The sequence below is a fragment of the Arthrobacter sp. 01T425 genome (assembly GCF_056398725.1).
The window spans coordinates 55,371-111,853 of record NZ_JBFTPY010000013.1 but is presented as its reverse complement, the minus strand read 5'-3'; the positions used below and the strand labels follow the sequence as shown (position 1 = coordinate 111,853).

48 protein-coding genes and 1 pseudogene (2 of these 49 cut by a window edge) are annotated in these 56,483 nt (G+C 67.5%); 25 read left to right on the top strand and 24 right to left on the bottom strand.

What is annotated here, in order from left to right:
• The 5 genes in view from AC1DNG_RS15260 to AC1DNG_RS15240 are tightly spaced (at most 19 nt apart) and all read right to left on the bottom strand, a layout consistent with a single transcriptional unit that may run on beyond the window.
• Positions 1 to 987: the 5' portion of a M20 family metallo-hydrolase gene (locus AC1DNG_RS15260; RefSeq protein WP_476887691.1), read on the bottom strand. The gene continues 276 nt to the left of window position 1, outside the view; only the first 987 of its 1,263 coding nucleotides appear in the window; its start codon is at positions 985 to 987; its stop codon lies off the left edge, out of view.
• Positions 988 to 996: 9 nt separating this feature from the next.
• Positions 997 to 2,757: an amidohydrolase gene (locus AC1DNG_RS15255; RefSeq protein WP_476860076.1), complete on the bottom strand. Its 1,761-nt coding sequence runs from the start codon at positions 2,755 to 2,757 to the stop codon at positions 997 to 999.
• Positions 2,758 to 2,776: 19 nt separating this feature from the next.
• Positions 2,777 to 4,204, bottom strand: a complete 1,428-nt coding sequence (locus tag AC1DNG_RS15250; RefSeq protein WP_476887690.1) for a gamma-aminobutyraldehyde dehydrogenase — start codon at positions 4,202 to 4,204, stop codon at positions 2,777 to 2,779.
• Between the two features lie 12 nt (positions 4,205 to 4,216).
• Complete coding sequence (locus AC1DNG_RS15245) at positions 4,217 to 5,872, bottom strand: thiamine pyrophosphate-dependent enzyme (protein WP_476860074.1); 1,656 nt, start codon at positions 5,870 to 5,872, stop codon at positions 4,217 to 4,219.
• Positions 5,869 to 7,206, bottom strand: a complete 1,338-nt coding sequence (locus tag AC1DNG_RS15240; RefSeq protein WP_476857846.1) for an MFS transporter — start codon at positions 7,204 to 7,206, stop codon at positions 5,869 to 5,871. The genes AC1DNG_RS15245 and AC1DNG_RS15240 overlap by 4 nt, the downstream gene beginning before the upstream one ends.
• Before the next feature lie 153 nt (positions 7,207 to 7,359).
• Here AC1DNG_RS15240 and AC1DNG_RS15235 point away from each other — a divergent pair, with 153 nt between their 5' ends.
• The 5 genes from AC1DNG_RS15235 to tgt all read left to right on the top strand — a co-directional run bounded on the left by AC1DNG_RS15235 (position 7,360) and on the right by tgt (position 12,455).
• Positions 7,360 to 8,553, top strand: coding sequence for a PucR family transcriptional regulator (locus tag AC1DNG_RS15235; protein ID WP_230008747.1), 1,194 nt, complete (start codon positions 7,360 to 7,362; stop codon positions 8,551 to 8,553).
• Between the two features lie 35 nt (positions 8,554 to 8,588).
• Positions 8,589 to 9,128 (top strand): NUDIX hydrolase family protein, encoded by a 540-nt coding sequence (locus AC1DNG_RS15230; protein ID WP_079551800.1) that lies wholly within the window; start codon positions 8,589 to 8,591, stop codon positions 9,126 to 9,128.
• Positions 9,129 to 9,247: 119 nt separating this feature from the next.
• Complete coding sequence (locus AC1DNG_RS15225; RefSeq protein WP_476887689.1) at positions 9,248 to 10,345, top strand: DUF6707 family protein; 1,098 nt, start codon at positions 9,248 to 9,250, stop codon at positions 10,343 to 10,345.
• Positions 10,346 to 10,397: 52 nt separating this feature from the next.
• Positions 10,398 to 11,123, top strand: a complete 726-nt coding sequence (locus tag AC1DNG_RS15220) for an SRPBCC family protein (protein ID WP_476850551.1) — start codon at positions 10,398 to 10,400, stop codon at positions 11,121 to 11,123.
• A gap of 33 nt (positions 11,124 to 11,156) precedes the next feature.
• Complete coding sequence (gene tgt / locus AC1DNG_RS15215) at positions 11,157 to 12,455, top strand: tRNA guanosine(34) transglycosylase Tgt (protein ID WP_476887688.1); 1,299 nt, start codon at positions 11,157 to 11,159, stop codon at positions 12,453 to 12,455.
• A gap of 122 nt (positions 12,456 to 12,577) precedes the next feature.
• Here tgt and AC1DNG_RS15210 read toward each other — a convergent pair whose 3' ends face one another.
• Together AC1DNG_RS15210 and AC1DNG_RS15205 are read right to left on the bottom strand one after the other, a co-directional pair.
• On the bottom strand, positions 12,578 to 13,597 hold the full coding sequence (locus AC1DNG_RS15210; RefSeq protein WP_476887687.1) for a sugar phosphate isomerase/epimerase family protein: 1,020 nt from the start codon (positions 13,595 to 13,597) through the stop codon (positions 12,578 to 12,580).
• Complete coding sequence (locus AC1DNG_RS15205; RefSeq protein WP_476874237.1) at positions 13,594 to 14,772, bottom strand: Gfo/Idh/MocA family protein; 1,179 nt, start codon at positions 14,770 to 14,772, stop codon at positions 13,594 to 13,596. Before AC1DNG_RS15205 ends, AC1DNG_RS15210 begins: the two co-directional genes overlap by 4 nt.
• 153 nt (positions 14,773 to 14,925) lie before the next feature.
• Between AC1DNG_RS15205 and AC1DNG_RS15200 the strand changes: the two genes are divergently transcribed.
• Both AC1DNG_RS15200 and AC1DNG_RS15195 read left to right on the top strand, forming a co-directional pair.
• Positions 14,926 to 15,939 carry a LacI family DNA-binding transcriptional regulator gene (locus tag AC1DNG_RS15200; protein WP_476887686.1) on the top strand — a complete coding sequence of 338 codons (1,014 nt, stop codon included), beginning with the start codon at positions 14,926 to 14,928 and terminating at the stop codon, positions 15,937 to 15,939.
• Between the two features lie 188 nt (positions 15,940 to 16,127).
• Positions 16,128 to 17,069, top strand: a complete 942-nt coding sequence (locus AC1DNG_RS15195) for a type IV toxin-antitoxin system AbiEi family antitoxin domain-containing protein (protein WP_476874235.1) — start codon at positions 16,128 to 16,130, stop codon at positions 17,067 to 17,069.
• A gap of 184 nt (positions 17,070 to 17,253) precedes the next feature.
• On the opposite strand, the gene AC1DNG_RS15190 is transcribed toward AC1DNG_RS15195, so the two are convergent.
• Positions 17,254 to 17,949 (bottom strand): queuosine precursor transporter, encoded by a 696-nt coding sequence (locus AC1DNG_RS15190; protein ID WP_476887685.1) that lies wholly within the window; start codon positions 17,947 to 17,949, stop codon positions 17,254 to 17,256.
• A 215-nt stretch (positions 17,950 to 18,164) separates the two neighbouring features.
• Here AC1DNG_RS15190 and AC1DNG_RS15185 point away from each other — a divergent pair, with 215 nt between their 5' ends.
• Together AC1DNG_RS15185 and AC1DNG_RS15180 are read left to right on the top strand one after the other, a co-directional pair.
• A complete protein-coding gene (locus AC1DNG_RS15185) occupies positions 18,165 to 18,989 on the top strand; it encodes an ABC transporter ATP-binding protein (RefSeq protein ID WP_476887684.1) in 825 nt (274 codons plus the stop codon).
• Positions 18,989 to 19,771: an ABC transporter permease gene (locus AC1DNG_RS15180; RefSeq protein WP_476887683.1), complete on the top strand. Its 783-nt coding sequence runs from the start codon at positions 18,989 to 18,991 to the stop codon at positions 19,769 to 19,771. Before AC1DNG_RS15185 ends, AC1DNG_RS15180 begins: the two co-directional genes overlap by 1 nt.
• 138 nt (positions 19,772 to 19,909) lie before the next feature.
• On the opposite strand, the gene AC1DNG_RS15175 is transcribed toward AC1DNG_RS15180, so the two are convergent.
• Positions 19,910 to 21,364 carry an MFS transporter gene (locus AC1DNG_RS15175; protein WP_476874234.1) on the bottom strand — a complete coding sequence of 485 codons (1,455 nt, stop codon included), beginning with the start codon at positions 21,362 to 21,364 and terminating at the stop codon, positions 19,910 to 19,912.
• A 157-nt stretch (positions 21,365 to 21,521) separates the two neighbouring features.
• On the opposite strand from AC1DNG_RS15175, the gene AC1DNG_RS15170 reads away from it, so the two are divergent.
• Together AC1DNG_RS15170 and AC1DNG_RS15165 are read left to right on the top strand one after the other, a co-directional pair.
• Positions 21,522 to 22,418, top strand: a complete 897-nt coding sequence (locus AC1DNG_RS15170) for a hydroxymethylpyrimidine/phosphomethylpyrimidine kinase (protein ID WP_476887682.1) — start codon at positions 21,522 to 21,524, stop codon at positions 22,416 to 22,418.
• A 31-nt stretch (positions 22,419 to 22,449) separates the two neighbouring features.
• Entirely contained in the window at positions 22,450 to 22,812 is a 363-nt protein-coding gene (locus tag AC1DNG_RS15165; RefSeq protein ID WP_476850540.1) for an iron chaperone, read from the top strand.
• Between the two features lie 91 nt (positions 22,813 to 22,903).
• Here AC1DNG_RS15165 and AC1DNG_RS15160 read toward each other — a convergent pair whose 3' ends face one another.
• The 3 genes from AC1DNG_RS15160 to AC1DNG_RS15150 all read right to left on the bottom strand — a co-directional run bounded on the left by AC1DNG_RS15160 (position 22,904) and on the right by AC1DNG_RS15150 (position 27,780).
• Complete coding sequence (locus tag AC1DNG_RS15160) at positions 22,904 to 24,175, bottom strand: serpin family protein (protein ID WP_476887681.1); 1,272 nt, start codon at positions 24,173 to 24,175, stop codon at positions 22,904 to 22,906.
• Between the two features lie 107 nt (positions 24,176 to 24,282).
• Positions 24,283 to 26,031 carry a pyruvate dehydrogenase gene (locus AC1DNG_RS15155; RefSeq protein ID WP_476887680.1) on the bottom strand — a complete coding sequence of 583 codons (1,749 nt, stop codon included), beginning with the start codon at positions 26,029 to 26,031 and terminating at the stop codon, positions 24,283 to 24,285.
• Positions 26,032 to 26,268: 237 nt separating this feature from the next.
• On the bottom strand, positions 26,269 to 27,780 hold the full coding sequence (locus tag AC1DNG_RS15150) for a helix-turn-helix domain-containing protein (RefSeq protein WP_476857832.1): 1,512 nt from the start codon (positions 27,778 to 27,780) through the stop codon (positions 26,269 to 26,271).
• Positions 27,781 to 27,922: 142 nt separating this feature from the next.
• On the opposite strand from AC1DNG_RS15150, the gene aceA reads away from it, so the two are divergent.
• Together aceA and aceB are read left to right on the top strand one after the other, a co-directional pair.
• On the top strand, positions 27,923 to 29,254 hold the full coding sequence (aceA, locus tag AC1DNG_RS15145) for an isocitrate lyase (RefSeq protein WP_223914494.1): 1,332 nt from the start codon (positions 27,923 to 27,925) through the stop codon (positions 29,252 to 29,254).
• A 200-nt stretch (positions 29,255 to 29,454) separates the two neighbouring features.
• Positions 29,455 to 31,119, top strand: coding sequence for a malate synthase A (gene aceB / locus AC1DNG_RS15140; protein ID WP_476887679.1), 1,665 nt, complete (start codon positions 29,455 to 29,457; stop codon positions 31,117 to 31,119).
• Between the two features lie 217 nt (positions 31,120 to 31,336).
• Here the strand turns inward: aceB and AC1DNG_RS15135 are convergent, their stop codons facing one another.
• Together AC1DNG_RS15135 and AC1DNG_RS15130 are read right to left on the bottom strand one after the other, a co-directional pair.
• A complete protein-coding gene (locus AC1DNG_RS15135) occupies positions 31,337 to 32,521 on the bottom strand; it encodes an MFS transporter (protein WP_079551766.1) in 1,185 nt (394 codons plus the stop codon).
• Between the two features lie 138 nt (positions 32,522 to 32,659).
• Complete coding sequence (locus tag AC1DNG_RS15130; protein WP_476887678.1) at positions 32,660 to 33,871, bottom strand: ROK family transcriptional regulator; 1,212 nt, start codon at positions 33,869 to 33,871, stop codon at positions 32,660 to 32,662.
• A 255-nt stretch (positions 33,872 to 34,126) separates the two neighbouring features.
• Here AC1DNG_RS15130 and AC1DNG_RS15125 point away from each other — a divergent pair, with 255 nt between their 5' ends.
• The 8 genes and pseudogenes from AC1DNG_RS15125 to AC1DNG_RS15090 all read left to right on the top strand — a co-directional run bounded on the left by AC1DNG_RS15125 (position 34,127) and on the right by AC1DNG_RS15090 (position 42,527).
• Positions 34,127 to 34,882: a sugar phosphate isomerase/epimerase family protein gene (locus AC1DNG_RS15125; RefSeq protein ID WP_476887677.1), complete on the top strand. Its 756-nt coding sequence runs from the start codon at positions 34,127 to 34,129 to the stop codon at positions 34,880 to 34,882.
• Positions 34,879 to 36,021 carry a Gfo/Idh/MocA family protein gene (locus tag AC1DNG_RS15120; RefSeq protein WP_476887676.1) on the top strand — a complete coding sequence of 381 codons (1,143 nt, stop codon included), beginning with the start codon at positions 34,879 to 34,881 and terminating at the stop codon, positions 36,019 to 36,021. Before AC1DNG_RS15125 ends, AC1DNG_RS15120 begins: the two co-directional genes overlap by 4 nt.
• 9 nt (positions 36,022 to 36,030) lie before the next feature.
• Positions 36,031 to 37,052: pseudogene (locus tag AC1DNG_RS15115) on the top strand (Gfo/Idh/MocA family protein).
• A gap of 1 nt (position 37,053) precedes the next feature.
• The gene (locus tag AC1DNG_RS15110) at positions 37,054 to 38,049 is read left to right on the top strand and encodes a sugar phosphate isomerase/epimerase family protein (protein WP_476887675.1); all 996 of its coding nucleotides are present in this window, start codon (positions 37,054 to 37,056) and stop codon (positions 38,047 to 38,049) included.
• 472 nt (positions 38,050 to 38,521) lie between these two features.
• Positions 38,522 to 39,625: a baeRF11 domain-containing protein gene (locus tag AC1DNG_RS15105; protein WP_476850530.1), complete on the top strand. Its 1,104-nt coding sequence runs from the start codon at positions 38,522 to 38,524 to the stop codon at positions 39,623 to 39,625.
• A gap of 66 nt (positions 39,626 to 39,691) precedes the next feature.
• Positions 39,692 to 40,228: an N-acetyltransferase family protein gene (locus tag AC1DNG_RS15100; RefSeq protein WP_476887674.1), complete on the top strand. Its 537-nt coding sequence runs from the start codon at positions 39,692 to 39,694 to the stop codon at positions 40,226 to 40,228.
• A 111-nt stretch (positions 40,229 to 40,339) separates the two neighbouring features.
• A complete protein-coding gene (locus AC1DNG_RS15095; RefSeq protein ID WP_476850528.1) occupies positions 40,340 to 41,074 on the top strand; it encodes a DsbA family oxidoreductase in 735 nt (244 codons plus the stop codon).
• Between the two features lie 130 nt (positions 41,075 to 41,204).
• Positions 41,205 to 42,527 carry a nicotinate phosphoribosyltransferase gene (locus AC1DNG_RS15090; RefSeq protein WP_476887673.1) on the top strand — a complete coding sequence of 441 codons (1,323 nt, stop codon included), beginning with the start codon at positions 41,205 to 41,207 and terminating at the stop codon, positions 42,525 to 42,527.
• Positions 42,528 to 42,578: 51 nt separating this feature from the next.
• Here AC1DNG_RS15090 and AC1DNG_RS15085 read toward each other — a convergent pair whose 3' ends face one another.
• On the bottom strand, positions 42,579 to 43,121 hold the full coding sequence (locus tag AC1DNG_RS15085; protein ID WP_476887672.1) for an ArsR/SmtB family transcription factor: 543 nt from the start codon (positions 43,119 to 43,121) through the stop codon (positions 42,579 to 42,581).
• Between the two features lie 74 nt (positions 43,122 to 43,195).
• Between AC1DNG_RS15085 and AC1DNG_RS15080 the strand changes: the two genes are divergently transcribed.
• Positions 43,196 to 44,446 (top strand): MFS transporter, encoded by a 1,251-nt coding sequence (locus tag AC1DNG_RS15080; RefSeq protein ID WP_476887671.1) that lies wholly within the window; start codon positions 43,196 to 43,198, stop codon positions 44,444 to 44,446.
• 58 nt (positions 44,447 to 44,504) lie between these two features.
• Here the strand turns inward: AC1DNG_RS15080 and AC1DNG_RS15075 are convergent, their stop codons facing one another.
• From AC1DNG_RS15075 to AC1DNG_RS15065, 3 genes are all read right to left on the bottom strand, one after another.
• On the bottom strand, positions 44,505 to 45,485 hold the full coding sequence (locus AC1DNG_RS15075) for an aldo/keto reductase (RefSeq protein WP_476887670.1): 981 nt from the start codon (positions 45,483 to 45,485) through the stop codon (positions 44,505 to 44,507).
• Positions 45,486 to 45,672: 187 nt separating this feature from the next.
• A complete protein-coding gene (locus AC1DNG_RS15070; RefSeq protein ID WP_476887669.1) occupies positions 45,673 to 46,536 on the bottom strand; it encodes an SDR family oxidoreductase in 864 nt (287 codons plus the stop codon).
• Positions 46,529 to 47,497, bottom strand: a complete 969-nt coding sequence (locus AC1DNG_RS15065) for a helix-turn-helix transcriptional regulator (protein WP_476887668.1) — start codon at positions 47,495 to 47,497, stop codon at positions 46,529 to 46,531. Before AC1DNG_RS15065 ends, AC1DNG_RS15070 begins: the two co-directional genes overlap by 8 nt.
• A 170-nt stretch (positions 47,498 to 47,667) precedes the next feature.
• Here AC1DNG_RS15065 and AC1DNG_RS15060 point away from each other — a divergent pair, with 170 nt between their 5' ends.
• A complete protein-coding gene (locus AC1DNG_RS15060; RefSeq protein ID WP_018774380.1) occupies positions 47,668 to 48,306 on the top strand; it encodes a TetR/AcrR family transcriptional regulator in 639 nt (212 codons plus the stop codon).
• Positions 48,307 to 48,354: 48 nt separating this feature from the next.
• Here the strand turns inward: AC1DNG_RS15060 and AC1DNG_RS15055 are convergent, their stop codons facing one another.
• Together AC1DNG_RS15055 and AC1DNG_RS15050 are read right to left on the bottom strand one after the other, a co-directional pair.
• A complete protein-coding gene (locus AC1DNG_RS15055; protein ID WP_476860047.1) occupies positions 48,355 to 49,032 on the bottom strand; it encodes a LytR C-terminal domain-containing protein in 678 nt (225 codons plus the stop codon).
• Positions 49,025 to 49,324, bottom strand: a complete 300-nt coding sequence (locus tag AC1DNG_RS15050; protein WP_026266597.1) for a type II toxin-antitoxin system VapB family antitoxin — start codon at positions 49,322 to 49,324, stop codon at positions 49,025 to 49,027. Before AC1DNG_RS15050 ends, AC1DNG_RS15055 begins: the two co-directional genes overlap by 8 nt.
• 195 nt (positions 49,325 to 49,519) lie before the next feature.
• Here AC1DNG_RS15050 and AC1DNG_RS15045 point away from each other — a divergent pair, with 195 nt between their 5' ends.
• On the top strand, positions 49,520 to 50,434 hold the full coding sequence (locus tag AC1DNG_RS15045; RefSeq protein WP_476850520.1) for a Cof-type HAD-IIB family hydrolase: 915 nt from the start codon (positions 49,520 to 49,522) through the stop codon (positions 50,432 to 50,434).
• A 203-nt stretch (positions 50,435 to 50,637) separates the two neighbouring features.
• A complete protein-coding gene (locus AC1DNG_RS15040) occupies positions 50,638 to 52,176 on the top strand; it encodes a stealth family protein (RefSeq protein WP_230007875.1) in 1,539 nt (512 codons plus the stop codon).
• Between the two features lie 43 nt (positions 52,177 to 52,219).
• Here the strand turns inward: AC1DNG_RS15040 and AC1DNG_RS15035 are convergent, their stop codons facing one another.
• The 4 genes from AC1DNG_RS15035 to AC1DNG_RS15020 form a co-directional block, all read right to left on the bottom strand.
• A complete protein-coding gene (locus tag AC1DNG_RS15035) occupies positions 52,220 to 53,161 on the bottom strand; it encodes a phosphodiesterase (protein WP_476857671.1) in 942 nt (313 codons plus the stop codon).
• 243 nt (positions 53,162 to 53,404) lie between these two features.
• Positions 53,405 to 54,616, bottom strand: coding sequence for a formaldehyde dehydrogenase, glutathione-independent (gene fdhA, locus AC1DNG_RS15030; RefSeq protein WP_028278013.1), 1,212 nt, complete (start codon positions 54,614 to 54,616; stop codon positions 53,405 to 53,407).
• Between the two features lie 221 nt (positions 54,617 to 54,837).
• The gene (locus AC1DNG_RS15025) at positions 54,838 to 55,323 is read right to left on the bottom strand and encodes a glutathione peroxidase (RefSeq protein ID WP_476887667.1); all 486 of its coding nucleotides are present in this window, start codon (positions 55,321 to 55,323) and stop codon (positions 54,838 to 54,840) included.
• Positions 55,324 to 55,461: 138 nt separating this feature from the next.
• Positions 55,462 to 56,483: the 3' portion of a M23 family metallopeptidase gene (locus AC1DNG_RS15020; protein WP_476887666.1), read on the bottom strand. 505 nt of this gene lie beyond the right edge of the window; 1,022 of the gene's 1,527 nt are visible here — the last part of the coding sequence; the start codon falls outside the window, past its right edge — the gene reads right to left on this strand; its stop codon occupies positions 55,462 to 55,464.

Sequence of the window (56,483 nt, the reverse complement as noted above, 5' to 3'; positions counted from 1 at the left end):
GTGGGCGTGGTTGCGCTCCACCGTGACGTTCGCCAGCCTCTCGATCCCGGCGATGCGCTCGTCCAGCAGGGCGTCGGCCTCGGCTAGGACAGCTTCATCGGCGCTGCGCAGGTCCAGCAGCAGGCTCACCCGGGACGGCACCACCACGGGCGAGTTGGGGTAGACATTCAGCTGCCCGACGGACGTGTGCAGCATGCCGGGGTAGGTGTCGGCGAGTTCCCGGGCGGCGACCACCATCATGGACGCGCCCAGCAGCGCGTCCTTCCGGTCGGCAATCACGGTGGACCCGGTGTGGGCCTGCTCGCCGTGGACCACGAACTCGTATTTGTTGGCCGCCCAGTTGGAGTTCACCAGCCCGATGGTGATGCCTTCGCGTTCCATGCTCCGGCCCTGCTCAATGTGGATCTCGGCGCAGTACGCGGCTTCGGGGCCCTCATAGCTGCCGCGGCAGCCGATCGCGTCCAGGGCCTCGCGGACCGAGACTCCGGCCGCGTCCGTGGTGGCCAGCGCGGTCTCGAGTTCGAGCTTTCCGGTGTAGACGGAGGAGCCCATCATGGACGGCTTGAAGCGGGAGCCCTCCTCGTTGAACCAGTTGACCACCGCGATGTTGAACCGGGGCTGCCCGGCTGCTCCGGCCGCGGCCCACTGCTCCACGAGCCGGAAGGCCGCGTGGGTTGCGGCGAGCACGCCGTACGCGCCGTCGTAGCGACCCGCCGTCGGCTGGGAATCCATGTGGGATCCCACCACCACGAAGGGGGCACCCGGCACGGCCTCATAGAGGCCCCACTGGTTGCCGACCCGGTCGAACCGTACGGTGAAGCCCTTGGCCTCCAGCAGGCCCGTAAGCCATTGCCGCTGCTGGCCGTCCGGCACGCTGGCCGCCTGCCGGTCCACGCCGCCGTTCTCGGTCGCGCCGAATTCACTCATGTTGTGGAAGTCCCGCACGAACGCGGCGTCGCGGGTGCTGAAAGTGGTCTCAGTAGTCACGGTGTTCCCCTATGAACGATTGGTAGCTGCGCTGAAGAATGGACCGGTTGCGGCCGAATCGGCCGCAACCGGGAATGTGAGGCCGGGGGTCCGGAACGTAAAGCTCCCCCCGACGGCGGTTGCCAGCACCTCGAGGTCGGCGATGCTGCCCGCGGTGAGCGGGGACCCGGACAGGACGGTGAAGTCGGCCAGCTTCCCGGTGGTCAGTGAGCCTTTGATGCCGGACGTGCCCGTGGCTACTGCGGCTCCGGTGGTGTACGCCGCCAGGGCTTGGAACGGGCTCAGCCGCTCGTCCGGGTTCCCGAAAACGGCCCCGGAGGCGGTGCCCCGGTCCACGAAGGCCTGCATTCCGCGGAGCACGTTGCCGTCGGCCACGGGGCGGTCGGAGCTGCCGGCGAGCGTCACCCCCGCGGCAAGGAACGACGCGGCCCTGTAGGCCCAGCCGAGCCGTTCCGGCCCGAGCGAAAGCGTCATGCCGTCCCCGCCGTCGAAGAAGAAGCTGGCCTGCGGGGTGACGGCGATGCCGGCGGCGGCCAGCCGCGGGAGCTGCTCGGGCCGGGTCATCGAGGCGTGTTCGATCCTGTTGGGCACGGCCCGGGGGCCGTATTTCGCGGCGCAGCCGGTGATGATCTCGATCGCGAGGTCAACGGCACGGTCGCCGATGGCGTGCGCCGCGATCGACCAGCCGGCCGCATAGGCAGCCTCGATCTTTGCCCGGAGCGCCTCCGGTTCCGCCTGGAAGTAGCCGGTGTTGCCGGTGTTGTCCGTCCCGCCATGGCTGCAGTAGTCATGGCTGACCGCGGCCGTTTCGCCGAGCAGTGACCCGTCCAAGAACACCTTCGCCGGGCCCAGGGACAGGAAGTCGCCGCCGAAGCCACTGGTGATGCCCAGGTCCAGCCCGGCTGGCGTGGGACCCGGCGGGTGCTCTCCACCGAGCGGGTGAAGCACATCGAGGACGGGCATCAGCTGCGCCCGGGCGTGGAGCCTGCCCGCGGCTGCCGCCCGCTGGTAGGCGGCCAGCTCCACGGGGCTGTGGCCGATCCAGCCGCCGCCGATCCCGGCCTCGGTGAAGCTCGTGATGCCCTCCGCGGCGTAGTAGGTGGTAGCCCGGTCCAGTGCGGCTTCGATCGCCTCGGACGAGTACGGCAGGATGAGCTGCTGGATCAGCTGCTGCGCGGTTTCCTGGACCAGCCCGGTGGGGCGGCCGTCGGCGTCGCGGACAATAACGCCGCCGTCGGGGTCCGGAAACGACGCCGGTTCGGCGCCGGCCAGCCGGAGGGCGGCCGTGTTGACGACGGCCATGTGCCCGGAGTTGTGCCGCATGAACAGCGGCCGGTTTCCCGTGATCCGGTCCAAAACGGTGATGTCCGGGAACTCGCCGCCGTGCTGCTGCTGGCTGAAGCCGGTGGCCAGCAGCCAGTCCGGCGCCGGTCCGGTCCCAGGGTCCGTCTCTGGCCCTGCCTCAGGCTGCCCGCTGTCTGCCGCCATGCCGGCCTCCAGCAGGGCGTAGAGCTGGTGCAGGCCGCGCGCGGCGGAGACGTCCAGCTCCCCCAGGCCGAGCCCGAACCAGGTGGTGTGGCAGTGGGCGTCGATGAAGCCGGGGGTCACGGTGGCGCCGCCGAGGTCCAGGACTTCGGCCGCGTCCAGGCCGGCCAGGTCGTCGTCGAGGCCCACAATCCGGCCCTGCCAGACGCCCAGCGAGGTGGCATGCGGGCGGCGCTCATCCATGGTGATGATGTCCGCGTTGCGCAGCAGCAGATCGAGTTTCAAGGGTTACCTACGCGGTTCTTTAGCGGTGGGAGGTGGTGACTGACTTGATGCGGGTGTAGTCCTCCAGGCCAAAGACGGAGAGGTCCTTGCCGGTCCCGGAGTGCTTGAAACCGCCGTGCGGCGCCTCGGCGGGGATCACCTGGTGGCAGTTGATCCAGACGGCGCCGAAGTCCAGCTCGTTCGAGACCCGCGTGACCACTCCGTGGTTGTTGGACCAGACGCTGGAGGCCAGCGCGTACTTGGTCCCGTTGGCCAGCTCCAAGGCTTCGGCCTCGTCCCGGAAGGGCTGGATGGTGACGACGGGTCCGAAGATTTCCTCGCAGACCACCTCGTCGGCCTGGAACACCCCGTCGATCACGGTGGGTTCGAAGTGGAAGCCGGCGCCCGTCCGCTTGCCGCCGGCCAGGACCCTGGCGTTCGCGGGCAGCCGGGACATGAAGCCTTCCACCCGGTCCAGCTGGGCGGCGCTGTTCAGCGGGCCCAGGTCCGCGGCGTCGCCGCCCACCTGCAGCGCTGCGGCTGCCGCGGCGAGCGCGGCACCGAACTCCTGGTGGATGGAGTCCTCGACGAGCACACGGGTCACGGCGGTGCAGTCCTGCCCGGCGTTGAAGAACGCACCGAGCGCGATCTCCCTGGCCGCCACGTCAATGTCGGTGTCGGCGAAAACGATCGCCGGTGCCTTGCCGCCGAGTTCCAGATGGACGTCCTTGAGGGTCTTCGACGCCGCGGACATCACCTGGGCCCCGGCCCGGGTGGAGCCGGTGATAGACACCATTTCCGGGATCTCGTGATCCACCATGGCGGCACCGGTCCCCCGGCCACCGCAGATGACGTTGACGACGCCGGCGGGGTAGGCCTCCTGCGCCAGTTCGCCCAGCACCAGGGTGGACCAAGGCGTGGTGTCGGCCGGTTTCAGGACCAGCGTGTTGCCGGCGGCGAGCGCCGGTCCGATCTTCCAGATGGCCATCATGAACGGGTAGTTCCACGGGGTGATCTGGGCGACCACGCCGAGGGGTTCACGCCGGACGGTGGAGGAAAAGCCGCGGACGTATTCGGTCTGGGCGGTCCCGGACACCACGCGGCAGGCGCCGGCGAAGAAGCGCAGCTGGTCGGCGCCGCGGAGGATCTCGATCTCGCGGGTGATCTGGCGCGGCTTGCCGGTGCAGGCTACCTCGGCGTCCAGGAGCCTGTCGACGTTGGCCTCGATGAGGTCGGCGAGTTTGAGCATCATGGCCTGGCGTTCGGCCGGGGTGGTCCGCTTGTAGCTCTGGAAGGCGGTGTGGGCGGCCTGGAAGGCGCGGTCCACGGTGGCGGCGTCGCTGTCCGGGGCGGTGCCGAGCTGGACTCCGGTGGCGGGGTCGAAGAACGGCAGGGTGGCCGCGTCCGAACCGTCGGCGGCGCTGCCGGGGACGGTCTCACCATTGATGATGTTGTGCAGGGTGATCATGACGGGCTCCGGTCAGTTGCTGGCGGTCTTGGGTGAGCGGGTGGTGGGGTCCTGCGGGAGGTGCAGGACTGCCGGCAGCCCGGATTCGACGGCACGGCGGAAAGCGGCGCCGAAGTCCTCTGCCTTCTCGACCCGTTCGCCGTAGCCGCCGTAGGACCGGGCCAGTGCGGCGAAGTCCGGGTTGGTCATGTGCGTGCCCGAGGGCCGGCCCGGGTAGTGGCCTTCCTGGTGCTCACGGATCGTGGCGAAGATGCCGTTGTCCACCACGAGGGCGATGAACTTCCCGCCGTGGCCCATGGCCGTGGCCATTTCCTGGCCGTTCATCATGAAGCAGCCGTCACCGGCCACGGAAATCACCTGGCGGCCGGGGTAGGCCAGGGAGGCAGCCACCGCCGCCGGGATCCCCATGCCCATGGCCCCGTTGCGGGGTGCGGCGAGGGAGTTCGCGGTGTTGTGCTTCAGGTAGCGGGCCGGCCACAGCGAGTGGTTCCCGGCCCCATAGGTGATGACGGCGTCGTCGTCCATTTCCTGTTTGAGGATTTCCATGACGACGTCGAGGTCCACATATTCCGAGTCCACTCCGTTCCCGCTGTCCGGCTGCGCGGTGGAGAACTTCTCGTAGTCGGCGCGGGCCCCGGCCAGCCAGCCGGCCTCGGGATCCGCCGCGGAATCCGTGGCGGCGAGCGCGGTGGCGAAGGACGAGACGTGGGCCGGAATGTGCTGGTCCAGCCGGCCGAAGTGACCCAGCAGATCGGCGCCGGGGTGGACGACGACGGTGACGGCATCCAGTCCGCGCTTGTAGCCGTCGGAGAGCACGTCGGCGCGGACGCAGCCGACGAAGACCAGCAGGTCGGCCTCGTCGAGGCGGCGGGCGTTGGCGTCGCTGCGGGCGTAGCCGAGGTAGCCGGCGTAGGCGTCGCTGTTGTGCGGGACGGCGTCGTAGGCGCGGAAGTCTGCGAGCACCGGGACGCCGTGGCGTGCGGCCCAGCCGGCCAGCGCGTCGGAGGATTCCTGGTTCCAGCCTTCGCCGCCCACCACGATCAGGGGCTTCTTGGCCGCGGCCAGCTTTGCCTCCAGGCCGGCGAGGTCTGCCGCTGAAGGTTCGGACCGGGCGACAGTGCGGGGTTCCACTGTGCACGATTTCGCTGGGCCCGATTCAATGGCGTGGACCAGCACGTCTTCGGGGAGGCCGATCACCACGGGACCCGGCCGGCCGCTGAGGGCCGTGAAGATGGCGTCGTCCACAACGCGGGCGGCGGAGGCGGCGTCGTCGAGCGTCAGGACCTTCTTGGCGGTGCTGCCGAACCAGGCGTTGATGTCGAATTCCTGGAACGACTCCCGGCCGCGGTCCGCGACCGGGATGAGGCCCACGAACAGGATCATCGGGGTGGCGTCCTGGTGCGCGGTGTGGATGGCGATGAAGGCGTTGGCTGCACCGGGGCCACGGGTCACCATGGCCACGCCCGGAAGCTCCGTGAGCCGGCCTTCGGCGAGGGCCATGAACCCGGCGCCGCCTTCGTGGCGGGTCACCACGGTTTCAATGGAGGATCCGTGCAGGCCGTCCAGCACATCCAGGAAACTCTCCCCGGGAACACCGTAGACGCGCTGGATACCGGCTCGTTCCAGCTGGGCAACAATCAGGTGCCCGGCGGTGGTTGTTGTACTCAATGCTTCATTCCCTTTTCTTCGATACTCAGTGCGGGGAGGAAAATGCCGGACAGCGCGGTCAATACGGACACCACCAGCAAGATGATGGCGCCGGGCCAGAACGAGTTGCCATTGGCGGCCACGAGGGCGGTGGCGATCAGCGGCACGAAGCCGGAGATGACGCCGGCGCTGTTGGAGGTGATGGCGACGCCGGTGTACCGGACCTTTGTGGCGAAGAGTGCGGTCAGGGCCGTTCCGGACACCGCGTAAGGGATGGACAGGGTGCACACGCCGATGATCATGGCGATGATGACCAGGGCGGGGTTGGCGGTGTCGATGGCCAGGAAGACCGGCACGGCGATGACGGCGGAGGCGATGCCGCCCCAGAGGATGACCTTGCTGGCGCCGTATTTCTCGCCCATGCGGCCGGCCCAGATCAGGGCGAAGATTTCGAAGACGGCCGCGAGGAGCGAGCCGAGAAGCAAGGTTTCGTAGGGCATCTTGAGCACCTTGGTGCCGTAGAAGACTACGAAGCTGGTGATGAGGTAGAAGCCGCCGATGCCCAGCAGCGCCGAGCACATGCCCACCAGGATCTGGCGCCAGCTCTTCGTCAGGACGCCGCGGATGGGGGCGTGCTCGGTCTCGCCGGACTCCATGAGGGCTTCGAATTCCGGGGACTCGCTGAGTTTGCTGCGGATCCACATCGAGATGGCCAGCAGCGGGATCGCCGCGATGAACGGGATGCGCCAGCCCCAGGCATCGAAGTTGGCTTGGCCCACCAGGTAGAGCATTCCGAAGAAGCCGCCGGAGGACAGGATGGTGCCGATAGGCGAGCCGAGCTGCGGGAGGGCAGCGTAGCGGGCGCGCTTGGCAACCGGGGCGTTTTCGACTGCGATGATCACCGCGCCGCTCCACTCGCCGCCGACGGCGAGGCCCTGCAGGATGCGCAGGGCAACCAGCAGGATGGGGGCCGCGACGCCGATCGTCATGTAGTTCGGGAGCAGGCCGATGAGCCCGGTCACGAGGCCGATGCCCACGATGGTGACCATCAGGATCTTCTTGCGCCCCACCTTGTCCCCCAGGGCCCCGAAGATGAAGCCGCCGATCGGGCGGGCCACGAAGCCCACGGCCAGGGTGGCAAAGGAGCTCATGGCCGAGACGAAGGGGTCCTGGGACACGAAGTACTGCGCGTTGAACACCAGCGCTGCGGCCGTGGTGAACAGGAAGAAGTCGTACCACTCCAGCGCCGTTCCGACGAGGGCCGCGAGGGCGACTTTCTTGGCCACGCTCTCATCGACAACCCCTGGTAACTGCGGGCCGGCGGTGGTGGTGGCGTTGCTTGCGCTGCTTGCCATGTTTACTCCAAATAATGCGGAAGGGATGGAACCGGCCGATAAGGCCGACGGGGTGTGACTGCGCTCACCCGATTTCTCTTGTCCCATTCTGCCAGTACATTTCGTCCAAAAAACTAGCATTGCATCACGCATTTCCATGCCTAAAATGTGTGAATGCACAATTTTCATTCGCCGGGCGATTCCCTGCGCTGGGCCGAACTGGTGGAGCTGCTCCACGGGCGGCTGGACACGCTGGCCGAAACATTTACGGCGAGGGTCCGTGACATCCCCGAGTATGCCGAAAAACAGGTGGGCTCCGGGGATCTCGAAGTGACTGCGCGCGAAACATTCAGGCGTTTGGTGGACGGGCTGCGCGGACAGGAACTCCGGCAGCAGTCCCCCCTTGGTCCGGCCATGGAGTCGCTCCTCGAATTTGCTGCCGATCTGGGCGCCAAACGCGCCCGGGCCGGCATCCCGCCGGAGGCGCTCATCTCGGCCGTCCGGCTGGACTTCAGCATCATCTGGGAAGGCCTGCTGCAGATCGCCGATGCCGAGGACGCCGCGCTGCTGGCATCCAGTGTGGACAGGGTGTGGCGCGTCGTGGACCAATTCGCCACGCGAACCCACACGAGCTATCTGACCGAACGCGTGCGGATGGCCCAGGAGGAGTCCAGCATCCGCCGCGAATTCATTGCCCGGCTCTTCAACCAGGCTAGCCCCACCGCGGAGACCGTCAGCCAGGTCGCCGCCGCCCTCGGCGTGGACTCGACCGCCCGCTTCGGACTCGTGGCGGCCAGTGGCGACGCCGCAGTGAGTCTCCGAACGGCCGCGACCAGCCTGGGCTCCGGGCAACAGACACGCAGCCGGTTCTTCGTCCACGAATTCGGCGGGAACACCTACGCGTTCTGGCCGCTCCCGCCATACCGGGACGGCGCCCGGCACTCTGTCCCCGCCGCGTTGACCGACATCCCATGCGGTTATGTTCCGGGCGTCGCCGGGCTGCGGGCGCTGCCCGCGGCCGCCCGCACGGCCGGAAGCCTCGCCTCCCTGCTGCGGTCTTCCGATTCCGGGCCCCTGTCAGCGGAGGCCGCCTGGGCCCGGCTGGCCAAGCAGCAAATGCTCGACGTCGGCCTGGACCTCCTGGCCGACCTTGAGACCGGCCTGTCCGGGTGCCGCGGCGGCGAACGGGAGCGGCTGAAAGAAACCGTCCAGCATTACTTGGAAACAGGGAGCATTACGGCGACAGCGCAGCAGCTCTTCTGCCACCGCAACACCATCCTCAACCGGATCAGCCGCTTTCAGGATCTGACAGGCGTGGACCTGGCGGTCCCGGCGCAGACGGCCCGGCTCGTCGTCGCTTGGGCGTGACGCCCGGCGGGTCAGGGATGGGGTAGAACTTAACCATGAATGTGCGCACCCCTGACCCGAATCCCGGCTGGCTCTCCGACGACGACCTGTTCGAAGCGCGGGGCAGGCTGCCGATGGTCTACGTCGAGGCCGTTCCGGTCCGGCTGGACCCCCTCGGGTTCGTGAACGAGGTCGGCACCCTCCTGCAGGCCGACGAGGACGGCACCATGGTCCGGTCCCTGGTGTCCGGCCGCGTTCTCTACCGCGAGACCATCCGCGCCGCCCTGCTCCGCCACATGGAGAAGGACCTGGGCCCCCTCGCCTTCCCGCAGCTTCCGGTCAGCCCGGTGCCGTTCACCGTGGCCGAGTACTTCCCGTCCCCGTCCCATACCGGCTTCACGGACGACCGCCAGCACGCCGTTGCCCTGGCGTACATCATTCCTGTGACCGGCGAATGCTCCCCGCGGCAGGACGCCCTTGAGCTGACCTGGATGACCCCGCAGGAGGTCATGGGCACGGACGTGCAGCTCGAATTCAGCGGCGGCCGGGGGGCCCTGATCCGGCAGGCACTGGCGTTCGCGGGAGTCGGCAACTAGCCGCTTCGCTGGGGCCCGGCGCCGGCCGGGACTCTCGGGGGCTCCCCTGCGTCCCCGACTTCGTGCGGCCGATTTTGTAGACTGTTGGGCGGACCGCAAGAGAACTTTAAGGACTCCCGATGACCCACCCCCCAGCCTCCCGGAACTACAGTGAACAGCAGGCTGGATCTCTGCGGGCCGGTGACCACCTGATTCTGCCCGACGGAAACCGCTCCGCCGAGATCCATCGCGTGGATGTCGAAACCGACGATTTTGGGACTCCCGCCATGGTGTTGACGACCCTCAGCGGCGGCGGTGTGCTGCGGATCGCGGCGGGATCACTGGTCCGCGTCACGGACGACGCCGGGGCCGGCACCCCCGTGTCCGACGGCGGCGCGCCCGGCACGCCAACTCCTTCCGATGGCGGCGCCCCTGCGCCGGACGAGGCTGAGCCGGTCGCACCCGTGCCTGGCACAACTGAATCCGACACACCCGGGCCCGACACAACTGAATCCGACGCAGCTGAATCCGACGCTGCCGGGCCCGACAATACGGCGGCAGCCGCCGTCGTCGTTCCTCCCCAGCCTGTTGCGCCGCCCGCGGTGAGCGGACCCAGCGAAGCGGACCTGGCACTCATCCCGGCCCCCGACGGCACGCCGGAGTCTGTCGTGGAGGCCGCGGCCGAGGACCATCCGGGCGCCGTCGGTGTCCTCCTGCTCAGTGAACGACTCGCCAAGGGCATCAACACCAAGTCCGGGAGCTGCCTGAAGGATCTCAGCGACCTCGCGCACGAGCTCTTCGTCACCCTCAAGGACCCCGACAACGCCATGGCGGTCGCGGACCTGCTCAACGTCCTGCCGTTCGACGGCAACCCCGACCGCTGGGCCTCCGTGGAGTCATCGCTGGCGCTCTCCAGCTACATCTGCCGCCAGCTGGGTCAGGACCAGCGCGCCGGGATCTACGAGAAACTGCTCCGCGAGCCGGAGGCCATGGAAACGGACCCGTTCAAGGCCAGGATCAACGCCAAGGTGCGCCAGCGCTCGCTCAACGAGCCCAACCTGTACGACAAGGAAATCTTCCGCTCGATCGACAACGCGAACCAGGATGCGGAACGCGACTGGCGCCTGCTGCGGCTCGAGGCGCTCCTGTTCCTGCGCGCGCACGGCGGCTCCGAAACAATTGGCACCGTTGACCTGGAACGCCGGATCGCCAACGAGCTCGAATCGGTCCGCGCCTGAGGTCTAGCGTTGGGCCCTACCCGTGGCGGTCCCGGAGTTGTAGATTCACCCCATGACGAACAATCTGAGCGTTGTGATCAATTCCGACGCGCAGCAAGTTTGGACCATGCTGCGCGAACCCGCCAAGATCGCCCAATGGCACGGCTGGGTGGCCGATGACCAAGAGGCCGAAATCAACGAAATCTACTTCGGCCCCAATGTGGTCGAAGGCGCCGACCACACCTCCCTGGTGGTCGACGGCGGCGACGTTTTCACCTTGAAACCTGTCCCCACGGGCACGGAGGTCAGCGTCACCCGGGCGGCAATCGACCACAATTCCGAGTGGGCGGCCTGGGACGAGGACATCACCCAGGGCTGGCTGACATTCCTCCACCAGTTGCGCTTCGCCCTGGAGCGTCACCCGCATGGCAAGCGCCGGACCTTCTTCTTCTCCGTGCCCGGCTCCGGCGGGTCCGCGATAGAGAAACTGGGGCTCAGCGATGTCCCGTCGCCGGGGGACCCGTATTCGCTCACCCTGCCCACGGGCGAGGAAATCTCCGGCAAAGTGTGGTTCCGCAGCAACCACCAGGTGGGTCTGACCGTCCACAACTATGCCGAGCACGGGGACGGCCTGCTGATCGTGGCGGACCAGCCCGCCATCGCCGACGTCCGGCCCGACGGCGGATCCCTCGCAATCGTCTCCACCTACGACCTCGGGGCCCATCAGCTGGAGGCGGTCCGCGACTACTGGGACAAGTGGCGGGCTGAGAACTACCCCACATCGGATCCCGTCCACTGAGTCCTGAGCTGCGTTAGCTGGCACACTTGAACCGTGCCAGCCAATCCTGACTTCGCGTCTTCGTCCCCCGCGCCTGCCCGGCAGTCCGAGTTCTCCTTCCGTGTGGGCAAACGCCTGCGCGAGACGTGCCCGCCGTCGGCCGGGCAGGTTGCCGCCAACGGCGGTGAGTTCCTGGGCCGGACCGGCACCATCGCCACCCCGCACGGGGAGATCCAGACCCCGGCGTTCATCGCCGTCGGCACCAAGGCCACGGTCAAGTCCGTGCTGCCGGAATCCATTGCCGAACTCGGCGCGCAGGCGGTGCTGGCCAACGCCTACCACCTGTACCTGCAGCCGGGTGCGGACATCCTGGACGAGGCCGGTGGCCTGGGTGCGTTCATGAACTGGAGGGGGCCCACGTTCACCGATTCCGGCGGTTTCCAGGTGATGAGCCTGGGCTCCGGGTTCAAGAAGGTCATCGACATGAAATCGGTGGACCATTCGGGGCCGGACGACGCAGTCGCACCCGGCAAAGAACGCCTGGCCCACGTGGACGAGGAAGGCGTGTGGTTCAAGAGCCACCTCAACGGCGACCGGCACCGCTTCAGCCCCGAGATCTCCATGAACGTCCAGCACCAGATCGGCGCGGACATCATGTTCGCGTTCGACGAACTCACCACGCTGCAGAACTCCCGCGGCTACCAGGAGGAGTCCCTGGAGCGGACCCGGCGCTGGGCCGAACGGTGCATCACCGAGCACTTCCGGCTCACGGACGAGCGCGCCGGCAAGCCCTACCAGGCCCTGTTCGGGGTGATCCAGGGCGCCCAGTACGAGGACCTGCGCCGCAAGGCCTGCCGCGACCTCGGCGCCATGAACTTCGACGGCTTCGGGATCGGCGGGGCGCTGGAGAAAGAGAACCTCGGCACGATCGTGCGCTGGTGCAACGAGGAGCTGCCGGAGAACAAGCCGCGGCACCTGCTGGGCATCTCCGAACCGGACGACATCTTTACGGCCATTGAAAACGGCGCGGACACCTTCGACTGCGTCTCCCCCACCCGGGTGGCCCGCAACTCGGCGTTCTACCACCCCACCGGCCGGTACAACCTCTCCGGCGCCAAGTACAAACGCGACTTCGGCCCGCTGCAAGAAGGCTGCGACTGCTACGCCTGCCTGAACTATTCGCGGGCCTACATCCATCACCTGTTCAAGGCCAAGGAGATGGTCTCGGCCACCCTGATCTCGATCCACAACGAACGCTTCGTGGTGAAGATGGTCGACGACGCCCGACTCGCCATCGAGGCCGGCAACTTCTTCGAGTTCAAGGCCGAGACCCTGGCGAACTACTACTCCTAGGTCGCCCCGGCGTCGGTGCGGCCCCGGCGTCGAGGTCGCCGGAACCGTGCGAGATCGCCGGAAGTTTCCGGCGACCCCGCAGTGTTCCGGCGACTCGGCGGCAGAACTCGGGTGCCGGGCCGTCAGTTGGTGAGGTGCAGCGACGCCGCGAGTGCCGAGTCGGCGTCCCGCAGGACCTTGGCCGCCACCTGGAGGCCCTCGATCCGGCCCAGGGAGACGTCCTCGTGCTCGATGTTGACCAGCATCTCCGGGTCCACCTCGTAGAGCGCGCGCAGGAACTCGGTCCAGTAGGCTGAGTCGTGCCCGCGGCCCAGGGCAACGAAGTCCCAGGCGGAGTCCTTGGGCCATTCGTTGGCCCACTCGTCGCCGCCGAGGTTGGTGCGGTTTTCGTCCGGGGAGAGCCGCCGGAAGCTGTTGTCGAGGACACCGTAGAGCGCTGCGTTGGCGGTATTGATGCGGACGTCCTTCGCCGCGGCCTGGAAGACCAGCGGGCCGAGTTCGCGGACCACCGCGACCGGATCCATCTGCTGCCAGAACAGGTGCGAGGCGTCCAGCTCGACGCCGACATGGGTCGCGCCGGTAAGCTCAATGAGCTTGTGGACATCGGCGGTGTTGAACACGATGTTCTGCGGGTGCAGCTCGAGGGCCACCTTCACGCCATGGTCGGCGGCCAGGCGGTCGGTTTCCTTCCAGAAGTCGGCCGCGATGCCCCATTGGTAGTCGAGCACGTCCAGGGCCGCCGAGTTCCAGGCGTTGACCACCCAGTTGACCGTGGTGGCCCCGGGTTCGCCGCCGGGCAGGCCGGACATGGTCACCACACGGTCCTGTCCCAGCCGCTGCGCCAACCGGATGGAGCGGCGGATGTCCTCGGCATGCTTCCCGCCGATCTCACGTTTGGGGTGCAGCGGGTTGCCATTGCAGTTCAGGCCGGCAATCGAGACACCGGTGCCCTCGAAAATCGCGAGGTAGTCATCGCGGGCCGCATCGCTTTCCAGGATCTGGTCCATGGTGGGGACGTGAACGGCCGGCAGGAACCCGCCCGTGTTGATTTCGATGCCGGTCAGTCCGAGGTTGGCGATGACCTTGAGGGCCTCGGGAAGGGGCCGGTCGTGCAGGATTGCGTTGTAGACGCCGAGTTTCATAGCGTGATTTTCTTTCCGTTGTTGAGGGCGGATTCGGTGACTGCGCCGAGCAGCTCCATGTTGCGCACGCCCTCGTCGAACGTGGCGCAGCGGGGCAGGGAGTCCGCCTCGCTGAGGCCGGCGACCTCCTCGAGGAAGGCCCGGGCCTGGTAGCCGAAGGCGTCGTTCTGGCCGAAGCCGACGCTGGGCGCGTCCATGGCCAGCCCGCCGGCGATGTAGGGGTGTCCGGGGCCGAGGATCACCTGGCGGTAGCCGTTTTCGTTGGCCGGGCCGTCGTTGAGGAACAGCTCGATCTCCGCGGGGCGGCGCTGGTCGAACCGGGCGGCGCCGTTCTCGCAGAAGACCTCGAAGATGAGGCTGTTCGCGTGCCCTGCGGCGACCCGGGAGACCTCGAAGCCGCCTGCACCGTTCTCGAATTCGGCGGAAAACACCGCGTAGTCGTCGTTCTCGACCGGCTCGAACGTGTCGCTGACCGCGGCGTGGTCGTGGCCCATGACGGCGCCCAGCGGCAGCGGGCGCTTGTCGATCACGGTGCTGAGGCGTCCGCCGCTGATGGACTTGATGTCGCCGCAGAGGAACTCAGCGACGTACGTCAGGTGGCTGCCGACGTCGGCCAGGGCCCCGGAGCCCGGGCCGCCCTTGTAGCGCCAGCTCATGGGCGCCGACGGGCTGAACCCGTAGTCGGTCCAGTAGCGGCCGCTGAAGTGCAGGACGTTTCCCAGCACGCCGGTGCGGATGAGGTCCCGGATGTAGGCGATGCCCGGCGTGCGGCGGAAGGTGAACCCGATGCGGGCAATCGAACTGGCACTGCGGGCCGCCTCGGCCATGGCGCGGGCGTCCTCGATTGAGTCGCTCAGCGGCTTCTCGCACAGCACATGCTTGCCGGCGGCCAGCAGGCCCTCCACGACTTCGCGGTGGAGGGAGTTCGCGATCACGACGCTCACGACGTCGATGTCATCGGCCTCGGCGATCGCCTGCCACGAGGTGTCGTGGCGTTCGTAGCCGAAACGCTTCGCGGCCAGGGAACCGAACTCGGCGTTGACGTCGCCGATGGAGACCAGCCGGATAGGAGGAAGAACCGGGCTGTAGAGCGCCGACGCCGTGCGGTACGCGGCCGCATGCGCTTTTCCTGCCATGCCGGCGCCGATTACGGCAACTCCCAAACTGTCAGCCATCGATTTCTCCTTTGAAATTCGGTCAGGCCGACGGCCCGACGGTAGAAATTGGAGCGCTACAAAATCTGGCGCTGAACAAAAGCGTAGCTATGTCCATATGTCCTGTCAATGGTTGACCGGTTATCCTCGGATGAGACGTGAAAGGCCCTGCAGATGTCGTTGAATACCCCCAGAACCCGCCGCCCGACGATCTACGACGTCGCCAAGAGCGCCGGCGTCTCCCCGTCACTGGTCTCGCTCGTGCTTCAAAACCCGTCAAAGGTCAGCGAGAAGCGTCGGGAGGCCGTCCGGGCGGCCATGTCGGAGCTCGGTTACCGCCCCAGCCGGGCGGCGACCACGCTCGCCAGCAGCCAGACGAAAAGCATCGGGCTGGTCATTGACGACTTCCGGAACCCCTGGTTCGTGGACCTCCTGCGCGGCATGGAATCCGTGTTCTCCCCCCACGGCTACCAGGTCACCCTCGCCGATTCCCGCCCCGGCGAGAACCGCATCACGGAGGCCGTGGACGGCCTGCTGTCCATGCATGTGGAGGGCCTCGTCATCGCCGCCGAGCCGAGCGAGTCCATGATGGCCGGCACTTGGGTTCCCGCCGTCGTCGCCGGCTGGCGGAACGGCGTTCCCGCCGGCGCCGGGCTCATCACCAACGACGACGACGACGGCGGCCGCATGGCGGCGGAGCACCTGATCGGGCTCGGCCACACACGCATCGGACACCTCTCGGGCTCCGGCGGCGCCGCGGCCCACCGGCGGGAGGGCTTCCGCCGCCGCATCCTGGAGGCCGGCGTCGAGGCCCGGATCGCCGGCGAATCCCGCGGCACCTCTGAGGAGGACGGCTATGCGGCCGCCTGCTGGGTCCTTGACCACCACCCCGACACGACCGCCCTGTTCGCCGCCAATGACACCATGGCCCTGGGCGCCTTCGCCGCAGCCAAGGCCCGGGGCTTGTCCATCCCGGAAGAGCTCTCCGTGATCGGCTACGACAACTCCCCGCTGGCCAAGTCGCGGTATCTGGACATGACCTCGGTGGACAACCGGAGCGACATTGTCGGGTCCGGCGTCGCAAGCGCCCTGCTGGCACGGATCCAGGACCCGGCCCTCGAGCCTGAGCGCCAGCTGATCGAGCCGGACCTCATCGTCCGCGGAACCACCGCCCGCGTTCCCGGCTGACGCCCCGCCGAATTCGCGGGAAACCACCGAGTTCGCCGTAACTTTGCGGCGCCTTCGCCGCTTTCTGGCGAATTGGGCGGCGTCCAAGCGGCCGTCCCCCAAAGAAGCCAAGGTGCGGCGCCCTCGTGTTTTCCACATAGCGACGGCGGGGCCTCCCGCCTGCTCCTGCAGCGGCCGAAGCTGGTGGCATGACGCATAACCCCGTGCTGGAGCTGCCGCAGACCGGTAACCTCTGGCGCACCGAACAGCTCCTGGATCTCGGCTTCAGCTCGCGCGCCATCCGCTCGCTCCTCGATTCAGGCACCCTCGTCCGGCTTCGGCACGGCTGCTACATCCGCGCCAGCCTCTGGAACGCCCAGTCGCATACTGTCCGGAGCCGGCAGCTCATCTACGCGCACGCCCACGGAACGCGTACGACGTCGACAGGAGCCTTCCACTACAGCCACACTTCCGCGGCGCGCCTCCGCCTCCTCCACCTGTGGGAAGTGGATGACATGATCCATGTCCTCCAGAAGGTACGGCCCTCGAACGAGCGTCACGGCAGTGACGTCCGCTGCCACACGCGCCCCTTCGCCGACCACGACGTCGCCGTGGTGAACGGCCTCCGGACCACGTCCCTGGAGCGCACGACGGCCGACTGCGCCATGCTGCTGCCCTACAGGCAGGCGTTGATCCTCACGGACCACGCGCTTCGACTCGGCGCGGACCCGGGCGCCCTGCAGGCCATGGCAGATGACCTGGACGGCCGCCGGGGCATTCGGACTTTCCGCCGTGTCCTGGCCGCGGCCGATCCGCGCTCCGAATCTCCCGGCGAGACCCTGACCCGCGACCTGATCCTGCGGCTGCGGATCCGGCCACCTGAGCCGCAGCTGGAAGTGTCGAGCCGCGCCGGGCGCCATCGCCTGGACTTTGCATGGAAGGAGGAAAAGGTCGCCCTCGAGTTCGACGGCAAAATCAAGTACTTCGACTACAGTCCCACGGCCGAGGTGCTCTTCGAGGAACGGCGCCGGGAGAAGGCCCTGGTTGAAGAGGGCTGGCGGTTCGTCCGCGTGGAGTGGAAGGACCTCTTTCGCGAGCAGGAATTCAAACACCGTCTGCTTCGTGCGCTGGCCGGCCGCCGGCACCCCTGAGCGTCGAATGCGTTGCGGCGCCCGGCACCCCACACCCCGCACCCCAACGACTCGAATTCGCCGGTAGCCCGCCACGTCGTCGGAAACTTACGGCGACACCGCGGGTTTTCGGCGAATTGGGCGGCTGCTGGCTCCGAACCGGCTAGCTCCCAACTGGCCGGCGGCCGGAGGATGAGGAGGAGTCCTAGGCGCCGTAGCTCGGTTCGCGCTTCTTGACCCAGCCGATGGCGAGCGAGGTCAGCGGGACGAAGGCGAACTCCACGAGGGTCTTGTAGAGGAAGCCCACTAGGACGTAGTTCATGAACATCGCGGCGTCGGTAATTCCGATCACGGATGCGGCGATGCTGCAGAAAATCAGGGTGTCCACGAACTCACCCGCCACGGAGGAGCCCATGATGCGCGCCCACAGGGCCCTTTCCCCGGTCCGCGCCTTCATCTTCACCAAGATCCAGGAGTTGATGGTCTGGCCGGCGAGGAAGGCCAGCAGCGATGCCAGCACAATCTGCGGGACCGGTCCCAGTGCGCCTTCCAAGGCTGCCTGCTTGGAGGAACCGTATTCGTCGTCGAACCCCGGAAGGGCGATGATGACCCAGTAGCAGAGCGACGCGAAGACGGACAGCGCAAAGCTGGTGATGATGGCCTTGCGCGCCACTTTGAAGCCATAGACCTCGCTGATGACATCGCCCAGGATGTACGCCAGCGGGAAGAGGAAGAAGCCGCCGTCGGTGATCACGGGGCCGATCGCCACGCCCTTGGACGCCCCGATGTTGGACAGGATCAGCACCACGGCCATGACAGCGAGCATGATGCCGAAATGTGGGGAGCCGATCGAGGCGAACCTTGGTGCGGCTGACGCCGGGAAGGTCTTGGCGGAAGTCATGGGTATTCCATTCGTAGTGGTTCGCTCGGCGGCCCGCACCCGCAAGGGGAACACGCTGGGCGGCCGGCTGTATTAGCACTGGACGGCCCCGGTAACACAAGCAGCCGGAACCGCCTCCATTCTCGCACCCGACGGTGCGGGAGCCTGATGCAGCCGCAGCTTCACCCTGTGAACGCTCCGGGCGTGGTGGCAGGATGGGGCCATGGAGGAGCCCCATGCCTGACTCCGCGGTTTCCACGCGCGCCCTCGTCAAGCGGTACCGCGACGTCACCGCCGTCGACTCGCTCAACCTTGACGTCCGCCGGGGCGAGATCTACGGGTTCCTCGGCAGGAACGGGGCGGGCAAAACGACCACAATCCGTATGATGCTCGGCCTGATCCGGCCGAGCAGCGGGGAGGTGACCGTCCTGGGCCAGCGCATCATCCCTGGCGAGACCGCTGTGTTCGCCCGCGTTGGCTTCCTCGTCGAGACCGCGACCGCCTACCCCAACCTCACCGTGCGCGAGAATCTGGACATCCAGCGCCGGCTCACCCGTTCGCCGCCGCGGTCGGTCGCCGACTCGATCACGCTGCTGCGCTTGGATCCTTATGCCGATCGGCGTGCCGGGCAGCTCTCGCTCGGCAACAAACAGCGTCTCGCTCTCGCCCGCGCGCTGCTGCACTCCCCCGAATTGCTCGTGCTCGACGAGCCCGCCAACGGCCTTGATCCGGCTGGCATTGTCGAGATCCGCGAGCTGCTCCGTTCGCTCGCCGACGGGCGCGGCGCCACCGTCTTCATGTCGAGCCACATCCTCGCCGAGGTCGCTCACTTGGCCGACCGCATCGGTATCGTCCACGACGGCCGTCTCATCGAGGAGTCGTCGCGCGACGAACTCGCCGCGAAGGCGCGCGCGTTCGCGACCGACGCCTACACCCCGGAAGAGCGCGAGCAGGCGCTGCTCACACTGGATCTGGAGCGCTACTTCCTGGCGCGGACGGGCGATGCGCGCGGTGCCGATGGCCGGAGGACCGGCGCTTCGTCCGAGGGCGGCGCGGTTTGATGTTCGGTCAGGTTCTTGGCACCGAGTTCATGAAGCTCCACCGTGCCAAGGCGACGTGGGCCACGCTGGCGGTGCTCGCGATCATGCCGCTCGGTATTGCGCTTTTCATGTGGATCGTGCGCGAACCGGGGCGGGCGGCCCAGCTGGGGCTTCTGGGTACCAAAGCGAGCCTTGCCGGGCTTGAGGCGACGTGGCTCCAATACTTCTACATGCTCACGCTGGTCTTCGGTGTCGGCGGGATGCTGCTGCTGACCTTCATCATCGCCTACCTGTTTGGCCGGGAGTACGGTGATGCCACCGCCAAGAACATGCTCGCGCTGCCCGTGGCCCGTCATTGGTTCGCCGTCGCCAAGCTGGCGGTCGCGGCCGTGTGGTGGATGGCGCTCATCGTCATAGTCCTCGTCGAGGCCATGGCGATCGGACTGGTGTTGGGGCTGCCGGGGTTCTCGGCAGAGTTGGCCGCGGCGGGAATCGCACACGTGCTCCTCGCTGCGACGATCTCATTCCTGCTCGCGCCAGTGGTCGCCTGGATCGCTGTGTGGAGCCGAGGCGAAGTGGCCCCCATCGCTTTCTCGCTCGTTATGCTGGCCCTGGGCAATCTGTTCGGCAAGACCGGCTGGGCGGAGTGGTTCCCTTATTCGATCGTCCCGCTGCTGATCGGCATGGTGGCCGATCCTGTCGGCTCGCTCCAGCCAGGCAGCTATGTTGTGCTCGCGGGAACGTTCGTGGCGGGCACCGCCGCAACGATCCTGCAGCTGCGGTTCGCAGACAACGCCCAATAGCGTGGGACCGGGCCGCCGTCGTTGTCGCCGTCCATTCGCTCCTTAGGCCGCGAGTTCGCTGGAAACGCGCCAAGTCGCCGTAAACATACGGCGACCCGGCGCGCTTCCGGCGAATTCGAGGACGGCTTGCGGCCTGCCCTAGCGGCGCGAGGCGTCGATGAGGTCCTTGTCCTCGTCCCTGCCGCCGTCGCCCGGACCACCAGCAGCCGCGTCCGGACCAGCAGCCGCCGTCCCCGCAGCCGCGTCCGGACCAGCGGCCGCCCAGGCGTGGCCCTGCTCGTGGTCCAGGTGCGTGGACTTCTTGTTCTTCAGCGCGAAGATGTAGACCAGCAGGGAGATGGCGATGGCCACGGTGACGTAGGTGAAGAACAGCTCTTCCTGCCCGGTCTTCTGCAGAGCAGCGCCGATGAGCGGGACGGTGCCGCCGAAGAGAGAGTTGGCGATCGCGTAGCCCAGGCCCACCCCGAGGGCGCGGATGGACGCGGGGAAGAGCTCGGCCTTCACTAGGGCGTTGATGGAGGTGTAGCCGCCCACGATCAGCAGACCGCCCATCATCAGCAGGAACGCGGTGATCGGATCCTTGGTCCCCGCGAGCGCGGACAGGAGCGGCCAGGTGAACAGGACGCCGGTGATGCCGAACCACAGCAGCAGCGGTTTGCGGCCGACCTTGTCCGAGATGATGCCGTAAACCGGCTGGAGCAGCATGAAGATGAACAGTGCCCAGAAGTTGATGACCGACGTGTCCGTCTTGGCGATGCCGGAGGTATCGTTCATGAACTTCAGGATGAAGTTGGTGTACGTGTAGAACGCCACCGTGCCGCCAAGGGTGATTCCGATGCAGATCATGAGCGGTTTCCAGTAGCTGGTGAACAGCAGCTTCATGGTCCCGGGCTGCGCCTGGCCTCCCACGGCAGGGGCCTTTGCGGCCTCAAGCTGTTCGGCCGAGACGGTTTCCTCCATGGAGCGCCGCAGCCAGAGGACCACCAGCGCGGCCACGCCGCCCACCGCGAACGGGATGCGCCAGCCCCACTCGGTCAGCTCAGCCTTGGGCATGGCGTTCTGCAAGACCACAAGGACCAGCAGTGCCAGCATCTGGCCGCCGACCAGGGTGACGTACTGGAAGCTGGAGAAGAAGCCGCGGCGCTTGGACGTCGCAGCCTCGGACATGTACGTGGCGCTGGTGCCGTACTCACCGCCCACGGAGAAGCCCTGGATCACGCGGAGGAGGACCAGCAGGATCAGGGCCCACAGGCCGATCACGTCCTGGGTGGGCAGCACCGCAATCGCGAAAGAGCCCGCAGACATCATGGTCACGCTCAGTGTCAACGCGGCTTTGCGGCCCTTGCGGTCGGCGTACCGGCCAAAGAACCAGGCACCGATCGGGCGCATCAGGAACGACGTCGAGAAGACGGCCATGGCCTCGAGGCCGGCCTGGAGCTCGTCCTTGGAGTTGAAGAAGTGCGCCTGGAAGTAGGCCGCGAACACGGTGTAGACGTAGAGGTCGTACCACTCGACAAGGTTGCCGGCCGAGCCTTTGAGGATGTTGCCGACGGCTTTCCGGGTCTGGGCCGCTTCGGTCAGTTGGGTGCTCATCAATGAACCTTCCTGGATCCGGCGCCGCCTGTAAGCAACACCGTCCGCCACCCTAGTCCGCGTGATCCGGAACACTCAGGTTTTGTTCATACTGTTCATGGAACGCTTGTTCATGAGCACAATGCGCGCGGTTTTGGCGGGATGGCAGGATGGGACCATGACTTCTACCGCATTCGATTCCACCGCCCTGGCGGATGGCGCTGCTGCTTCCGACACAGTTACCGAGCCCGCCTCCTCCCCCGCCGTCGCGCTGACCATCGCTGGCTCCGAAGCGACCGGCGGCGCCGGCGCGCAGGCTGACCTGAAGACGTTCCAGGAACTCGGCGTGTTCGGGATCGCGAACCTGACCTGCATCGTGTCCTTCGACCCCAAGGACAACTGGAACCACCGTTTTGTCCCGGTGGACCAGCAGGTCATCGCGGACCAGCTGGAAGCGACGACGGCGGCCTACGGTGCCGCGTCCGGCGCACCGGCCGTGCTGGACACCGTCAAGATCGGCATGCTGGGCAGCCCGGCGACGATTTCGACCGTGGCCGCGGCGCTGGCGGCCGGGCAGTTCGCCAACGTGGTGCTGGATCCGGTGCTGATCTGCAAGGGCCAGGAGCCGGGCCACGCCCTGGACACCGACCAGGCGCTCAAGTCCCACATCCTGCCGCTGGCCACCTTCGTCACGCCCAACCATTTCGAGGCCGAGTCGCTCTCCGGGCTGGAGATCAGCGACGTCGAGTCCCTCAAGGCCGCCGCGGTCCGCATCCATGAGCTCAGCGGCGCCGCGGTGCTCGCCAAGGGCGGCGTGCGGCTCGAAGGCCCCGACGCCGTCGACGTCTACTACGACGGCGAAACCCTGGAAGTCCTGTCCGCCCCGAAGGTGGGCGAGGTGGCAGTCTCCGGCGCCGGGTGCTCTTTGGCCGCGGCGGTGACGGCCGAGCTCGCCAAGGGTGCGACGCCGCTGGCCGCCGCCCGGACGGCGAAGGCGTTTGTGACCGCCGGCATCCGGAACCGTGTGGCCTCGGGCGCGCCGTTCGACGCCTTGTGGCAGGGCGGCCCGCGCTAACTCGTTGCTGGGATCGTTGGAGGGAACGGCAATGGCACAGCACTTTGAGTCCGTGGAGGAATACATCGCCTCGTTTCCTGCTGACGTGCAGGAGGCGCTGCAGGAGATCCGGCGATGCTGCCATGCGGCGGTACCCGGATCAGGGGAGATGATCAGTTACGGCATCCCGACGATCACGCTCGGGGGCAGATACGTCGTATATTTCGCGGGCTGGGCGCACCACATCTCCGTCTACCCCGTGCCCGACGGCGACGAATCGCTGAGCACGGAACTCGCCCCCTACCGCGCCGCGAAGGGCACCCTGAAGTTCCCGTTGCGGAAGCCTGTCCCGTACGAGCTGATTGGAAAAGTGGCGGCGGCCCTGGCACAAGAGCGCCGGAGCGGGACGCCCTAAGCCGTCGAGTTCGCCGGAGTCCCTCCAGTTCGCCGGAAGTTTACGGCGAACTGGAGGGCTTCCGGCGATGTGGGTCCCGGTAGGCCGCCCCTCAGCGCGGGTCCGCGACCTTCCCCATGAAGATCGGGAGCCCGGTTTCGGTGTGCACGACCTGGTAGAGGAACGGCCGGTCGAAGTCGATGGTTTGGTCCGGGAGGGGCGGCACCCCGGTCACGGCGCCGTTGATCTGCGTCACGGCGGCGGCCACCGTTCCCTTCTCGGCAACGGTGATGTTGGCGGCCTGGGCGGCCTGCGTGAGCGTCAGCTTCGGCTGGATGGCGTCGAAGTCTTCGGTGGTGACCAGGGTCCTGGCCAGCCCCAGCGCTTCAAATACCTTCCGCAGGTCGAAGGTGCTCTTGTGGTCCCACTTGGGCAGGGAGATCAGTGCGGAGACCTCCGGGGCCGTGTCCAGGGCCGCCGCAATTGCCGTCAGCTTGGCCGCCGTGAGGCTCTCCGGCCCAACGCCAGGACCGGGCAGCACCAGCCGCATGGCAAAACCTTCTGCGTACGGCAGCTCGACCGCCCGCCAGCCAGGGCCCTCCGCATAGGCCAGCTGCAGCGAGTTGTACATGGTCGGCAAGCTGATTTCCTCGCCACCGGACTTCGTGAAGGGGCTGTCCGAGGTGTCGTTCGGGTCGAAAGGCGACTGCCATGCCGCGGCGAAGTACAGGGCATTGAGGAGGCTGAACGTGTTGTCGCGATCGTACTCCGCGGGTGCTTTCTTGATCCGGCCGCCCGTGTTCCGGTCCACCCAGGCATCCAGGGCCGGCCCCGTGGCGGCCTCATCCCGGAAGTCCACGGGGTACACCCCGGTGCCGTAGTGCCGGGCAAGGGTTTCCAGGTAGTTCTTTCCGGTTGGTACGTCCTTGTCCACAAACAGACCGTTGGCCGCATGCATGACCGGCTTCCGGGGCGGGTCCTTTTCGTCGACCGAGCCGGGATCACCGTCGTACGCAGCCAGGGACTCGAGCAGGGCGTTCATGGCCTCATCCCGGTTGCCGTCCGGGAGCCCCAGCATCTGGTCCATTTCGACGGCGGTCTCCCCGGACGCCCCTGCCCGCAGCATGGCGAGCGCGATCAGCAGGCTGCCGGGGGACGACACCACGTTCCCTTCGGCCCCTTCACCGCCGTCGGCCAGCAGCGCGGCTCCCAACGTCAGGGCGGAGGCCCGGAATGCCTGAAATTCGGCAGCGTACGCGGCGCGGTCCACCGGCACCCGTTCGACGCCGTCGGCCTTCACAAGCCCTGGTACCGGGGGCGCACAAGCCGTGAGCACGGCGATGGTTCCCGCCGCCACAATTTTCGCCATGCGGTGATCTTTCATGGCCACCCCCTTCGCCTCGATTGGTGCGCAGTTCGCCGGAATGTCTCCAGTTCGCCGGACATGTCCGGCGAGCCGGGCAGCTTCCGGCGAACTCGCCGGGCCCGCCCCTAGCGCCGCGGGACGTTCCGCAGGTTGCTCCGTGCCATACTGACGGCCTCGCCGGCGCCCCGGTTCAGGACCACTTTGGACATGGCCGTGGCGAAGCCCAGGACCTGCGCGCCCTTGATCTTCGGCGGGAGGGACAGCGCCTTGGGGTCCGTGATGAGCTCCACCAGCGACGGGCCGGGGTGGGCGAAGGCTTCCCGGTACGCGGCCTCGATGCGGGACGGATCCGTGACGCGCTCGGCGTGGAAGCCCAGGGCCCGGGCAACGTCCGCGTAGTTGGCGTCCGGGACGTCGACGCCGAAGTCCGGGAGCCCGTCCACCAGCATTTCGAGTTTCACCATGCCCAGGGTGGAGTTGTTGAAGACCACCACGTTCACGGGCAGCCGGTGCGCGGCGACCGTAATGAGCTCGCCCAGCAGCATCGACAGGCCGCCGTCGCCGGAGACCGAAACCACCTGCCGGCCGGGGTATGCCAGCTGGGCGCCGATCGCGTGCGGCAGCGCGTTGGCCATGGACCCGTGCAGGTACGAGCCGATCAGCCGGCGGGTGCCCAGCGGGTTGATGTACCGGGCGGTCCAGACATTGCACATGCCGGTGTCCGCCGTGAAAATCGCGTCCCTCGCCGCCACCTGGTCCAGCAGCGAGGCCGCATATTCCGGGTGGATCGGCTGTTTCGTCCCGACGTTGCGGGTATACGCCCCCACGGCCTTGTTCATGAGCCGGTCGTGTTTCTTCAGCATCGCATCCAGGAAACGGCGGCTCTTCTTGGCCGTGACCAACGGCATGAGGGCGGCAAGGGTGGGGAGGACGTCGCCGTGCACTGCGACGTCGACGTCGGTCCGCCGCCCCAGTTTGTGCGCGGCCCGGTCCACCTGCGCCGTCCGGGTTCCGGGAAGGAACTGGTCGTACGGGAAGTCCGTGCCCAGCAGGATCAGCAGGTCCGCGTCCTCGATGCCCTCGGCCGCGGCGCCGTAACCCAGCAACCCGGTCATGCCGATGTCATAGGCGTTGTCATACTGCATGAAGTCTTTGCCGCGGAGGCTGTGGCCGATCGGCGCCGCGATCAGCCCGGCGAGCGCAATCACCTCGTCGTGGGCGCCCTCGGCGCCGGCACCAGCAAAGATGGCCACCTTGCCGGCGGCGTTGATGGCGTCGGCCAGTTCCTGCACACTCGCGGGGTCCGGCATCAGCGTCGCCGGCCGGAAGGTCGCCGGGGCCGGCGTTTCGGCCGTCGCCTCCAGGCCGGCGATGTCACCGGGAAGGGTCACGACGGCGACGCCCCTGAGGCCGACGGCGTGCTGGATGGCGCTGTGCATGACGCGGGGCGCCTGCTCCGCGGTGCTGATCAGCTCGGAGTAGACCGAGCACTCGTTGAAGAGCCGGTCGGGGTGGGTTTCCTGGAAGAAACTGCTGCCGATCTGCTTGCTGGGGATGTGAGAGGCGATGGCCAGCACCGGCGCCCCGGAACGGTTGGCGTCGTACAGGCCGTTGATCAGGTGCAGGTTGCCGGGTCCGCAGGAGCCGGCGCACACCGCGAGCCGGCCGGTCAGCTGGGCTTCCGCCGCCGCGGCGAAGGCGGCCGCCTCCTCATGCCGGACATGGATCCAGTCGATCCCGCCCTGTTGCGAGCCGCCGGTCTTGCGGACGGCGTCGACAATCGGGTTGAGGCTGTCCCCCACAATCCCGTAGATCCGCTGCACGCCGGCAGCCTGGAGTTGTTCGATGAGCTGGGTGGCAAGTTCCTTGGCCATGGGCGCACGCTCCCGCGAGATGGATCGATGAGCTGACACAGGCCAATATAGTCCGCCCGCCTGCCAGCCGCCCCCCACGGAACGCTCCCTCAGCTTTGGCAACCGATCGCCGAACGCTCCCTCGCCTGATCTGAGGGAGCGCCGGGGGGCTTCGGGCCGGATCTGAGGGAGCGTCCCGCCAAAAACCGCAGGACCTGGGGGAGCGTCTGGGAAAATCCTGCAGAAGCTGCGGAAGGGTCAGTTCCCCGAGTGCGCCTGCAGGAAGGAGTAGACCTCTGTCTCGTCCACGCCCGGGAAGGCGCCCGGCGGCATGGCCGCCAGCAGGTGGGAGTGGGCCCGGGCCGAGGGCCAGGCGTTCCCGGCCCACTCGGCGGTCAGCGACGCCGGCGGGCGGCGGCAGCAGCTTTCGTCCGGGCAGGTGGACTTGGACCGCTCGGTGGTGTCGCGGCCGCGGAACCACTTCACGTGCGCATACGGGACACCCACGGACAGGGAGAACTCCCCGTTCGCGGAGCGTTCCGTCCGGGCCGTGCACCAGTACGTCCCGGCCGGGGTGTCCGTGTACTGGTTGTAGGCGCTGAACTTGTCCGGGACGTCGAACACCACCCGGGACGTCCAGTTCCGGCACGAGAACTGACCCTCGATGGCGCCGGTGTGGTCCTGCGGGAACGTCACGCCGTCGTTCTCGTAGGCCTTGTAGATGATGCCGCTCTTGTGCGTCTTCTGGAAGTGCGTGCGGATGCCCAGGTGCTGGGTGGCCAGGTTGGTGAAGCGGTGCGCGGCGGTCTCGTAGGACACCGCGAAGGCATCCCGGATGTCCTCGACCGCGATTTCCTTGGCCTGCTTGGCCTCCTGCAGGAATGCCACGGTGGCCTGCTCGGGCAGCAGCAGCGCGGCGGCGAAGTAGTTCGTGGCCACGCGCTGCATCAGGAAATCGCCGTAGTTGTTCGGCGTCTGGTGGCCCAGGACGTAATGGCCCAGCGCCTGCAGCAGCACCGAACGGGGGTCGTGATCGCTGCGGGCGTTCTGCGTGAGATAAATTCGGCGGTTCTTAAGATCAGTCACCGAACGCGTGGAATGAGGGAGATCACCCACATGGTGGAGGCTGAATCCGAGATGCCCGGCGATGTCCGAAATGACGTGGTGGGACAGCGGACCGCTGGTGTGGCCCACCGAGGCCAGGACCTTCTGCGCCTCGGCCTCATACTCGGGGAAATAGTTGTTCCTCTCGCGCATCATCGCGCGCAGTTCACCGTTCGCGCGGCGGGCCTCCTCCGGCGTCGCGACCTGCTCATTGAGCCGGCGTTCAAGCTCATGCTGCAGGCCCACCATGGACTCCAGCACATCCATCGGAAGCCGCGAACTGATGCGGATCTTGGGCAGATTCAGGGACTCATAGATGGGGCTGCGCTGGTACCGTTCCAGCTCGATCTCCAGCGCCGCACGCCGGTTGGGCGGCTCCGCGCCGAGCAGTTCGTCGATGCTCACCCCGAGTGCCGCTGCAAGCTGCTGGAGCAGACCAAGCTTGGGCTCGCGTTTGCCGTTTTCCATCAGGCTCAGCTGGCTGGGGGCCGTCCCGACGGCGGCACTCAGGTCGTCGAGCGTGAGCCCTGCCGCCTTGCGCAGATGCCGGACGCGCCGGCCCAGGCTGATGACATCCACCTCCGGCGCTGCGGGCGCGGACGACGCAAGGGCTTGGCGGTTCCAGCTGGTTGAGTGCATTTCTTGAGAATACGCGAAGAAGTGCATTTCTTTCCATCGTTTTGGTCTAGAAACCCCTTGGAAAGTGCAGAAAAGTAGAACTCACGGAAAGATTCACTATCCGGGAACAACCAGCCAGGATCTGCAGAGACGCAGACTGACCGGCCCCGGACCCACCAAGGAGACAAAGATGACTGCAGCATTTGAGCCCACCCAGCAGACGCCCGAGCAGCAGGCCGCCGCACTGGAGCTCGAGTGGGCCGCCAACCCCCGCTGGGAAGGTGTGACCCGGGACTACAAGGCCTCCGACGTCGTCCGCCTCCGCGGCCGCGTCTCCGAAGAACACACCCTCGCCCGGCGCGGCTCCGAAAAGCTGTGGAAGCAGCTCACCGAAGAGCACAAGACCGGCGGCTACACCAACGCCCTCGGCGCCCTGACCGGCAACCAGGCCGTGCAGCAGGTCAAGGCCGGCCTCCGCGCCATCTACCTCTCCGGCTGGCAGGTCGCCGCGGACGCCAACAACTCCGGCCACACCTACCCGGACCAGTCGCTCTACCCCGCCAATTCCGTTCCCACGGTGGTCCGGCGCATCAACAACGCCCTGCTCCGCGCGGACCAGATCGAGTTCTCCGAGGGCATCCAGACCGTCGAGGACTGGATGGTCCCGATCGTGGCCGACGCCGAAGCCGGCTTCGGCGGCCCGCTCAACGCCTACGAGCTCATGAAGTCGATGATCCAGGCCGGTGCCGCGGGCGTGCACTGGGAAGACCAGCTCGCCTCGGAAAAGAAGTGCGGCCACCTCGGCGGCAAGGTCCTGATCCCCACCCAGCAGCACGTCCGGACGCTGAACGCGGCCCGGCTCGCCGCCGACGTCGCCGGTACCCCGTCGGTCATCATCGCCCGCACCGACGCCGAGGCGGCCACCCTGATCACCTCCGACGTCGACGAGCGTGACCAGGAATTCATCCTCCGCGAAGGCGGCCAGCCGGTCCGCACCCCGGAGGGCTTCTACAAGGTCCGCAACGGGATCGAACCCTGCATCGCCCGCGCCAAGGCCTACGCCCCGTACTCCGACCTCATCTGGATGGAGACGGGCACCCCGGACCTGGAACTGGCCCGCAAATTCGCGGAATCCGTCAAGGCCGAGTTCCCGGACCAGATGCTCTCCTACAACTGCTCGCCGTCGTTCAACTGGCGCAAGCACCTCGATGACGCCACGATCGCGAAGTTCCAGCGCGAACTCGGCGCCATGGGCTTCACCTTCCAGTTCATCACCCTGGCCGGCTTCCACGCCCTGAACTACTCGATGTTCGACCTCGCCCACGGCTACGCCCGGGAAGGCATGAGCGCGTACGTCGAGCTGCAGGAGAAGGAATTCGCCTCCGAGTCCCGCGGCTACACCGCCACCAAGCACCAGCGCGAAGTCGGCACCGGCTACTTCGACGACATCGCCACCGCGCTCAACCCGAACGCATCCACCCTGGCCCTGGTGGGATCCACCGAAGAAGGCCAGTTCCACTAGAACTCACGACGGCGGCAGTTCCGCCAGCGGACCGAACGCTCCTCCGCGTGCTATTCCCCATTGCCGCCTTCGCCATTGCCCACCTCGGCGGGGCGGCAACGGGGCCCCTTTTACGCACGCTTCCGGTGCATCCGGCCCGCCGTCTTCAGCGCACGTCACCACCCGCCGTCGAACTTTTGCTTCTCCAAGGAGAGATTGAGATGAACAGCTTCACTGACAACTTCACTATCAACGGGATCACGTTGACCGCGCAGCCGATTTGCCGGCAGAGCGAGGTCCTCACGCCGGACGCGCTGGCGTTTGTTGCCAAGCTGCACAAGGCCACGGCAGGGCCCCGTCGGGAGCTGCTGCAGGCACGGCAGGAACGCCGCCAGCAGATCTCCAAGGGCCAGGACCCGCGGTTCCTGCGCGAGACCGAGTCCGTCCGCAACGACCCGAACTGGCGCGTCGCTCCCCCGGCCCCGGGCCTGGAGGACCGCCGCGTGGAAATCACCGGGCCGGTCGACAAGAAGATGACGATCAATGCGCTGAATTCCGGCGCCAAGGTGTGGCTCGCGGACATGGAGGACTCCTCCACGCCGTCCTGGCGCAACGTGATCCAGGGCCAGCTGAACCTCACCGATGCGCTGGAGCGCCGGATCGACTTCACTTCCCCGGAGGGCAAGGAGTACAAGCTGCGCCCGGCCGGGGAACTGCCCACAGTCGTGGTCCGCCCCCGCGGCTGGCACCTGCCGGAAAAGCACATGCTCATCGATGGCACGCCTATTGCCGGCGGGATCGTGGATTTTGGCTTGTACTTCTTCCACAACGCCCGCCGCCTGATCGCCCAGGGCAAAGGTCCGTACTTCTACCTGCCGAAGATCGAGAGCCACCTCGAGGCCCGGCTGTGGAACGACATCTTCATCATGGCGCAGGACCTGCTGGGTATCCCGCAGGGCACCATCCGCGCGACCGTGCTGATCGAGACCATCACCGCGGCGTTCGAAATGGAGGAGATCCTCTACGAACTCCGGGACCACGCCGCGGGCCTGAACGCCGGCCGCTGGGACTACATCTTCTCCCTGATCAAGAACTTCCGCACCCGGGGACCGCGCTTCGTGCTCCCGGACCGCGGCCAGGTCACTATGACCCAGCCGTTCATGCGCGCCTACACGGAGCAGCTGGTCCGGGCCTGCCACAAGCGCGGCGCCATGGCGATCGGCGGCATGGCCGCCGCCGTCCCCAACCGCAAGGATGCGGACGCCAACGCGATCGCCTTCGAGAAGGTCCGCGCGGACAAGACCCGTGAGGCGAACGACGGCTTCGACGGCTCCTGGGTGGCGCACCCGGACCTGGTGCCGGTCTGCCGCGAGGTGTTCGACGCCGTCCTCGGCGAGCGTCCGAACCAGCTCGAGCGCCTCCGCGAGGACGTCACCGCGGACGACCGCGCGCTCCTGGACATCTCCGCGACCACCGGAACCATCACTGAGCAGGGGATCCGGAACAACATCGAAGTGGGGATCCGCTACATCGAGTCGTGGCTGCGCGGCAACGGCGCGGTGGCCATTCACAACCTGATGGAGGACGCCGCCACCGCGGAAATCTCCCGCTCGCAGCTGTGGCAGTGGATCTTCGCCCGGGCCATCACTGACCACGGCGACGTGATCACCCGGGAGTGGGTGGAGGACATGCTGGACGAGGAATTCGCCAAGCTGGAGCGCTTCGAAGGAGACCGTTTCGCCGACGCGCGGGACATCTTCGAGGAAGTCACCCTCAGCAGCGAGTTCCCGGCCTTCCTGACGCTGCCGGCCTACGACCGCTTCCTGCATGAAGCGCGCGACGGCGCCGACGTCGCCAGCGGGGACCCCGCACTGGTTCCGGCGTAGGACTCCGGGTCCCGGGCAACCGGGTCCGCACAGATTTCCGTTGGCTGGGCTGCCGGGCCCTTCGCAACAGGCACCCCGAAATCCGGGTGGCAGTCCAGCAACGGAAAATCCCCCCGTACTCGACAACGGCGTCGGTACGACAGGTAAGGCCCATGTTCCCCGCGAACATGGGCCTTATCTGTCGTCGCGATTGACATCACCCCGGCGCGACAGCGAATCAGTGGGGCTTCGGCACCCGCCGCAGTGACAGGGAGGTGCCCAGGATGAACGCGGCCACCGAGCACAGGATCATCAGCAGCGGGCCGGTCCAGGCGCCGGTGGTCCCGTGGACGTAGCCCAGCAGGGTCGGCGCCACTGCCCCGAAGGAGTATCCTGTCCCCTGGACGACGGCGGACATCCGGGCCGCCGAGGCCTGGTCCCGCGCCAGCCGGATAATGGCCAGGAAGATCAGCGTGATGCCGCCGCCCTGGGCCACACCGCCGAAGGAACACCACAGCCACCACAGCTCCGGTGCCAGCAGCAGGCCCACGGGTACGGTGAGCCACAGCAGCCCCAGGGCGAGGCCCACAGCCGTCGTACTGGCGAACCGGGCCGCCAGCGGCACGCCCAGTCCGCCCACAATGGCCAGGATCTGGAAGAGCGAGGACCCTGCCCCGGCGGCTGCGGGCGCCATGCCGAGTTCGTCCGAGAGCAGGCTCGGCAGCCAGGCAGTCACTCCGTAGTAGGAGAACGCCTGCCCGGCGAACCCGAAGGTCAGCGCTGCCGTGATCCACCGGGAGGTGAGCTTCCCGGGCCGCCGCGGGTCCGCCGCAGTGACGGCGGCCGGAATAAAGGCCCGCCGGCCAACCGCGATCACCCACACGGCGGCGGCCGCCACCGCGAACAGGCCACTGGCGGCAATCGCGGGCCGCCAGCCCAGGAGTTCAGCCAGCGGCGCCGACACCATGGAGGTCAGGAACGAGCCGATGTTCAGTGCCGCGGTGTAGGTGCCCATTGCCGCGCCTTGCCGGGCGGGGGTGAAGTCACGGCGGATGATCAGCGGGACCACGATGTTGCCGATCGTAATGGCGACGCCGAGGATCACCGTGCCCAGCATGACCAGGGCACCCCCGCCGGCCGAGCGGACCACGACGCCGAAGAGCACCCCGAGCAGGGTCAGGGTGATGGCGAATTCTGGCCCCAACTTGCGCCCGGCCAGCGAGGCCAGGGGCGCGGCCAGGGCAAAGCACAGGACCGGGATGCCGGTCAGGAATCCCAATTCCACCGGGGTGAACCCGAGATCGTCCTCCAGTTGGGCGATCACCGGCGCCACCGCCACCAACGGGCCGCGCATGTTCAGCGCGATCAGCCCGATCGCGAGCATGAGGAGCCAGCCGCGCGGCGCCCGGGCCACGCTGCTCATGGGGCGGCCCGTAGCCCGGCGGCCGGGCAGAAATATGATTTCATCAGTCCCCATTGCTATCACGGGCCCCGGCCGCGCCTTCGGAATGTGACGCTTTCCGGGACACCCCTGCCGGGCGCGCCGCTTTCCGGGACACCCCTAGCCCGTGGCCTGCAGGGTCGCCTCAATGACCGCGGGTGAGAGCACATGCTGCGTGACCATCTGGCTGGCGCCGAGGATCGCGGCCTGGTCACCGGCCCGGGACACGCCGATCCGCAGGTGCGCCGTGGCCAGCGGCAGCGAGCGCCGGTAGACCACCTCGCGGACGCCGGCCATCAGATGCTCCCCGGCCTGGCCGAGGCTTCCGCCGATCACAATCACCGAGGGGTTCAGCAGGTTAACGACCATGGAGAGGACGTCGCCGAGGTCCCTGCCGGCCTGCCGCAGCGCCTGGATGGCCTGCAGGTTCCCTTCGGCGACCAGGCGCAACACATCGCCGCCGTCGTGCGCCGGCAGGCCCTGCCGCGTCAGCGCCTTGGCGACGGCGGGCCCGGACGCAAGGGCTTCGAGGCACCCGTAGTTGCCGCAACGGCACAGCACGTCATCGCCACGCGGAACCCGGACGTGTCCGAGGTCGCCGGCCGTCCCGTTGGCTCCGCGCTGGAGCTGGCCGCTGCTGATGATGCCCGCCCCGATGCCGGTGGCCACCTTGATGAACAGGAAGTTTTCGTCGTCAGGCCAGTGCGCCGTGCGCTCCCCCAGCGCCATGATGTTCACGTCGTTGTCCACCAGGACCGGCACCGGAAGGGACCGCTGGACGTGGCGGACGACGTCGAACCCGTCCCAGCCGGGCATGATTGGCGGCTTCACCGGCATGCCTGTGGCGTGTTCCACGGGCCCCGGGAGCCCGATGCCGGCGCCGGCCAGGTCCCCAATTCCCCGGCCGGCCCCGCCGAGCAGCTGCAGCCCTTCCTCGATCACCCGGTCCAAGACAACCACCGGGCCGTCGGCGACATCCTGCGCCAGCTGGCGCTCCGCGAGCACCGTCCCGCCGAGGTCCGTGACGGCGATGATCACGTGGGTGGCCCCGACATCCACCGCCAGGACGACGCGGGCCGCCGGGTTGAAGGCAAAGCGCGACGGCGGGCGGCCGCCGCTGGAGCTCGCCTCCCCGGCGGGGCCGACGAGCCCGGAGACCATCAGCGCGTCGATGCGGGAAGCGACAGTGGACCGGGCGAGCCCGGTGGTCAGGGCCAGCTCCGCGCGGGTCCGGGCCTTGCCGTCGCGCAGGAGCTGGAAGAGGTCTCCGGCGCGGGACAGGCTGCCGCCGGCCTCGGGGGTTGCGGGCTCGGTGCCGGTGGGCGTACTCATGAGTAAGTGATAGCACGAAGATCTTCTGCATGTCACGCTTCACAAAGATTGACACGTAGTTTCCAACTTTTGCTTGACGCCCGGCAAAAGTCTCCCTAGTTTGGAGCCATCGTGTTCCTCCGCTCCAGACAAATCATCTCGCTGCCCATGGGCGTGCAGTCCTTCTTCGCGCAGAATCAAACGGAATGGACGCCCCTTCCCGCCGTCAGGGCTGACCCTCACACCTTCGAAGCCGAACTCGTGCAAAGGAATCCCGTGTCTTATTCAATCCAGCTGTACACCCTCCGCAACGCCCTCCAGGAAGACTTGCCCGGCACCATCAAAAAGGTCGCCGAACTCGGTTTCACCCAGGTTGAGCCCTACAACTTCGTCGCTACGGCCGCCGAGCTCGGCGCTGCCCTGAAGGAGAACGGCCTGACCGCCCCGTCCGGCCATGCCCCGCTGCTGAGCCAGGACCAGGACGAAATCTTCGCCGCGGCCAAGGTGTTGGGCATCACCACGGTGATCGACCCCTACCTCCCGGCCGAGCACTGGCAGTCCGCCGAGGACATCCAGGCCACCGCAGCGAGGCTCAACGCCGCCGCCAAGAAGGGCGCCGGGTACGGCATCCGCGTCGGCTACCACAACCACGCCTGGGAGCTGGAGTCCAGCATCGAGGGCCAGACCGCCCTGGAGTACTTCGAGGGACTCCTGGACCCGGAACTCGTCCTGGAAGTGGACACCTACTGGGCCGCCGTCGGCGGCCAGGACCCGGTGCAACTGCTGCAGCGCCTCGGCGACAGGGTCAGATTCATCCACATCAAGGACGGCCCCGTCTCCACGGACACCAAGGCGCAGCAGCCGGCCGGGCAGGGCAAGATCGCCGTGCGGGACGTCATCGCCGCGGCGCAGTCCCTCGAAGTCGGGGTCGTGGAATTCGACGACTACTCCGGCGACATCTTCGACGGCATCGCCCAGAGCCTGGGCTACCTGCAAAGCGGTTCCGCCGGCGCGAAGGGCGTGAACGCATGAGCGCCGCACCGAACCGTGTAGCAGCGAACCGTGCCGCCGGCCGCGGCCCCGTGGGCGTCGCCGTCATCGGCGCCGGCAACATCAGCAAGCAGTACCTGGACAACCTGACCGTCTTCCCCGACCTTAAGGTCCACGTGATCGCCGACCTCTTCGAGGAGGCGGCCGGGGCGCGGGCCAAGGAATACGGCATCCCGGAGTGGGGCGGGGTGGACGCCGCCCTGAACCACCCCGACGTCGAAATCATCGTCAACCTGACCATCCCGGCCGCGCACGTGGAAGTGGCCACGGCCGCCGTCGATGCCGGCAAACACGTCTGGACGGAAAAGCCGTTCTCGCTGGACCGCGATTCCGGCCTGGGCCTGCTGAAAACGGCCGACGCCGCGGGGCTGCGGCTGGGCTGCGCCCCGGATACGTTCCTGGGCGCCGGGCTGCAGACTGCCCGGCGGCTGATCGAACGTGGCGACATCGGCACCCCGCTGACGGCCATGACCACGTTCCAGACGCCCGGGCCGGAATCGTGGCACCCCAACCCCGCGTTCCTCTTCCAGCACGGCGCCGGGCCGCTGTTCGACATGGGCCCGTACTACCTCACGGCCCTGGTGCAGACGTTCGGCTCCGTGCGCCGTGTGGCCGCGACCGGGTCCAAGGCAAAGGAGGTCCGGGTCATCGGTTCCGGCCCCAAGGCCGGCGAGGAATTCACGGTCGAGGTCCCCACCCACGTCTCCGCCATGGCCCAGTTCGAGTCCGGCGCGTCCTCCCACAGCGTGTTCAGCTTCGAGTCCCCGCGGCTGCGGATGGGCTTCGTGGAGATCACCGGGACCGAGGCCACCATCTCGCTGCCCGATCCAAACTACTTCGACGGCGACATCAGGCTCTGGCGCGCCGGCGACGAGGAATGGACCGTTATTCCGGCCACCGGCCCCAGCCAGGGCCGCGGCATGGGCGTGCTGGACATGGCACGCTCCATCCGCGCCGGCGTTCCGCACCGCGCCACCGGCAACCTCGCCTACCACGTCCTGGACACCATGGTCTCGATCTCCGAGTCGGTCGATTCGGGCACGTTCATCGATGTGGAAAGCTCCGCGCCCACCTCCGCAGCCCTCCCCGAGGACTGGGACCCCACCGCTTCCACACTCTAGGGACCAGCAATGAATTCCCACGAAACCACCCCCGGCCCCGCCGCCGGTTCACGTTTGGGTGTGGCCATGATCGGGTACGCGTTCATGGGCAAGGCCCACTCGAACGCCTGGCGGAATGTTGCCAGCTACTTCGACGTCCCGGCGTTCGAACGGCGCGTCCTGGTCGAAAACCGCTGGCCAACACCCTCGCCGAGGCCGAGGCCATGGCGGAGGCGGCCCGGACCGCGCGGGGGCAAGGCGTGCAGTCCATGATCGGCTTCAACTACCGCCGGGTCCCGGCCCTGGCGCTGGCCCGGGAGCTGATCGCGGAGGGCCGGCTCGGCGCCGTCCGGCACGTCCGGGCCGCCTACCTGCAGGACTGGCTCGTGGACCCGGAGTCGCCCATGACGTGGCGGCTAAACAAGGACACCGCCGGGTCCGGGGCGCTGGGCGACATTGCCAGCCACGCGATCGACCAGGTGCTGTTCCTCCTGGGCGAGCCGGTCACCGAGGTCTCCGGCCGGCTGCACACTTTCACGCCGCGACGCCCGGGCGCTGCCGGGCTGGAGGAGGTGACGGTCGACGACGCCGCCTGGGCCACGCTGACCCTCGCCTCCGGGGCCATCGCCTCGGTGGAGGTCTCCCGGGTGGCCGCCGGGCGGAAGAACTCGCTCACGCTGGAGATCTATGGCGACAAGGGAGCCCTGCTCTTCGATCTGGAGGACCTGAACGAGCTCGGCTTCCTGGACGCCACAGTGCCGGTCCGCGAACAGGGCTTCCGCCGGATCCTCGTCAACGAACCCGAGCACCCGTACCTTGAAGCATGGTGGCCGCAGGGCCACGTGATCGGCTGGGAACACACGTTCACGCACGAGATCCGCGACTTCCTCACCGCGGTGGGCAACGGAACCCAGCCGTCGCCGTCGTTCGAGGACGGCCTGAGCGTCCAGCGGATCCTCGCCGCCGTGGAGGAAAGCACCGCGGCCAAAAGTTCACTCATCCAGCTCACCCCGTCCGCACGGACCACCCAAACGATTACCGAAGGAACCTGACATGCCCCGCCCGTACACCCTGTTCACCGGCCAGTGGGCCGACCTGCCCTTCGAGGAAGTCGCCCGCCTGGCCTCCGGCTGGGGCTACGACGGCCTGGAAATCGCCGTGTCCGGCGACCACCTGGACGCCTGGCGCTGGGACGAACCCGGCTACGTCGAATCCAAGCTGGCCGTGCTGGAGAAGTACAACCTCAAGGTCTGGGCCATCTCCAACCACCTCAAGGGCCAGGCGGTGTGCGATGACCCGATCGACTTCCGGCACGAGGCGATCGTCGGGGCCAGGGTCTGGGGCGACGGCGAGCCCGAAGGCGTCCGCCAACGCGCCGCAGAGGAAATGAAACACACCGCCCGGCTCGCCAAAGCCCTCGGCGTCGACACCGTGGTCGGGTTCACCGGATCCTCCATCTGGCAGTACGTCGCGATGTTCCCGCCCGTGCCGGAAAAGGTCATCGAGGCCGGCTACCAGGACTTCGCCGACCGCTGGAACCCCATCCTGGACGTGTTCGACGAAAACGGTGTCCGCTTCGCACACGAGGTCCACCCCTCCGAGATCGCCTACGACTACTGGACCACCGTCCGCACCCTCGAGGCGATCGGGCACCGCGAGGCCTTCGGCCTGAACTGGGACCCCTCCCACTTCATGTGGCAGGGCATCGACCCCGTCTCCTTCATCTGGGACTTCAAGGACCGGATCTACCACGTGGACTGCAAGGACACGAAGCTGCGCCCCACCGGCCGGAACACCGTGCTGGGCTCGCACCTGCCCTGGGGCGACCCGCGCCGTGGCTGGGACTTCGTCTCCGCCGGCCGCGGCGACGTGCCCTGGGAATCGTCCTTCCGCGCCCTGGCCGCGATCGGCTACGACGGCCCCATCTCGATCGAGTGGGAAGACGCGGGCATGGACCGGCTCCACGGCGCCCCCGAAGCCCTCGCCGCGCTGAAGAAGTTCGACTTCCCGGCCTCGAAAACCTCCTTCGACGCCGCGTTCAAGCAGTAGCGGGGCACGCCACAGGGTCCGGATCCGCTAGGTTTCCGGACAGACGCGGCGAAACCGGTCCGGCGCACCGCGGATCCGCGCTGCGCCGGACCGATTCCGTGGCCCTGGTCCGATTCCGTAGCGAAACTCATCCGTCCACAGCTGTCATCACTTGGAGCCTCGAGTGCCGGAACTCCCGGAAAACACCATCGCACCGCGGGAACTTCAGCACGGTCACCGCTGCGAGGTCTGGATCGCGTCCGTCACCGGTGAGCGCGAGCTGGCGTTCCCCGCCGGGGACGTGCTCCTTGAGGCGCCGAACACCTCCCGAGTGCAAGTTCCGCCGACTGTTGACATGGGACTCCGAGCGGTCCGATGCTGAGCTGATCCGGTATTGCTTCCCCCTCGGTGCGGCTTTGCGCATCGAGCAGGTGCAGGAACATTCCCCCTCCTCGTGCGACCCAGCCGAGAGATAGCAAAAAGGAGCACCCCCATGCACATCGACATGCCGACCCGGGACGACGTGGAACGGCTGGCCGCAGCGCGCGATCCACACAGCGTCACCGTGTATCTTTCGACGAGCAGCGTCCCTGCCCATTCGGAGGACAATCAGTCCAGAGCCCGGTCCTTGTTCAGTTCCGCCGTCGCACAGCTCCGCGAAGCGGGAAGCAACGACGCGGTCGTCGCGATAGAAACGTTTCTCGACGAGCTGCTGGGATCCCCGGAATTCTGGTTTGAGATGGGGCGGAGCCTGGCCATCTTCGTGACGCCGACTTCGATTCTCGAGTTCCGTTTGCCCAACGATCTCGAAGACCACGTGAGCGTGGCCGATCGTTTCGCCATCACACCGCTGCTCCGTGCCCTCACCTTCCCCAACGCGGCGCTCGTGCTCGCCATCTCCCAGAACGGGGCACGGCTCATCGAGGTCACGGCGGACCGACCGGCCGAAGAGGTCACGGTACCGGGCATGCCACAGGGTGCAGCCAGTGCCGTCGGGCTCGAATCGATCGGCGGCCGCTCCCACTTCGGGCGGCTGCATGGCGACGAGGGACGAAAGGTACGGCTAGCCCAGTACGCCCGTTCCGTCGACCACGTACTTCGTCCATTGTTGAACGGGCAGTCCCTGCCGCTGGTGATCGCTGCGACGGAGCCGCTCGCGAGCATCTACCGCAACCTCGCCGGATACGCCCACCTCGCGTCCGAGGGCATCGAGGGGAACCCCGATGAACTGACCCCGGCCCAATTGGCGGAAGCGGCGCGTGGCGTACTTGACCGGATCTATGCGGCCGATCTTGTTGCCCTGCAAACGACGTTTGAAGAGCGTCGCCCCAGCGGCCGCGGCACCGCCGACCTCAGCGACTTGGCGCGGGCCGCCGCCTTCGGCGCCATTGCGACGCTCGCCGTGGACATGGATGCCAGTGTCAAAGGTGCTGTCGGAGACGACGGCGCGCTCACCCTTGACGGTGACACCGGACAGGACGTGGTCGAGGAAATCGCCCGTCGGGCCCTCGGCTCGGGCGCCCGGGTCTTCGCCGTGCGCCGATCCGACATGCCGGAAAATGTGGAGGCCGTCGGAATCCTCCGCTACGCCATCTGATATGTAGCCCCCAACCACGCCAGTTCTTGTTGATGCCCGGGCCCCGCCGCGGGCTAGGGTTTAGCTATGACGCACCGGATCCGGACAGCAACCGCGGACGACGCCGGGAAGCTGGCCGCACTCGCGGCCGTCACCTTCCCGCTCGCGTGCCCGCCGGAGTCCCGGCCGGAGGACATCGCGGCCCACCTCGCCAATACCCTGAGCGAGGCCAATTTCCGGGCCTATCTGGCAGATCCGGAGGTCACGGTGCTGGTGATCGACGCCGACGGTGACCTCCGCGGTTACAGCCTGCTGATGGCCGGCCCTACCCGGGATCCGGACGTAGCCGCGGTCCTGAGCGAATTGCCGTGCACCGAGCTCAGCAAGTGCTACGTCCATCCCGAGCACCACGGACTCGGCGCCTCGGCCGAACTGATGCACGCCAGCATCGGCGCGGCTGCGGAAGCCGGCGCCCGCGGGCTCTGGCTCGGCGTGAACAGCCAAAACGCCCGCGCCATCCGGTTCTACGAAAAGTCCGGCTTCCGCAAGGTCGGCACCAAGTCCTTCCAGCTCGGCAACACCGTGGAGCACGACTTCGTGATGGAGCGCCCAGTCGCGCCGTGAGGCCGCGGGCGCCGGCCGGCCCTCAGCCGGGAGGACCCTTAGCCGTGGGGCCGTGACGAAGCCGACAGGCCGCCGGGGAATGGACCCGGCGGGGGCGCGGTTGTTGCGGGCATGAAGATTGAGATCTGGTCCGACGTCGCCTGCCCCTGGTGCTACATCGGCAAACGCCGTTTCGAAACCGCCCTCGCGGCCTTCCCGCACCGCGATTCCGTGGAGGTGCAGTGGCGCAGCTACCAGCTGGACCCCACGCTCCCGGAGCACTACGACGGCACCGAACTGGACTACCTGAGCACGCGCAAGGGCATGGCGCCGGCGCAGGTATCGCAGATGTTCGAGCACGTCGCGGCCCAGGCCAAGGGCGAGGGGCTGAACTACCGGTTCGACGCCGTCGTGGTCGCCAACAGCTTCACGGCCCACCGGCTGATCCACCTCGCCGCCGCCCACGGCCAGCAGGACGTCGCGAAGGAACGCCTGCTCAGCGACCACTTCGAGCATGGCAAGGACATCGGCAGCCAGGACTACCTGACCGCCCTGGGCCTGGACCTCGGACTCGACGCCGGCGAACTGGCGGAACTGTTCAGCACCGAGGCCTACGCCGACGCCGTCCGCAACGACATCGCCGAGGCCCGCGCCCTGGGCATCAGCGGCGTCCCGTTCTTCGTGATCGACCGGAAGTTCGGACTCTCCGGTGCCCAACCCGCCGAAACCTTCACCGCCGCCCTCGAGCAGGCGTGGCAGGACAGCCACCCGCTAGTCATGGTGGGCGCCGGCGCGGAGGCTGCGGACGCCACCACCGATTCCCCCGCGGAATCCGGCGCCTGCGGCCCGGACGGCTGCCCCGTCTGAGCCCGGCATCGTCGAAGTCGCCGGAAACTCCCGGACTCGCCCGAAGTTTCCGGCGACTCGGGGCGTTTCCGGCGAACTCCCGGCACGGGCGGCATCCTGCGGCTGCGGGCGGCCCGGCCTAGAGTGGATCATGGACACTTCGGCCGGACCGGACGGACCCCGGACCTCCCTGTTTACCGACCACTATGAGCTGACCATGTTCCAGGCGGCCCTCCACTCCGGGGCCGCGCACCGCCGGTCCATCTTCCAGGCCTTCGCCCGGGGACTGCCGTCCGGGCGCCGGTACGGGATCGTGGCCGGCACCGGCCGGCTCCTCGAGGGCATCGCGAACTTCCGCTTCAACGAGGACGACGTCGCCTTCCTGGCCGCCACCGGCGTGGTCCACGAGGACACCCTGGAGCATCTGGCCGCCTTCCGGTTCTCCGGCGACATCTGGGGCTATCCGGAAGGTGAAGCCTACTTCCCGCACTCCCCCGTCCTGATCGTCGAATCGACGTTCGCCGAGGCCTGCGTCCTGGAGACCTACGTCCTGTCGGTGCTGAACCATGACAGCGCAATCGCCTCGGCCGCATCCCGGATGACCAGCGCCGCCGGTGGCAGGCCCTGCATTGAGATGGGCTCCCGCCGCACCCACGAGGAAGCGGCCGCCGCGGCGGCCCGCGCGGCTGTCATCGCGGGCTTTTCCGGCACGTCCAACCTGGCCGCCGGGCGGCGTTACGGCCTGCGGACCATCGGCACCGCGGCCCACTCCTTCACCCTGCTCCACGACTCCGAGCGCGACGCCTTCGCGGCGCAGCTTGCCTCGCTCGGGTCCGGCACCACGCTGCTCGTGGACACGTACGACGTCGAACTGGCGGTCCGCACCGCCGTCGACCTCGCCGGAGACAAACTTGGGGCCATCCGGCTGGACTCCGGAGACCTCGTGGCCCAGGCACGGTGGGTCCGCGAACTCCTGGACAGCCTCGGCAACGTGCACACCAGGATCGTGGTGACCTCGGACCTGGACGAATTCGCCGTCGCCGCGCTCCGCTCCGCCCCGGCCGATTCCTATGGCATCGGCACGTCCCTGGTGACCGGATCCGGGGCGCCAGCGGCCGGGATGGTCTACAAGCTGGTGAGCCGGGCCAGTGACTCCGGTGAGCTGGCTGCCGTGGCGAAGACCTCGAAGGACAAGATCAACATGGGCGGGCGCAAGTTCGCCGTGCGCCGCCTCGACGACCGCGGCACCGCCACCCACGAGGTCCTCGGCGTGGACCACCCGCCGGCCGCCGGAAGAAACGGACGCCCCCTCCTGCACCAGTTCATGAAAGACGGCGAAATCCTGCCCGGCTGGACCGGCCCGGACGCGGTGGGGCGGGCGCGGGACCGGCACACAGCCTCCATGGCGGAGCTGCCCCGGGTGGTGGACAGGCTGCAGCCCGGCGAGCCGGCCATCCCCACGATCTACGAATAGAGCCCGCCAAGGCGGCGCAAGACCCAAATCCCGTTCCGGAAGGACGGCGACCTAGTCTGACGTCCGGTGCAGGACAAAGATGCCGCCGTAGGCGGGCTGGTCCAAGCGCTGCCGGTCACTGTCGGTGTATTCGCTCAGCACAGCGTGGATGCGCGTGGTGAGGTCCTCAGCATCTTCCTCGGAGAGGTGCAGAACGAAGCGTGAGAGGCTGGCGAGCGCGTCCGGTCCTGCTTCCGTCAGCTCTTCCCGGAACGCCTCGAGCGGGGCCAGCGGACCGGCGGGACCGGCTTCACTCAGTGCGGTGTCCAGCTTCCAGGACCGCCCCGTGGAACGATACGGCTTCTCCAGCGCGCCACTCTCGCCCGTGCGGACCCCGGCGGGTTCAAGGAACCCCGTCGAGAGCAACTGCCTCACGTGATAAAGCACCGTTCCCGGGTCCTGGCCCAGCCGGTCGGCGAGTTGTTTGTTGGTCAGTTCGTGGAGCCCGCACAGGCGCAGGATCCTCAGGCGCAGCGGATGGGCCAACGCCTTAATTTCCCGGGCGCTCGCGACGGGTCTTTTTTGGTCCGCGCTCGGCTGCTCTGCGTCCATCATGTCCCAATCCTACAATCCGATGTACTGGATTCAATCACCTTGAATTTTCTCAATCACTGTGGAATGGTCCACCTATGACTAGTCACGCCGCGCAGGTGAAGGAACGGCATCGTGCGCCGCTGGGTGCGTCCTACTGGAAGCTGTGGACCTCGTCCGGACTCTCGAACCTCGCGGACGGCGTCTTCAAGATCGCGCTGCCGCTGCTGGCCATTCAGTTCACCCAGTCACCCACCCTGGTTGCCGGACTGAGCGTCGCAGCGACGCTTCCCTGGCTCCTCTTCGCCCTCACTGCCGGCGCGCTGGCCGACCGGCTGGACCGGCGCAAGCTCATGTTGTGGGCCAACCTCAGCCGGGCGGTGCTGCCGGCCCTGCTGGCCGCCGTCGTGTTGCTGGATGCGGGCTCCGTCTGGGCTCTGTACGTTGTCGCACTGATGGTGGGTGTGGCTGAGACGCTCTACGACACCTCCGCGCAGTCGATCATGCCCCAGCTGGTGCACAGGGATCAGCTCTCGCGCGCCAACGGCCGGCTCTACGCCGTCGAGCTCACCACCAACCAGTTCATTGGTCCCCCGCTGGGCGGGCTGCTGGTGGCCATGGGCTTGGTTGCGGGCGTTGCCGTGCCGGCGGCCCTGTGGCTTGCGGCCGTCGGCGGCCTGCTCCTGGTCCCGGGGGCATTTCGCACAGAATGTGAGCAGAAGACGACGCTGCGATTCGACATTGCTGAGGGGCTGCGGTTCCTCTGGAACCAGAAGATCCTGCGCACACTCGCGGTGATGACCGGGGTGTTCAACTTCGCATCCAGCGCGGCCTTCGCGGTCTTAGTGCTGTTTGCCGTAGGCCCGGCTTCACAGATGGCGCTGTCCGAAGTGGGGTTCGGCCTGCTTTTGACCACCTCCGCTCTCGGCGCCTTCGTTGGCTCGTTCATCTCCGAGCGGGTGGAGGCCAGGCTCGGCCGGTCGACGTCCCTGATGCTGACGATCTTCGGGGCCGCGCTGTTCGTAGGTGCGCCCGCCCTGACCGACAACCCCTATGTTCTTGGCCCAATCTTCTTTGTGGGCGGCATGCTGATCGTGCTTTGGAACGTCATCACCGTATCCCTGCGCCAGCGCATTACTCCCAACCGCTTGCTGGGCAGAGTCAACAGCGCCTACCGCCTGCTGGCGTGGGGCACCATGCCGCTTGGTGCAGCAGCCGGCGGTCTGCTGGCCCAATGGCTGGGCCTGCAGGTCATGTTCGGCATCATGGGAGTGCTGACGCTCGCGCTGCTGGGGATGATGCCCGTCCTCACGAACAAGGCAATGGCCGCGGCCGACGTCGAATCCTAAGTTGCTGCCAGGGGCGCGGATCGGGCATCCGCGCCCCTTGTTTGGTGCCGGGTTCCTGTCAGCTGTCGATCGAGGCCATGTTGGCCTCGTCGTGGCGTTCCCCCGCGGCGGGCCGGAGCGAGTTCAGCCGATCCAGCTGGTCACGGGTGAGTTCGATGCCGTCGGCCGCGGTGTTTTCCTCGACCCGGGAGACCCTGCGGGTGCCGGGGATCGGGGCGATGTCGATCCCGCGGGTCAGCAGCCACGCGAGGGCGGTCTGCGCGGGGGTCGCGCCGATCTCGGCGCCGATGGCCTTCACCTCGTCGACGATCGCGAGGTTGCGGCGGAAGTTCTCACCCGTGAACCGGGGGTTGGTCTTGCGCCAGTCGTCGTCGGCGAAGTCCTCGACGGAGCGGATCTGGCCGGTCAGCAGCCCGTGTCCGAGCGGCGAATACGGAACGAACCCAATTCCGAGGTGGCGCAGCAGCGGCAGGATCTCCGCCTCCACGTCCCGGGTCCACAGCGAGTACTCCGTCTGCAGGGCCGAGACCGGCTGCACGGCGTGTGCCCGGCGGATGGTCTCCGGGGAGGCCTCGGACAGCCCGAAGTGCAGCACCTTGCCCTCGGTGATCAGGTCCGCAACCGCGCCGGCCGTCTCCTCGATCGGGGTGTTCCGGTCGATCCGGTGCTGGTAGTACAGGTCGATGTGGTCGGTGCCGAGGCGCTTGAGGGAGCCCTCGACGGCGGCCTTCACGTTCGCCGCGCTGCTGTCGACCACGCCGGGGCCGCCGCCGGAATGGGAGACCAGGCCGAACTTCGTTGCAATCCTGACCTGATCGCGGCGTCCCTTGACGGCTTGGCCGACGATCTCCTCGCTCAGGAACGGCCCGTAGATCTCCGCGGTGTCGATGTGGGTGACCCCGAGGTCAAGGGCACGGTGGATCGTCCGGATCGACTCCGCGTTATCCAGTGCGCCCTCGCTGGTGTAGGTGCCGGCCATGGTCATGGCGCCGAGTCCGATGCGGGAGACTTCCAGGCTTCCGAGGCGTGCGTTCTTCATGGTGTATTTCCTTTGGGTGTGGTTCCCCGGCCTGGAATGTGGGCATGGCCCACAGCGTGGCGAGGGTTTTTGGGCGGCCGGTAGCCATTGGCGTCCGGCGGGTATGTCGAGACTGGGTGGACGACGGCGGGAGGCTCCGACGTCATCCGTTTGCGTGGGTGTCAGGCCTCGGTGTCAGGCGTCGGTGTCAGGCGTCGTCGTGGGCCAGGTTGCTGGAGAGCTCGCGGTGGGCGTCGGCCTGGGCCTGGAGTTCCTTGGCCCGGGCCTCAAAGACTGCAACGGCGTCCGCTCCCGCGGCGAAGCGCAGCGGCGGTTCATCCAGCTCCGCCAGTTGGATGAGGGCGACGGCGAGCTTGGCCGGGTCCCCGCCCTGAAGGCCGTTCATGCCTTTCCACGCGGTGACTGTCTGCTCGGTCCGCTCGGAATAGTCCCCGATAGTGGATGCCGCGTAGCTGCTGGATTCCGGGGTGAGGAGCTCGGTGCGGAAGAATCCCGGCTCAACGATCATGGTGCGGATTCCGAACGGCGCGACTTCGGGGGCCAGGGATTCGGCCCAGCCCTCCACACCGAACTTCGAGGCGGCGTAAGCAGAATGAAACTCACCGCCGGCGATGCCAGCGGTGGAGGAGACCGTGACCAGCAGGCCCGAGCGCTGGGCCCGCAGGACGGGCAGGGCCGCGCGGGTGACGTTTATGGGTCCGAACAGGGTGGTTTCGATTTGGGCCCGGAAGTCCTCCGGGGTGATTTCCTCGAAGAACCCGGCGTAGAAGTTGCCGGCATTGTTTACGAGCACGTCGATCCGGCCGAACCGGTCCACGGCGGCGGCGATGGCGGCGGTGGCGTCGGCGGGGTTGGTGACGTCGAGTTTTACGGCCAGCAGGTTCTCGTTCTCGCCGACGGCCCGGGCGACCTTGTCGGGGTTGCGGCCGGTGGCGACGACTGCGTGGCCGGCGGCCAGGGCGGCCTTGGCGATGTCAATGCCCATACCGCGGCCTGCCCCGGTGATGAACCAGACTTTCTGCCCGGTCTTGGCGTCGTTTTGCTCAGTCATGTTCTGTCTTTCCTGGGTTGGATGTTCCGGGCCGCGCGCGGGAGCGCAGATCCGGGATGGAAGGGTCGCTGGTTGCGGTTTTCGCCGGGGGCGATGCCGCCCAGCTCGCAAGGAACGCCAGCGCGTTTTCGGATGCGGACCCCGGCTCTGCAGTGAAGGTGTACAGGGTTTGTCCCTCATCGCCGGGAAGGTCGAGCGTCTCGAACTGCAGCGACACGTCGCCGGCGACCGGATGGTGGAAGCGCTTGGTTCCCGTGGTGTGGATCCTTACGTCATGGCCGGCCCACAAGGCGGCGAAGTGCCCGCTGCGTGTGGTCAGCTCGCCGACCAGTTCGTTCAATGCGCGGTCATGGGGATTCCGTCCCGCTTCCGATCGGAGCATCGCCACCGTGGTGGCGGCGATTGCGGACCAATCGGGGTAGAAGTCCCCTGCCCCCGGATCGAGGAAGAGGTACCGCGCCTGGTTCGGCAGCTGGCCCGGAGCCTCCGGACCAGCGGCTGCTGTGGACTCGAACACCGGCCCGTACAGCGCGCGCCCCAAGGAGTTGGCGGCCAGCACGTCCGAGCGTCCGTTCTGCACCAGGGCGACCGCTCCGGTCATCCCGTCCAGCAAACGCAATACTCCGGGACGGACCCTCTGCTGCGGTGGCCGGCGCGCCGGCCGCCGGGATGACGGCGTGTTGGCCGTCCTGGCCAAGTCCATCAGATGTGTCCGCTCTGCCTCATCCAGCTGAAGGGCGGAGGCCACAGCGTCGAGGACCGAGTCCGAGACGCCGCGGATGCTGCCGCGTTCCAGCCGCATGTAATAGTCCGTGCTTACCCCGGCGATCTGGGCCACTTCCTCCCGACGCAGCCCCGGAACGCGGCGCAGTTCGCCATAGTTGGGGAGCCCGGCCTGATCCGGGGTGATCTTCGCCCGGCGCGAGATCAGGAAGTCTCGGATTTCGTCTTTTCTGTCCACATCCACCACGCTACGCAGCCCGGACGGGCGGTGGCAGTGTCTATCAGACACCCCCAGTTGAGGCGGTGGATACAGGTGTGGCCCCTCAGAACCGGTCGATGTTCGTAGCCCGGCCGGGTCACAGTCCGCCGCCCGGCTGCTTTGGTGACAGATCGCGCTAAAGTGTGCGTATGCCTAGGATTTCGGCCGCGAGCAACGCCGCCCAACGTGCCGAGACCCAGCGTCGCATCCTGACCGCGTTCGGGGAACTTCTCTTCACCCACGGGCTCCCCGGCCTGACCATGACGGACGTCGCGCGCCATGCCCAGATCGGCCGGACCGCCGTCTACAACTACTACGCGGATATCGAAGAGCTCCTCATCGCCTACGCCCTGGATGAGACCGAGCGGTTCCTGCTCGATCTGCGCGAATCCCTCGATGCACTGGAGAACCCGGTGGAGCGCCTGGCCGTCTACGTCCGCGCCCAGGTGGAGGACCTGAGCCGGCGCCACCTGCCGCCGGGGCCGGCCATGGCGGCGGTGCTCTCGCCGTCGTCGTTTGCCAAACTTGCCGACCACGTGGGTGAGCTCAGCGTGCTCCTGCGGGGCATCCTGCGCGACGGCATGGCCCAGGGGTACCTGCCCGAGTCGGACATTGCCCAGCTGGCCCAGCTCATCCACGGCACGCTCTCCTCAAGCGCTGCGCGGGGCGACGGGGCGGGCCAGGACGCCGAGGCCGAGGCACGGCTCGCCCGGACGGTGCGGTTTGTCCAGCTGGGGGCCGGGGCGAGGTTTGACGACGCCGGCCGGCCGGTCCGCACCATCCGCTAGGCCGCGGCGCCTGGAGCCGGGAAGGCTGGAAGGCTGGAAGGCCGTGCCTTAGCCCGTGCCGGGCGTCGCCGTGGGTACGGCGGGCAGCGTGGCCTCATCCACGATGCGCCGGTTCTCGCGGGGGCAGCTGAGCTGGCCCGGCGTCTGGTCCACGAGTTCCGGCTTGGCCAGTTCCTTGAAGTCGCCGGTAATGATCACGTCCACGCTCGGGTCAGCGCGGCCGTCCTGGACATAGTCCGAGCCGGGCACGTGGCGCTGGACGCTGAAGGCGGCCGACTGGCCGGCGGCACCGGAGACCACCAGCGCCACGCCGCGGTAGCTCGACGTCGTGTTCCCCACGGCACCCACCAGGAACTTCCGGGCGGCAAGCTGGTCGGCCACGCTCCGGGCCAGGCCCGGCCGGCTCGTGGAGTTGTAGATATTGACGTGGACCTTCTCCGGCGTCGCGTAGTCGTAGGTGGCCGCCGGGCACACCGACACTGCCGCCTTGCTCCGCTCCGCCCCGGGGATCTTGATCTGGCCGTTCATGATGGCGAGGGCCACCACGATCGCGGCCACGATCAGGCCGACAAGCATCACCAGCACAACGCCGTGCAGGATCCTGCGCCGCAGGCGGTGGGGGTTCTCTGCCGTATCGTCCTGCTCCACGAACGTGGCCCTCAGCTCGGAGCCACTGATGACGCGGTGCCCGTGCAGGACTCTGACGTCTGGCGGCTTCCTAGCCATTTATCACGAGGACCCGCGCGTGGATTGCGGTGCGCTGGTGCAGCGCGGTGCGGACTGCCCGGTGCAGGCCGTCTTCAAGGTAGAGGACGCCGCGGTATTCCACGACGTGCGGAAAGAGGTCGCCGAAAAACGTGGAGTCCTCGGCCAACAGGGCTTCAAGGTCCAGTGTGCGCTTCGTGGTCACCAGCTCATCAAGCCGGACAGGACGCGGGGGCAGGGCCGCCCAGTCCTTGGGCGTGGTGTAACCATGGTCGGGGTACGGGCGTCCCTCGCCCACAGCTTTGAATATCACCATGCCAGCCTAGGGAACTTGGACGCCCGAAGGAACGAATGTCCCCCGGCGGCGTGAGGTTGTGGCCAAACGGTAACCATTTGTCACACGACGCATTGACACGACCAGCGCCTGCCGCCTGTCACATCCAGCGCCGGGCCGTCGATCTGCTGCGCGGTTCACCCAAACGTCCCGTGCGGCTGACAGAATGGCCGTATGACTTCACCCGAGACTGTCCCTGTTCCGTCGCCGTCGGCTCCCGTGCTGGCGCTGCTGCTCGACGTCGACGGTCCGGTCGCGAGCCCGGTCACCCGCGAGGTGCAGCCCGGCATCATCGCCGATCTGGTGGCCCTGGCCGCCGCCGGGGTGCCGGTCATCTTCAACACCGGCCGGTCGGACGCGTTCATCCGCGAGCAGGTCATGGAACCGATGATCGCCGCCGGGATGCCCGCCGGCACCCTCATCCACGCCATTTGCGAGAAGGGCGCCGTCTGGTTCAGCTACACCGCGGAGGGCCCCGGCCCGGTCCACGTGGACCACGAGCTCGCCATTCCGCAGGCCTTCGGCGATGACGTCCGCCGTCTGGTGGCCGAGGACTACTCCGCCCACATGTTCTACGACGAAACCAAGCGGGCCATGGTCTCCGTGGAGCAGCACATTGCCGTCCCCAACCCCGACTACCGGGCCGAGCAGGAACTCTTCGACGCTGACGCCATGGGCCTCATGGCCCGGCATGGGCTCGGCGTGGTGCGGCTGGACCACCACGTCCCCGATTCCGATGACCAAGTCGACTTCCGCGTCGATCCGACCATCATCTCCACCGATATCGAATCGGTCCGGCTGGGCAAGGACCTGGGCGCGAGCCGGGCCGTGGAGTTCCTGGCCGCGCAGGGCATCACGCCGCAGGCCTGGCGCACGGTGGGCGATTCCCGCACGGACTACGCCATGGCCGACTGGCTGCACCACAACGACCACGCCGTGAAGCACGTCGACGTCCGGCCCGCGGACGGCATCCCGGTCAAACCCTACGATGTCCTCACCGCCGCCGATCTGGGGCTCGGCGAAGACGTGATCCACGACGACGCCGGTGCCGCCTTCCTGCACCACTGGCTGGCCGTCGTCACCGGCTGAGGCCCCGCTCCGCCGTTACGCTTCACCGTTTACGGTCCGTCACATTTCGTCCTCACGCACGCCGCGCGGCGGCCGGTTTTCCGCGGCAATTTTGAGGCCCGCGTTATCATGCAAGTAGACACCAACGCACTCAAAGAAGCGGGAGCTCAGACATTACCGAAGCAGCGATCCAAGACGAGATTTACTATGGCAGCCAGGCATCTGTGGACGCCCACGCCGAGGTCACGTCGGCGGCCGCAGTCGCCAGATTCCGGACCCGCTCCGATGTTGTCCGCCACCGCGGCCGCTATGCGCTGATCAACGAAAACCGCACGCCGTACCAGGCCATGGTCGAGGACCTGATGTTCCTGCGTTCGGTCCTGGCCGGCGCCGGTATCGGCTACCTGCTGGTCCGCGGCAACAACCACCGCCCTGTGGTCGCCGTCGACTGGAAAGACCGCAAGGAACTCCGCGACGCCCTCGTGGAGGCGTGCCGCGATGAGCCGATGTATTCCATGAGCGTGGATGCAAAGAAGAAGTCGTCCGTGCTGGTGGCCGACGGCGAGCTGTCGCCGAACCGCCAGGCCCGGATCTTCCGGCTTTACCGGCCCAGGGTCGAGCCCGAAGGCGGTTTTGAATTCGGGGCTTCCGCCGGCGTCCAGCTGGAGCTGTGGAGCTTCGAAGGCGATCAGCTGATCCTGCCGATCGAGAACTCCCTGACGCGCCGCACCATGCTGGCCCAGGATGCCGTGCGCGGCACGGTGGAACGCTACGGCCACACGTGGCCCACCATCGAGAACATGTTCGCGGACCACGCCAGCGACATCAGCTTCGACGTCGACCTGGTCTTCTCATGGGTTGACGGCAGCTCCCCCGAGTACATCGCGGCCCGCCGCGCCCGCATGGCCGGCGTGGTGGTGGGCGAGGGCGATGACCACGAGGCCCGCTTCCGCCAGATCGATGAGCTCAAATACGCCCTGCGCTCGGTGTACATGTTTGCGCCGTGGATCCGCCGGATCTTCATCGCCACGGACTCCCCCGCGCCGTCATGGCTGGCCGACCACCCGAGTGTGACGATCGTCCGGAGCGAAGAGTTCTTCGCCGACACCTCGGTTCTGCCCACGCACAATTCGCAGGCCGTGGAGTGTCAGCTGCACCACATCGAGGGGCTCTCCGAGCACTTCCTGTATTCGAACGACGACATGTTCTTCGGCCGCGCCGTGGGCCCGGACATGTTCTTCACCCCGGGCGGCATCACGAAGTTCATCGAGGCCGAAACCCGGATCGGCCTGGGCGACAACGACGCCGAACGCAGCGGCTTTGAGAATGCCGCCCGGGTGAACCGCAAGCTGCTCTGGAACCGCTTCGGCCGCATCACCACCAGGCATCTGGAGCACACGGCGGCCCCGCTGCGGCGCAGCGTGGTCGAGCAGATGGAGCAGGAGTTCCCGGCCGAGTTTGCCAAGACCGCCGCGAGCACCTTCCGGGCAGCGGACAACATCTCCGTGACCAACTCGTTCTACCACTACTACGCGCTGCTCACGGGCCGGGCCGTGACCCAGACAGCTGCCAAGGTGAGGTATGTGGACACCACGGCGCGAGCCGGCCTGAACTACCTGCCCAAGCTCCTGGCCAAGCGGAACATGGACTTCTTCTGCCTCAATGACGGCAGCTTCCCCGAGGTCCCGGCGGAAGAGCGGGCCGAACTGGTCACGGACTTCCTGGAGAAGTACTACCCCATCAAGGCGCCCTGGGAGAAGTAACGGAACGTGACCAAAACGGGCGCCGCGTCGGCCGGGGAGTGAATCAGTTCAACGTGGTGTACCTGCGGTGCGCCGGCGTCCGGGACGGGGCCTCGAGCCTGGCCTTCCCAGGGATATGGATCCCTGCGGCCGTGAGCCGGCGCTGGACTTCCTCCGGAGAGACCAGCTCCCCCACCGCCGGGGTGTCGCCGAGCAGCACCACGGAGTGCACGATCGTGTGTTCGTAGACGTGGACCAGGTTGAACGCCTGCCCGCCGTCGCGGCCCCGGGTGCCGCCGACCGGGACGTTCAGATCCTGCGTGTAGCAGGTCGCTGAAGCCACGGACACAGGGATGCCCGCGAACGTTGCGGTGGTCGAGTAGTGCAGGTGGCCGCCCAGGATGGCGCGGACATCGGAGTTGCGCAGGACGCCGGCGAGCGCCGGCTGGCCCCGGAGCTCCACGAGCACGGCAAGGTCCAGCACGGACGGTACCGGCGGGTGGTGCAGGGCAAGGATGGTCCCGTCCGGGGCCGGGGTGGCCAGTTCAGATGCGAGCCAGTCCAGCTGGTCGTGGCTCAATTCACCATGGTGGAAGCCGGGCACGGAGGTGTCCAGGGTGATGATGCGCAGCCCGTTGACGAAGTAGCTGTGGTCCACGGGCGCGTCATTGTCGGCCTGGTCCAGGAGCCCGGCCCGGAAATTCGCCCGGTCGTCGTGGTTGCCCATCGCCCAGATGACCTTGGCCCCCAGGGCCTCGCACGCCGGATCCACGATGGCGCGGAGCTTGGCATACGCCTCGGGTTCGCCCAGGTCAGCCAGGTCGCCCGTGAAGATTACGGCTTCGGGGCGGGCCCCGGAGGCGTGGACCTCCTCGAAGAGTTGCCTGAGCAGGGCTTCGCTGTCCACGACGCCGTGCAAGGGTTGCGGACCCCCCAGCAGGTGGGGGTCGCTCAGGTGAAGTAGGAAATGACGTGGCCGGGGGTGTTCGGCCTCGATGCGCTCCATTGCTGCCTTCTTGGTTGGGTGGAAGCGGTGCTTCCAGGGTCCCTCTCAGTAAGAACTATCCAACCAGACATTGGGCAAACAATGTAAAAACTGGGACAGGCATATTGGAAAAATAAGCGTTAACAGGTGGCGTGCCCTCACATGCCCTTTCCGGCATATACGGGGCTGTGAAGCCCGGCGGCACTCCCGAAACCCCGGGGCTTCGGGGCGGGACGGACAGTGCCGCCGGGTTCACGGTTTGCGCTAGCTCAGGTAGCCGTTCGGGTTAAGCACGAACTTCGTCGCCGCGCCGGCGTCGAATTCCGCGTAGCCCTTCGGCGCGTCCTCCAGGGTAATCGCCTTCGCGTTGACGTTCTTGGCGATGTGCACCCTGTCATGCAGGATGGCCATCATCAGCTGCCGGTTGTACTTCATGACCGGACACTGTCCCGTGGTGAAGCTGAGTGACTTTGCCCAGCCCGTTCCGAGGCTGAGCGAGAGCGAACCCTTCTTCGCGGCCTCGTCCACGCCGCCCGGGTCCCCGGTGACGTAGAGCCCGGGGATGCCCAGGGCACCGCCGGCGGCCGTTACCTCCATCAGCGAGTTCAGGACGGTGGCGGGGGCCTCGTGGGCTCCGGCCCCGTGCCCCTTGGCCTCAAATCCCACGGCATCCACGCCGCAATCGACTTCCGGGACGCCCAGGAGTTGCTCAATCTGCTCGGCCGGGCCGCCCTTGCTCAGGTCGATGGTCTCGCAGCCGAAGCTGCGCGCCTGCGCCAGGCGGTCCGCGTTCATGTCACCCACAATCACGACGGCGGCACCCAGGAGCTGGGCACTGGTCGCCGCGGCCAGGCCCACGGGCCCTGCGCCTGCCACGTAGACGGTGGAACCGACGCCGACGCCTGCGGTGACCGCACCATGGAATCCGGTCGGGAAGATGTCCGAGAGCATCGTCAGGTCCATCATCTTTTCGAGGGCCTGGTCTTTGTCCGGGAACTTCAACAGGTTCCAATCGGCATACGGGACCAGGACGTAGTTGGCCTGGCCGCCTACCCAGCCGCCCATGTCCACATAGCCATAGGCGCTGCCCGGGCGGTCGGGGTTGACGTTCAGGCAGATGCCCGTCTTGCGTTCCTTGCAGTTCCGGCAGCGCCCGCAGGCGATATTGAACGGGACGGAACAGATGTCCCCCACTTTGATGAATTCAACATCCGGACCCACTTCCACCACTTCTCCGGTGATCTCGTGCCCGAGCACCAGGTCGGCGGGAGCCGTGGTGCGCCCCCGGACCATGTGCTGGTCCGAACCGCAAATATTCGTGGCCACGGTTTTGAGGATTACGCCGTGGCGCACCTGCCGGCCCACGTTGGCGGGGTTGACCCCCGGGCCGTCCTTGAGTTCGAAGGTGGGGTAGTCAATGTCGATCAGTTCGACCTTGCCAGGCCCCTTGTAGGCAACGGCTTTGTTCCCTGTCATCTATTTCCTCCTGCTTTCACGGGCCCCGTGGTGGGCGCCCTGGTGTGATTCACGAAGTTCTTTGATGCGCCCTCCACAGGAACACCCGGCCATACTGCCGACGGCTGCCAGAGTTGCTTGCGCCGCGGGGAAGCCCGGAATGTTGGAGGGTCCGGCCAGTCTAGGCGCTAAGCATGCTTAGGGATAGGGCTGAGTTCCTCTGGACCCCGGGGCAGGTCGGGTCAGTCGAGGGCGGACTGAACAGCCTCGATGATCTCCGGCGCGTCCGGCTCAACGGTGGGCGCAAAGCGGGCGATGACCTCGCCGTCGCGGTTCACGAGGAACTTCTCGAAGTTCCACTTCACCAGGCCGGGCAGGATTCCCGTCTTGAATTTGGTGAGCTCGGCGTAGAGCGGGTGCTGGTTCCTTCCCCGGACGTTGGCCTTGACCGTCAGCGGGAAGGTCACCCCGAAATTGCGCTCGCAGAACTCGGCAATCTCGGCCTCGCCGCCGGGCTCCTGCCCGGCGAACTGGTTGCAGGGGACGCCGAGGACCTGGAAGCCCTGGCCCCGGAACTTGTTGTGCAGCGCCTCGAGTCCAGCGTACTGGGGCGTGAAACCGCACTGGGACGCCACGTTGACCACCAGAACCACCTCGCCCTTGAATCGGCCAAAATCGGTCTCGGTCCCGTCGATGAGGGTCAGGGGAATGGAGTGCAGAGCTGTCATGGGGCGCGTCCTTGCGATGTCGATGGTCCGGAGCAGGGAATCTGAACTGGTCACTCCATTATTCGGCACCGGGGCCTGCGGGTATGGGTGTGCCTCCCGGACATGACGCCGGAACAACGCCCTGCGGCGCGGCGGGGGCTAGCCGCCGGGCGTCGCTGAGGGCGTCGCTGAGGGTTCTGTTGTCACTGCCGTCGTGGCCGACTGCGTGACCGCCCGTGGCTTCGGCGTATCGGCCGGCGCGGTGACCGGGTCCGGCTCCACAGTGAGCGGGGCCGGCACCGGAGTGGCCGTCTTGGCGGCAGCCTCCGTCGCCGTTGCGGAGACTGACGCGGGCGCGGAGGACGGCGGTGCCACCGGCGGCGGGACGGATAACGGTGCTGATGGCTTGGCTGAGGCTGTTCCCGTCTGGGTTGGTGCCGGCGTCGGGGTGGCGGTCGCCGTCGGCGTCGGGGTGGCCGTTGCCGACGGGGTCGGAGTCGCGGTCGCCGACGGGGTCGGGGTGGGCGCGGCAGGCGCGGTCGTCGTGGCAGTGCCGGTCGGCGTCGGCGTCGCGGACGCAGTGCCGGTGGGTGTCGGCTTAGAGGTGGCAGTGCCGGTGGGCGTCGGGGTCGCGGAAGCAGTGCCGGTGGGTGTCGGCTTAGAGGTGGCAGAAGGCGTTGGGGACGGTTTGTCGGCGGCGGCTTCAGTAGCCGCAGGCGAGGCACTCGCCGACGGCTTGGCGGCCACCGCGGCCGGCTGTTCCTGAACGCCGCCGGCCACCACATGGGTCAGGTCCTCCCGGACAGGAATCGCCCAGCCAATCCCCGCATTGGTTGCCTTACCGGCGTCGGGTGCATAACTGGTCATGTCGATCGGGCCGAGTTGATCCACCTGCTTGATGGGGAGAAATGTCCAATCGCGCGGATCAGTGTGGGAGCCATTGAGGATGGTTTCGAAGTGAAGATGGCAGCCGGTAGAGGATCCGGTGGTACCTACCCGGGCAATAATTTCCCCCACCCGCACGGAGTCGCCCTTCTTGACCGCGATCGCCTCCAGATGGTTGTACGTGGTGATGAGACCGTTGCCGTGGTCGATTTCCACCCGGTTTCCGCCGCCCCACGGGTGCCACCCGACGGCCCGCACCACACCGGCGTCGGCGGAGTAGACCCGGGTGCCGCAGG

Bases quoted from the DNA above. Each gene is read 5' to 3' on its own strand.
- AC1DNG_RS15250 (WP_476887690.1), bottom strand. From the start codon at position 4,204: ATGATCACCCTGCACAACATCATCAATGGTGAGACCGTCCCCGGCAGC.
- AC1DNG_RS15240 (WP_476857846.1), bottom strand. From the start codon at position 7,206: ATGGCAAGCAGCGCAAGCAACGCCACCACCACCGCCGGCCCGCAGTTA.
- AC1DNG_RS15235 (WP_230008747.1), top strand. From the start codon at position 7,360: ATGCACAATTTTCATTCGCCGGGCGATTCCCTGCGCTGGGCCGAACTG.
- AC1DNG_RS15230 (WP_079551800.1), top strand. From the start codon at position 8,589: ATGAATGTGCGCACCCCTGACCCGAATCCCGGCTGGCTCTCCGACGAC.
- AC1DNG_RS15225 (WP_476887689.1), top strand. From the start codon at position 9,248: ATGACCCACCCCCCAGCCTCCCGGAACTACAGTGAACAGCAGGCTGGA.
- AC1DNG_RS15220 (WP_476850551.1), top strand. From the start codon at position 10,398: ATGACGAACAATCTGAGCGTTGTGATCAATTCCGACGCGCAGCAAGTT.
- AC1DNG_RS15210 (WP_476887687.1), bottom strand. From the start codon at position 13,597: ATGAAACTCGGCGTCTACAACGCAATCCTGCACGACCGGCCCCTTCCC.
- AC1DNG_RS15205 (WP_476874237.1), bottom strand. From the start codon at position 14,772: ATGGCTGACAGTTTGGGAGTTGCCGTAATCGGCGCCGGCATGGCAGGA.
- AC1DNG_RS15200 (WP_476887686.1), top strand. From the start codon at position 14,926: ATGTCGTTGAATACCCCCAGAACCCGCCGCCCGACGATCTACGACGTC.
- AC1DNG_RS15195 (WP_476874235.1), top strand. From the start codon at position 16,128: ATGACGCATAACCCCGTGCTGGAGCTGCCGCAGACCGGTAACCTCTGG.
- AC1DNG_RS15190 (WP_476887685.1), bottom strand. From the start codon at position 17,949: ATGACTTCCGCCAAGACCTTCCCGGCGTCAGCCGCACCAAGGTTCGCC.
- AC1DNG_RS15185 (WP_476887684.1), top strand. From the start codon at position 18,165: ATGCCTGACTCCGCGGTTTCCACGCGCGCCCTCGTCAAGCGGTACCGC.
- AC1DNG_RS15180 (WP_476887683.1), top strand. From the start codon at position 18,989: ATGTTCGGTCAGGTTCTTGGCACCGAGTTCATGAAGCTCCACCGTGCC.
- AC1DNG_RS15175 (WP_476874234.1), bottom strand. From the start codon at position 21,364: ATGAGCACCCAACTGACCGAAGCGGCCCAGACCCGGAAAGCCGTCGGC.
- AC1DNG_RS15170 (WP_476887682.1), top strand. From the start codon at position 21,522: ATGACTTCTACCGCATTCGATTCCACCGCCCTGGCGGATGGCGCTGCT.
- AC1DNG_RS15165 (WP_476850540.1), top strand. From the start codon at position 22,450: ATGGCACAGCACTTTGAGTCCGTGGAGGAATACATCGCCTCGTTTCCT.
- AC1DNG_RS15160 (WP_476887681.1), bottom strand. From the start codon at position 24,175: ATGAAAGATCACCGCATGGCGAAAATTGTGGCGGCGGGAACCATCGCC.
- AC1DNG_RS15155 (WP_476887680.1), bottom strand. From the start codon at position 26,031: ATGGCCAAGGAACTTGCCACCCAGCTCATCGAACAACTCCAGGCTGCC.
- AC1DNG_RS15150 (WP_476857832.1), bottom strand. From the start codon at position 27,780: ATGCACTTCTTCGCGTATTCTCAAGAAATGCACTCAACCAGCTGGAAC.
- aceA (WP_223914494.1), top strand. From the start codon at position 27,923: ATGACTGCAGCATTTGAGCCCACCCAGCAGACGCCCGAGCAGCAGGCC.
- aceB (WP_476887679.1), top strand. From the start codon at position 29,455: ATGAACAGCTTCACTGACAACTTCACTATCAACGGGATCACGTTGACC.
- AC1DNG_RS15135 (WP_079551766.1), bottom strand. From the start codon at position 32,521: ATGAGCAGCGTGGCCCGGGCGCCGCGCGGCTGGCTCCTCATGCTCGCG.
- AC1DNG_RS15130 (WP_476887678.1), bottom strand. From the start codon at position 33,871: ATGAGTACGCCCACCGGCACCGAGCCCGCAACCCCCGAGGCCGGCGGC.
- AC1DNG_RS15120 (WP_476887676.1), top strand. From the start codon at position 34,879: ATGAGCGCCGCACCGAACCGTGTAGCAGCGAACCGTGCCGCCGGCCGC.
- AC1DNG_RS15110 (WP_476887675.1), top strand. From the start codon at position 37,054: ATGCCCCGCCCGTACACCCTGTTCACCGGCCAGTGGGCCGACCTGCCC.
- AC1DNG_RS15105 (WP_476850530.1), top strand. From the start codon at position 38,522: ATGCACATCGACATGCCGACCCGGGACGACGTGGAACGGCTGGCCGCA.
- AC1DNG_RS15100 (WP_476887674.1), top strand. From the start codon at position 39,692: ATGACGCACCGGATCCGGACAGCAACCGCGGACGACGCCGGGAAGCTG.
- AC1DNG_RS15095 (WP_476850528.1), top strand. From the start codon at position 40,340: ATGAAGATTGAGATCTGGTCCGACGTCGCCTGCCCCTGGTGCTACATC.
- AC1DNG_RS15090 (WP_476887673.1), top strand. From the start codon at position 41,205: ATGGACACTTCGGCCGGACCGGACGGACCCCGGACCTCCCTGTTTACC.
- AC1DNG_RS15085 (WP_476887672.1), bottom strand. From the start codon at position 43,121: ATGATGGACGCAGAGCAGCCGAGCGCGGACCAAAAAAGACCCGTCGCG.
- AC1DNG_RS15080 (WP_476887671.1), top strand. From the start codon at position 43,196: ATGACTAGTCACGCCGCGCAGGTGAAGGAACGGCATCGTGCGCCGCTG.
- AC1DNG_RS15075 (WP_476887670.1), bottom strand. From the start codon at position 45,485: ATGAAGAACGCACGCCTCGGAAGCCTGGAAGTCTCCCGCATCGGACTC.
- AC1DNG_RS15070 (WP_476887669.1), bottom strand. From the start codon at position 46,536: ATGACTGAGCAAAACGACGCCAAGACCGGGCAGAAAGTCTGGTTCATC.
- AC1DNG_RS15060 (WP_018774380.1), top strand. From the start codon at position 47,668: ATGCCTAGGATTTCGGCCGCGAGCAACGCCGCCCAACGTGCCGAGACC.
- AC1DNG_RS15055 (WP_476860047.1), bottom strand. From the start codon at position 49,032: ATGGCTAGGAAGCCGCCAGACGTCAGAGTCCTGCACGGGCACCGCGTC.
- AC1DNG_RS15045 (WP_476850520.1), top strand. From the start codon at position 49,520: ATGACTTCACCCGAGACTGTCCCTGTTCCGTCGCCGTCGGCTCCCGTG.
- AC1DNG_RS15035 (WP_476857671.1), bottom strand. From the start codon at position 53,161: ATGGAGCGCATCGAGGCCGAACACCCCCGGCCACGTCATTTCCTACTT.
- fdhA (WP_028278013.1), bottom strand. From the start codon at position 54,616: ATGACAGGGAACAAAGCCGTTGCCTACAAGGGGCCTGGCAAGGTCGAA.
- AC1DNG_RS15025 (WP_476887667.1), bottom strand. From the start codon at position 55,323: ATGACAGCTCTGCACTCCATTCCCCTGACCCTCATCGACGGGACCGAG.